At 63.2% G+C, this 41,215-nt stretch carries 45 protein-coding genes, 1 tRNA gene and 2 pseudogenes (1 of these 48 only partly in view); 33 read left to right on the top strand and 15 right to left on the bottom strand.

Annotated elements, in window-relative coordinates:
* Nucleotides 1-53 precede the first annotated feature (53 nt).
* Together MESS2_RS04825 and MESS2_RS04820 are read right to left on the bottom strand one after the other, a co-directional pair.
* Nucleotides 54-130, bottom strand: a tRNA-Arg gene (locus MESS2_RS04825).
* Between the two features lie 254 nt (nt 131-384).
* The gene (locus tag MESS2_RS04820) at nt 385-1,272 is read right to left on the bottom strand and encodes a D-alanyl-D-alanine carboxypeptidase family protein (RefSeq protein WP_008872968.1); all 888 of its coding nucleotides are present in this window, start codon (nt 1,270-1,272) and stop codon (nt 385-387) included.
* Nucleotides 1,273-1,462: 190 nt separating this feature from the next.
* Between MESS2_RS04820 and MESS2_RS04815 the strand changes: the two genes are divergently transcribed.
* The 3 genes from MESS2_RS04815 (at nt 1,463) to MESS2_RS04805 (ending at nt 3,728) form a co-directional block, all read left to right on the top strand.
* Complete coding sequence (locus tag MESS2_RS04815) at nt 1,463-2,587, top strand: hypothetical protein (RefSeq protein ID WP_008872967.1); 1,125 nt, start codon at nt 1,463-1,465, stop codon at nt 2,585-2,587.
* An 83-nt stretch (nt 2,588-2,670) separates the two neighbouring features.
* A complete protein-coding gene (locus MESS2_RS04810; protein ID WP_008872966.1) occupies nt 2,671-3,297 on the top strand; it encodes a nucleoside/nucleotide kinase family protein in 627 nt (208 codons plus the stop codon).
* Between the two features lie 80 nt (nt 3,298-3,377).
* The gene (locus MESS2_RS04805) at nt 3,378-3,728 is read left to right on the top strand and encodes a hypothetical protein (protein ID WP_040592103.1); all 351 of its coding nucleotides are present in this window, start codon (nt 3,378-3,380) and stop codon (nt 3,726-3,728) included.
* A gap of 13 nt (nt 3,729-3,741) precedes the next feature.
* Here the strand turns inward: MESS2_RS04805 and MESS2_RS04800 are convergent, their stop codons facing one another.
* From MESS2_RS04800 to MESS2_RS04790, 3 genes are all read right to left on the bottom strand, one after another.
* The gene (locus tag MESS2_RS04800) at nt 3,742-4,452 is read right to left on the bottom strand and encodes a glutathione S-transferase family protein (protein ID WP_008872964.1); all 711 of its coding nucleotides are present in this window, start codon (nt 4,450-4,452) and stop codon (nt 3,742-3,744) included.
* A gap of 130 nt (nt 4,453-4,582) precedes the next feature.
* Nucleotides 4,583-5,791 (bottom strand): beta-ketoacyl-[acyl-carrier-protein] synthase family protein, encoded by a 1,209-nt coding sequence (locus tag MESS2_RS04795; protein ID WP_008872963.1) that lies wholly within the window; start codon nt 5,789-5,791, stop codon nt 4,583-4,585.
* Nucleotides 5,792-5,795: 4 nt separating this feature from the next.
* On the bottom strand, nt 5,796-6,050 hold the full coding sequence (locus tag MESS2_RS04790) for an acyl carrier protein (protein WP_006325998.1): 255 nt from the start codon (nt 6,048-6,050) through the stop codon (nt 5,796-5,798).
* 202 nt (nt 6,051-6,252) lie between these two features.
* Between MESS2_RS04790 and MESS2_RS04785 the strand changes: the two genes are divergently transcribed.
* The 5 genes from MESS2_RS04785 to MESS2_RS04765 are packed head-to-tail and all read left to right on the top strand — an operon-like array spanning nt 6,253 to nt 8,647.
* Nucleotides 6,253-7,095: an urease accessory protein UreD gene (locus tag MESS2_RS04785; protein ID WP_040592101.1), complete on the top strand. Its 843-nt coding sequence runs from the start codon at nt 6,253-6,255 to the stop codon at nt 7,093-7,095.
* 43 nt (nt 7,096-7,138) lie between these two features.
* A complete protein-coding gene (locus MESS2_RS04780; RefSeq protein ID WP_008872961.1) occupies nt 7,139-7,441 on the top strand; it encodes an urease subunit gamma in 303 nt (100 codons plus the stop codon).
* Nucleotides 7,442-7,452: 11 nt separating this feature from the next.
* Nucleotides 7,453-7,707, top strand: coding sequence for a DUF1272 domain-containing protein (locus MESS2_RS04775; RefSeq protein WP_008872960.1), 255 nt, complete (start codon nt 7,453-7,455; stop codon nt 7,705-7,707).
* A gap of 32 nt (nt 7,708-7,739) precedes the next feature.
* The gene (locus tag MESS2_RS04770) at nt 7,740-8,333 is read left to right on the top strand and encodes a HupE/UreJ family protein (RefSeq protein ID WP_008872959.1); all 594 of its coding nucleotides are present in this window, start codon (nt 7,740-7,742) and stop codon (nt 8,331-8,333) included.
* Between the two features lie 8 nt (nt 8,334-8,341).
* The gene (locus MESS2_RS04765) at nt 8,342-8,647 is read left to right on the top strand and encodes an urease subunit beta (protein WP_008872958.1); all 306 of its coding nucleotides are present in this window, start codon (nt 8,342-8,344) and stop codon (nt 8,645-8,647) included.
* 20 nt (nt 8,648-8,667) lie between these two features.
* On the opposite strand, the gene MESS2_RS04760 is transcribed toward MESS2_RS04765, so the two are convergent.
* Together MESS2_RS04760 and MESS2_RS04755 are read right to left on the bottom strand one after the other, a co-directional pair.
* Nucleotides 8,668-9,162: a hypothetical protein gene (locus MESS2_RS04760; RefSeq protein WP_008872957.1), complete on the bottom strand. Its 495-nt coding sequence runs from the start codon at nt 9,160-9,162 to the stop codon at nt 8,668-8,670.
* A 126-nt stretch (nt 9,163-9,288) separates the two neighbouring features.
* A complete protein-coding gene (locus MESS2_RS04755) occupies nt 9,289-9,675 on the bottom strand; it encodes a hypothetical protein (RefSeq protein ID WP_008872956.1) in 387 nt (128 codons plus the stop codon).
* A gap of 178 nt (nt 9,676-9,853) precedes the next feature.
* Between MESS2_RS04755 and ureC the strand changes: the two genes are divergently transcribed.
* The 8 genes from ureC to MESS2_RS04715 all read left to right on the top strand — a co-directional run bounded on the left by ureC (nt 9,854) and on the right by MESS2_RS04715 (nt 15,982).
* On the top strand, nt 9,854-11,566 hold the full coding sequence (gene ureC / locus MESS2_RS04750; RefSeq protein WP_040592099.1) for an urease subunit alpha: 1,713 nt from the start codon (nt 9,854-9,856) through the stop codon (nt 11,564-11,566).
* Nucleotides 11,566-12,126 (top strand): DUF29 domain-containing protein, encoded by a 561-nt coding sequence (locus MESS2_RS04745; RefSeq protein WP_008872954.1) that lies wholly within the window; start codon nt 11,566-11,568, stop codon nt 12,124-12,126. Before ureC ends, MESS2_RS04745 begins: the two co-directional genes overlap by 1 nt.
* A 39-nt stretch (nt 12,127-12,165) precedes the next feature.
* Nucleotides 12,166-12,759 (top strand): hypothetical protein, encoded by a 594-nt coding sequence (locus tag MESS2_RS04740; protein ID WP_040592098.1) that lies wholly within the window; start codon nt 12,166-12,168, stop codon nt 12,757-12,759.
* A gap of 54 nt (nt 12,760-12,813) precedes the next feature.
* A complete protein-coding gene (locus tag MESS2_RS04735; protein ID WP_008872952.1) occupies nt 12,814-13,389 on the top strand; it encodes an urease accessory protein UreE in 576 nt (191 codons plus the stop codon).
* Complete coding sequence (locus MESS2_RS04730) at nt 13,382-14,053, top strand: urease accessory protein UreF (RefSeq protein WP_040592114.1); 672 nt, start codon at nt 13,382-13,384, stop codon at nt 14,051-14,053. Before MESS2_RS04735 ends, MESS2_RS04730 begins: the two co-directional genes overlap by 8 nt.
* Nucleotides 14,050-14,490 (top strand): DUF3995 domain-containing protein, encoded by a 441-nt coding sequence (locus MESS2_RS04725; RefSeq protein WP_008872950.1) that lies wholly within the window; start codon nt 14,050-14,052, stop codon nt 14,488-14,490. Before MESS2_RS04730 ends, MESS2_RS04725 begins: the two co-directional genes overlap by 4 nt.
* A complete protein-coding gene (gene ureG / locus MESS2_RS04720; protein WP_008872949.1) occupies nt 14,487-15,128 on the top strand; it encodes an urease accessory protein UreG in 642 nt (213 codons plus the stop codon). Before MESS2_RS04725 ends, ureG begins: the two co-directional genes overlap by 4 nt.
* Before the next feature lie 86 nt (nt 15,129-15,214).
* Complete coding sequence (locus MESS2_RS04715) at nt 15,215-15,982, top strand: class II aldolase and adducin N-terminal domain-containing protein (RefSeq protein ID WP_008872948.1); 768 nt, start codon at nt 15,215-15,217, stop codon at nt 15,980-15,982.
* Here MESS2_RS04715 and MESS2_RS04710 read toward each other — a convergent pair whose 3' ends face one another.
* Nucleotides 15,983-16,618, bottom strand: coding sequence for an HAD family hydrolase (locus MESS2_RS04710; protein ID WP_008872947.1), 636 nt, complete (start codon nt 16,616-16,618; stop codon nt 15,983-15,985).
* 211 nt (nt 16,619-16,829) lie between these two features.
* Here MESS2_RS04710 and MESS2_RS04705 point away from each other — a divergent pair, with 211 nt between their 5' ends.
* A complete protein-coding gene (locus MESS2_RS04705; RefSeq protein WP_008872946.1) occupies nt 16,830-17,783 on the top strand; it encodes a sugar-binding transcriptional regulator in 954 nt (317 codons plus the stop codon).
* 21 nt (nt 17,784-17,804) lie between these two features.
* On the opposite strand, the gene MESS2_RS30605 is transcribed toward MESS2_RS04705, so the two are convergent.
* Nucleotides 17,805-17,990, bottom strand: coding sequence for a hypothetical protein (locus MESS2_RS30605; RefSeq protein WP_083918364.1), 186 nt, complete (start codon nt 17,988-17,990; stop codon nt 17,805-17,807).
* A gap of 109 nt (nt 17,991-18,099) precedes the next feature.
* On the opposite strand from MESS2_RS30605, the gene gcvA (MESS2_RS04700) reads away from it, so the two are divergent.
* The 9 genes from gcvA (MESS2_RS04700) (at nt 18,100) to MESS2_RS04660 (ending at nt 28,213) form a co-directional block, all read left to right on the top strand.
* Entirely contained in the window at nt 18,100-19,008 is a 909-nt protein-coding gene (gene gcvA / locus MESS2_RS04700; RefSeq protein ID WP_008872945.1) for a transcriptional regulator GcvA, read from the top strand.
* Between the two features lie 221 nt (nt 19,009-19,229).
* Nucleotides 19,230-20,540: an ABC transporter substrate-binding protein gene (locus MESS2_RS04695; RefSeq protein ID WP_008872944.1), complete on the top strand. Its 1,311-nt coding sequence runs from the start codon at nt 19,230-19,232 to the stop codon at nt 20,538-20,540.
* Between the two features lie 140 nt (nt 20,541-20,680).
* Nucleotides 20,681-21,553, top strand: coding sequence for a carbohydrate ABC transporter permease (locus MESS2_RS04690; protein ID WP_008872943.1), 873 nt, complete (start codon nt 20,681-20,683; stop codon nt 21,551-21,553).
* A gap of 183 nt (nt 21,554-21,736) precedes the next feature.
* Nucleotides 21,737-22,561, top strand: a complete 825-nt coding sequence (locus MESS2_RS04685) for a carbohydrate ABC transporter permease (protein WP_008872942.1) — start codon at nt 21,737-21,739, stop codon at nt 22,559-22,561.
* 50 nt (nt 22,562-22,611) lie between these two features.
* Nucleotides 22,612-23,616, top strand: coding sequence for an ABC transporter ATP-binding protein (locus MESS2_RS04680; RefSeq protein ID WP_008872941.1), 1,005 nt, complete (start codon nt 22,612-22,614; stop codon nt 23,614-23,616).
* Complete coding sequence (locus MESS2_RS04675; RefSeq protein ID WP_008872940.1) at nt 23,613-24,383, top strand: L-iditol 2-dehydrogenase; 771 nt, start codon at nt 23,613-23,615, stop codon at nt 24,381-24,383. Before MESS2_RS04680 ends, MESS2_RS04675 begins: the two co-directional genes overlap by 4 nt.
* A 70-nt stretch (nt 24,384-24,453) precedes the next feature.
* Nucleotides 24,454-25,932, top strand: a complete 1,479-nt coding sequence (locus MESS2_RS04670; protein ID WP_008872939.1) for a mannitol dehydrogenase family protein — start codon at nt 24,454-24,456, stop codon at nt 25,930-25,932.
* Nucleotides 25,933-25,946: 14 nt separating this feature from the next.
* Nucleotides 25,947-26,630, top strand: a complete 684-nt coding sequence (locus tag MESS2_RS04665; protein ID WP_008872938.1) for an HAD family hydrolase — start codon at nt 25,947-25,949, stop codon at nt 26,628-26,630.
* On the top strand, nt 26,627-28,213 hold the full coding sequence (locus tag MESS2_RS04660) for an FGGY-family carbohydrate kinase (RefSeq protein WP_008872937.1): 1,587 nt from the start codon (nt 26,627-26,629) through the stop codon (nt 28,211-28,213). Before MESS2_RS04665 ends, MESS2_RS04660 begins: the two co-directional genes overlap by 4 nt.
* An 8-nt stretch (nt 28,214-28,221) precedes the next feature.
* Here MESS2_RS04660 and MESS2_RS04655 read toward each other — a convergent pair whose 3' ends face one another.
* Nucleotides 28,222-28,800 (bottom strand): histidine phosphatase family protein, encoded by a 579-nt coding sequence (locus MESS2_RS04655; protein WP_040592112.1) that lies wholly within the window; start codon nt 28,798-28,800, stop codon nt 28,222-28,224.
* Between the two features lie 263 nt (nt 28,801-29,063).
* Here MESS2_RS04655 and MESS2_RS04650 point away from each other — a divergent pair, with 263 nt between their 5' ends.
* Nucleotides 29,064-30,467, top strand: coding sequence for an MATE family efflux transporter (locus MESS2_RS04650; RefSeq protein ID WP_040592095.1), 1,404 nt, complete (start codon nt 29,064-29,066; stop codon nt 30,465-30,467).
* Between the two features lie 101 nt (nt 30,468-30,568).
* Here MESS2_RS04650 and MESS2_RS04645 read toward each other — a convergent pair whose 3' ends face one another.
* On the bottom strand, nt 30,569-31,996 hold the full coding sequence (locus MESS2_RS04645; protein WP_008872934.1) for a helix-turn-helix domain-containing protein: 1,428 nt from the start codon (nt 31,994-31,996) through the stop codon (nt 30,569-30,571).
* A 123-nt stretch (nt 31,997-32,119) separates the two neighbouring features.
* On the opposite strand from MESS2_RS04645, the gene MESS2_RS32130 reads away from it, so the two are divergent.
* The gene (locus MESS2_RS32130; protein WP_157357609.1) at nt 32,120-32,272 is read left to right on the top strand and encodes a hypothetical protein; all 153 of its coding nucleotides are present in this window, start codon (nt 32,120-32,122) and stop codon (nt 32,270-32,272) included.
* A 143-nt stretch (nt 32,273-32,415) separates the two neighbouring features.
* Here MESS2_RS32130 and MESS2_RS04640 read toward each other — a convergent pair whose 3' ends face one another.
* The 4 genes from MESS2_RS04640 to speB all read right to left on the bottom strand — a co-directional run bounded on the left by MESS2_RS04640 (nt 32,416) and on the right by speB (nt 35,762).
* Nucleotides 32,416-33,063, bottom strand: a complete 648-nt coding sequence (locus MESS2_RS04640) for an amino acid ABC transporter permease (RefSeq protein ID WP_008872932.1) — start codon at nt 33,061-33,063, stop codon at nt 32,416-32,418.
* Nucleotides 33,060-33,728, bottom strand: a complete 669-nt coding sequence (locus MESS2_RS04635) for an amino acid ABC transporter permease (protein ID WP_008872931.1) — start codon at nt 33,726-33,728, stop codon at nt 33,060-33,062. The genes MESS2_RS04640 and MESS2_RS04635 overlap by 4 nt, the downstream gene beginning before the upstream one ends.
* An 89-nt stretch (nt 33,729-33,817) precedes the next feature.
* Complete coding sequence (locus tag MESS2_RS04630; protein ID WP_008872930.1) at nt 33,818-34,618, bottom strand: transporter substrate-binding domain-containing protein; 801 nt, start codon at nt 34,616-34,618, stop codon at nt 33,818-33,820.
* An 82-nt stretch (nt 34,619-34,700) separates the two neighbouring features.
* Complete coding sequence (gene speB, locus MESS2_RS04625) at nt 34,701-35,762, bottom strand: agmatinase (RefSeq protein WP_008872929.1); 1,062 nt, start codon at nt 35,760-35,762, stop codon at nt 34,701-34,703.
* Between the two features lie 207 nt (nt 35,763-35,969).
* On the opposite strand from speB, the pseudogene gcvA (MESS2_RS04620) reads away from it, so the two are divergent.
* The 5 genes and pseudogenes from gcvA (MESS2_RS04620) to MESS2_RS04605 all read left to right on the top strand — a co-directional run.
* Nucleotides 35,970-36,945 (top strand): annotated as a pseudogene (gene gcvA, locus MESS2_RS04620) (transcriptional regulator GcvA).
* Nucleotides 36,946-37,164: 219 nt separating this feature from the next.
* Entirely contained in the window at nt 37,165-38,469 is a 1,305-nt protein-coding gene (pncB, locus tag MESS2_RS04615) for a nicotinate phosphoribosyltransferase (protein WP_008872926.1), read from the top strand.
* Nucleotides 38,470-38,600: 131 nt separating this feature from the next.
* A pseudogene (locus MESS2_RS30600) lies at nt 38,601-38,921 on the top strand (hypothetical protein); the annotation flags it as partial.
* A 153-nt stretch (nt 38,922-39,074) separates the two neighbouring features.
* Nucleotides 39,075-40,376 carry an ABC transporter substrate-binding protein gene (locus MESS2_RS04610; protein ID WP_008872923.1) on the top strand — a complete coding sequence of 434 codons (1,302 nt, stop codon included), beginning with the start codon at nt 39,075-39,077 and terminating at the stop codon, nt 40,374-40,376.
* A 218-nt stretch (nt 40,377-40,594) separates the two neighbouring features.
* Nucleotides 40,595-41,215: the 5' portion of a branched-chain amino acid ABC transporter permease gene (locus MESS2_RS04605; RefSeq protein ID WP_008872922.1), read on the top strand. 261 nt of this gene lie beyond the right edge of the window; 621 of the gene's 882 nt are visible here — the first part of the coding sequence; its start codon is at nt 40,595-40,597; its stop codon lies off the right edge, out of view.

Here is a 41,215-nt window from a genome sequence, read left to right as displayed (position 1 = left end):
ATGTCTTAGGTACAAACTGTAACCTATGTCTCCGGGCCGTACAACTGAGAGATTGGCGCACCCGACAGGATTCGAACCTGTGACCTCTGCCTTCGGAGGGCAGCGCTCTATCCAGCTGAGCTACGGGTGCCTTCAGGATCGGCGATCCGGAAAACGAACCAGCCGGTGAACCGGCCAGTCACGGCTTCTTAGCGGAAGCCGGGGCAGGCTTCAACGGGCAAGTGGCCGGCACTTGAAGTTGTGGCTTCCAGCCTGTGGCGATCGCATGTGGGGCCCCTTCATCCGGCCGCCCCGCGGCGACTGCGCGACCCTTCGCAGGCTCAGGGCGTTCGTCATTCGAAACCAGGCAATTGGCTTTTCGTCCGCTACGCGGACCATCACCTCTCACTGCTCCTGCGCAAACATCAGCTTCGTGTACGCAATCGATGTCGGCGAGAGACTGCGCTGGATCAGCGCCTCGACATGGTCGTTGCGCTGGCGCGCGCTGTCGGCGCCCATTACCACGACGATGAGCCGGCGCCCGTCGGCCTCGTAGGAGGTGACGATGTTGAAGCCGGAGGCCCTGATATATCCGGTCTTGATGCCGTTGACGCCGCGCACCCGGCCGAGCATGTCGTTGTGGCCGCGCACCAGCCGGCCGCGGAACATGAAGTCGCTTTCGGAGAAATAGTGGAACTGCTGCGGGAAGCGGGCGCGCAGCGCCATGCCGAGCACCGCCATGTCGCGCGCGCTGGTGCGCTGGTCGCCGTCCGGCAGGCCGGACGCGTTGCGGAAGACGGTGCCGCGCATGCCGATCTGGCGGGCTTTGGCCGTCATCATGCCGGCGAACGCCTCTTCGCTGCCGCCGAGATATTCCGCGACCGCGACCGCCACATCGTTCGCCGATTTGATGACGATCGCCCGGATCGCCGAATCGACATCGATCGTCTCGCCGCGCCTGAAGCGCAGCTTGGTCGGCGGCTGTCTGGCGGCATTGTCCGAGACCGGAATCTGCGTCTCTTTGCTGACGCGGCCTGAATCCAGCGCCTCGAACAGCAGGTAGAGCGTCATCATCTTGGTCAGCGACGCCGGATAGCGCGTCGCGGTCGAATTCACCTCGAACAGCGTCTGGCCGGTCCTCGCATCGACGACGATCGCGGCATATTTCTGCGGCGCCGCCGGCACCGCCAGCATGCTGTCGGGTGGCGTCGTCGTGCAGCCGGCAACGAGCACCAGCAACGCGAACGCCGCGACAAATCTTTGGATGAGCGGAAAGAGACGCGAGTGGGACAAGATGGTCTGTTCTGAAGGCAGGCTGTTGCTGAGACGGACGGAACCTAGCCTAACCCGGTTGCCGCGTCCATTTGGTTAATGCCGGTCCCGCCTGGGATTATCAGCCACCCTGATGTGAAATGCCGGCGGCAACGCTTGCGTAACTCGCGCTGACCGGGTTTTGCTGGCGAGACAGAATCGGCGGGTGCGCATGGACATTGTCACGATCGAGGCAAAGGGTATTTCGGTGTCGGTCGATCTTGCGGTCGGCCATCTCGCCGACATGACGGTCGACATCGACGGCCGCCGGCTGAAGCCGCTGCATCGCGCGCCCTGGATCGGCGAGCCGCGCGAGACACTGCCGCAAGATTTGCCCGAGGGCACGGTGCACCTTTCCGGCGATTTCCTCTGCGCGCCGTTTTCGCGCAGCGATGTCGAGGCAGCACCCTTGCATGGCTGGACGGCCAACAGCCCTTGGGATGTCGTTGTCTCCGAGGCAACAGTCGATGGCTGGCGGGCCACCTTCCGGCTGCGCCGCAAAGTCATGGGCGCGGCGGTCGACAAGACCCTGACCTTGCGCGACGGCCATCCCTTTCTTTACCAGGAGCACGTCTTTTCCGGTGGTGCGGGCGCAATTTCCGTTGCCCATCATCCGATGACGGCAATGAAGAATGGCGGCAGGCTCGCCTTTTCGCCGAAGCGGCTTGCCGCCACGCCGGACGATCCGCTGGAGCCCGATCCGGCGCGCGGCCGCTTCCGCCTCGCCTATCCCGCCCGTTCAGCCGACCTGACGCGCTTTCCTGCCGCCGATGGCGGCACGCTCGATCTCAGCGACTACCGCATGGACATCGAACGCGAGGACTTTCTCATTTTGGTCGAGGCCGACCATGACGGGATGGGCTGGACCGCGCTGGCGCGGCATGCCGAACAGGATCTGGTGCTGGTGCTGAAGAACCCGGCCGAACTGCCGGTCACCATGCTCTGGATTAGCAATGGCGGGCGCGACTACGCGCCGTGGAGTGGCCGCCATCGTGGCGTGCTCGGCATCGAGGATGGGCGCACGGCGCTCGGCCATGCCGCGTCGCTTGGCGGCAACTGGTTGAAGCGGGAAGGCGTGGCGACCGCCTTTGCCCTTGCCGAAGGCCGCAGCCTCTCGTTCCGCCATGTCATCGGTGCCCTGCCGGAGACCCGGCAAGGGTCGCACAATAGCGGCGAGCCGCCGCGCGACATCGCGACCGGGCAGGGGAAGATGCGCATCCTGGCTGCCGATGGCACGACACGGGACGTTGCTTTCGACAACGATTTCCTGCGGATCGGCCGGTCCGCTCCTGCCTGAAGGCGTGGCTGGTTTGAAATTTCCGCGAATTGCCGCCAAGATGCGGCCGAAATTGTCTCACGAATCCAGGCCAGAAAAATCTGATGTCCGAGATCGCCCATCTCGCCGCCACCATCTTCAAGCGCGCCGGCAAGGCGAGCCGCTTTATCGTCGCCATCGCTGGCCCGCCGGGCGCCGGCAAGTCGACATTGTCGGCCAGCCTGCATGATCTGCTGCCGGTAGGTACAGCGGAAGTCGTGCCGATGGACGGCTTCCACTATGACGACATCGTGCTCGAGCGGCGCGGCCTGCGTGCACGCAAGGGGGCTCCTGAAACCTTTGATTTTGCCGGCTTCGAGACGCTGCTGAAGCGCATCCGCGCCGGCGAGCCGGATATCGCGATTCCCGTGTTCGACCGCAGCATGGAACTGTCGCGCGCCGCCGCCTCGATCGTCGCCACTGAGACCAAGTTCATCCTGGTCGAAGGCAACTATCTCTTGCTCGACGAGGAACCCTGGTCGCGACTGGCGCCGTTGTTCGATTTTTCGATCTTTGTCGATGTGCCGCGCGCCGAGCTCGAGCGCCGGCTGCTCGAGCGATGGCACGGCCATGGCCGCTCCGACGAGGATGCCCGCGCCTGGATCGCCTCCAACGACATGCCGAACATCGACCGCGTGCTTGCCCGCCGCCGGCAAGCCGATCTGGTGATCGGCGATCACGCCCGATTTTAGGAATGTTCGTGGCGGAACCTTAAGACTTTCCGGTCGTTATTCCGGACCGGCATATTTTGCCGACATCAGGGAACCGTCCGATGGCAACCAGAAAACCCGCGCCCGCGAAGCGCAAGGCAGTCCAATCAAAGACAGGCGCCGGCCCGGCGATCGCCGCGCGCTCCAAGGATGCAAAGCCGGTTTTCGGCAAGGCAGCGCCGAAGAAGGTGGTGCCATCCGCCGCCAAGGCAGCCGCAAAACCCGCCCCAAAACCCACCAAGTCCAAAAAGCCGGCAACCAGCGGGTCCATGGCGGGTAGCGCCATGCGGGCGGCCAGGACCACGGCCAATGTTGCCGCCGGCGCGGTTGTCGCCACGGCCCGGGGCGCAGCTTCCCTTGCTGCTTCCGTCATGGGCAAGGGCGGCGCCAAAGCCAGGGCCAAGGCAAAATAGGCCACCTACGTTTTTAGCCTTGGTCTCTCGCAGGGATAGTGAGCCCCTTCTGCACTGTCGGCCGGGCAAGGCCGCGCTCCAACCATGCCGCGACATCGGGAAAGTCGTCGAAACCGACGAGTTCCCGCGCCTCATAGAAGCCAATCAGATTGCGCACCCAGCCGAGCATCGAGATATCGGCGATGGTATAGTCGTCGTCCATGATCCAGCTGCGGCCCTTCAGCCTGGTGTCGATCACGCCGATCAGCCGCCGCGATTCGTCACGGTAGCGCTCCAGCGGCCGCTTGTCGGCGATCTCGCGCCCGGCGAATTTGTTGAAAAAGCCGACTTGTCCGAAGATCGGCCCGATCGAGGCCATCTGGAAGAACACCCACTGGATCGTCTCGTAGCGCCGTACCGGGTCGGCTGGGATGAGCTTGCCGGTCTTGTCGGTGAGGTAGAGCAGGATGGCGCCGGATTCGAACAGGCCGATCGGCTTGCCGCCGGGGCCGTCCGGGTCGATCATCGCCGGTATCTTGCCATTCGGGTTCAGCGACAGGAATTCCGGCGTCCAGCTTTCGTTCTTGCCGATGTCCACAAAATGCGCCTCGTAGGGCAGGCCGAGCTCCTCCAGCGCGATAGAAATCTTCACGCCGTTCGGCGTCGGAGACGAATAAAGCTGGATGCGGTCGGGATGGCGGGCCGGCCAGCGCGTGGCGATTGGAAAAGCAGACAGGTCGGTCATCGGAACTCCTGGGCGGGATTTTATGCCGGCCGGCGCGGGCATGGCGAAAGAGAGTTATTACAGCGCCAGGCGCGATCAATATGCGCACAAAAAGTTTCAGCCTGTGGGGATCATGGCACGGTGCTTGTGGTCAGACCGCCTTGAACGCCAGCACCGCATTGGTGCCGCCGAAGGCGAAGCTGTTGCTGATCGCGGTACGCACCTTGCGCTCGCGCGCCACATTCGGCGTGATGTCGAGATCGCAATCGGCGTCGGCTTCGCGAAAATTGGCCGTCGGCGGCACGATGCCTTCGCGGATCGCCATGACGCAGGCGATCAGTTCCAGCGCGCCCGACGCGCCAAGGCAATGGGCGTGCATCGATTTGGTCGACGAAATGGAAAGCCTGTGCGCATAGTCGCCAAAGACCCGCTTGATCGCTGCCGTCTCGATCTGGTCGTTGGCCTTGGTGCCGGTGCCATGCGCGTTGAGATAGTCTATATCTTCCGGATTGAGCCCGGCATCGACGAGGCAGAAGCGCATCGCCGCCTCCGGCCCTTCGACGGTCGGCGCGACGATGTCGGACGCATCGCCTGAAAGGCCGGCGCCGGCTACCTCGGCAAGGATTTCGGCGCCGCGCGCCATCGCATGCTCATAGGTCTCCAGCACCACCATGCCGGCGCCTTCGCCGAGCACCAGGCCCTGGCGATCGGCCGAAAACGGCCGGCACGTATCGGGCGACAGCACCCTCAGCGCCTCCCAGCCTTTCAGAATGCCCCAGACCAGCGGCGCATCGGTGCCGCCGGCAACCATGACATCGGCGCGGCCGAGCCTGATCTGGTCGACCGCCGAAGCGATGGCGTGGTTGGACGAAGAGCAGGCCGAGGTGATGCCGAAGACCGGTCCGCGCAGGCCGAGATTCATGCTGACATGACCGGCCGCCGCACCGGGCATCACCTTCGGCACGGTGAAGATGCCGGCGCGATTCTTTTTATCGATCAGGATGGCGCGATAATTCTCTTCGATTGCCTCCCAGCCGCAGACGCCGACGCCGACGATGGTACCCATCCGGAAGGTATTGGTCTCGTGCGGCGTCAATCCGGCCTGCTGCGCGGCTTCGCGCGCGGCGATCGTCGCCAGCAGGCTGAAACGGTCCATCGACACCAGCTGCTTGCGGTCGATGCCATGCTCGGGCAGCGCCTTGATCTCGCAGCCGACCCTGACCTTGAGGTCATACAGTTCCGAATTGACGATCGGACCAATGGCCGAGCGGCCGGCGCGCATTTCGCTCCAGATCGCGGATGCATCGGTGCCGAGCCCGCAAATGCCGCCGATGCCGGTAATAACAACGCGCTTGTGCATTCAGTCAGGCTTTTTTCGCGATCAGCGCGCGAACCGCCTCGACCATGTCGCCGACGTTCTTCAGGTTGCTCCAGGCGTCCACCGTGTTCATCTCGATCTCGATACCGTACTCTTCCTCGAGATCGAAGATGATCTCCGTCAGTTCCAGCGAATGGATGCCCAGTGCTGTCAGCTCGGTATTGGTGGTGATTTCTTCGCCGCCGGGCTCGGCGTGAGCCTTGATCTTCGCGATGATGTCCGTTGCCAGCTGATCAGCCATTCGGTTTCTTCCCCAACCTTGTCGTTTCCCGACGCCAACGGATCAGCGCCCCTTTTTTCCCCGGATTCGAATCGTGGTCGCCCTTTTACCCCATCAGGCGCTGCATGACCGCTCCAAGGTGGCTCCCTCTATAGAAACCGAAACGTTGTCAAGCAACAAGCTATATATCGACAAAGCCGCGGCAGTGCTTAACGTTGGCGTCATGGACACGATCGAACATGGCCTGACTACGGTGCTGCCGGCCCAGCGCGTCGCTGGAATGGCGCGGCTTGCCTGCGACAGGAATGGCGACCGCACGCGCCTGCGGCGCCTCTATCAGGATGGTTCCGCCAAGATCCGCATGCCGGCTGTCTCGGCCGATCCGCTGGAAGCCGTCCTGATCAACACCGCCGGCGGACTGACCGGCGGCGACCGCCTCGGCTGGAAGATCGATGTCGGCGCCGGTGCTTCCGCCACCATCACGACCCAGGCCTGCGAGAAGGTCTATCGCGCGGCGTCCGGCCGTGCCGAGGTGCGAGTGAGGCTGAGCGTCGGCGAGCAAGGGCGCATTGCCTGGCTGCCGCAGGAGACCATTGTCTTTGACCGATCGGCCTTTGCCCGCGGGCTCGATGTGGAGCTTGCCGCCGGCGCCGAGGCGCTGCTGCTCGAGGCGACCGTCTTCGGCCGCCTCGCCATGGGCGAAAGCGCCACCGACGGCAGTTTCCATGACCACTGGCGGGTTAGCCAGGACGAGGTGCTCGTTCATGCCGAGGATTTCCGTATCGGACCCGGCATTGCGGCTGCTCTCGGTCGTCCCGCGGTCGCCGGCGGCGCCATCGCCATGGCGACGCTGCTGATGGTCTCGCCGCGCGCGGAGGCCTTGCTCGACCCGGCCAGGCAGATCATTGGCAGTAAGGGCGACGCCAGTGCCTGGAGCGTGAAGAAATCTGGCAAGCTTCTTGCGAGGCTGTTCGCCGCGGACGGCTACCAGCTCCGTAAGCGGCTGGTTCCGCTCGTCGAATTGCTCAACGGACGGGCGGGTCTGCCCAAATTATGGTCACTCTGATTCCGATTACACCACTCTTTGTCGATGCCATCCGGGAAAGCGCATGAACCTGACGCCGAGAGAAAAGGACAAGCTGCTTATCGCCATGGCGGCTATCGTGGCGCGCAAGCGGCTCGAACGCGGCGTCAAGCTCAACCATCCGGAGGCGATCGCGCTGATCAGCGACTTCGTCGTCGAGGGCGCCCGCGACGGCCGCCCCGTCGCCGAGCTGATGGAGGCCGGCGCCCATGTCGTCAGCCGTGCGCAGGTGATGGAAGGCATTGCCGAGATGATCCACGACGTTCAGGTCGAAGCGACGTTTCCCGATGGCACCAAGCTGGTGACTGTGCACGAACCGATAAGGTGAGGAGAGGAAAAATGCTTGAGCTGCGCCCCAACTGCGAATGCTGCGACAAGGACCTGCCGCCAGAGGCGACGGACGTGCTGATCTGCACCTTCGAATGCACCTTCTGTGCCGAGTGCGTGGAAAATGTGCTGGGTGGCGTCTGCCCGAACTGCGGCGGCAATTTCGCGCCGCGCCCGATCCGCCCGGCGGCGATGCTGAAGAAATATCCAGCCTCGACCAAGCGCGTGCTCAAGGCCGAGGGCTGCGGGCCCCGCAAGGCCGCCTGACCGGCATGATCCCCAGTAGAGAAGGCTTATCGATGATCCCCGCTCCGATGAAACGTACCACCCTCTCGGCGATCCTGCTTCTGGCAGCCTCCATGCCTGCCTATGCCCATGTCGGCATCGGCACGACATCGTCCTTCGCGGCTGGCTTCTTCCACCCGCTTTCCGGCCTCGACCACATGACGGTGATGATCGCCGTCGGCCTGTGGGCGGCGCTCAAGGGCGGCAAGGCGATCTGGGCCTGGCCGCTCGCTTTCGTCGGCGTCATGCTGGTTGGTGGCGCGCTCGGCATGCTGCAGGTGCCGGTGCCCTTCGTCGAGCCGGGTATCCTGGCCTCCGTCGTGGCGCTGGGATTGCTGGTTGCGCTGGCTGTCGATCTTCCCGTTTCGGCCGGTGTTGCCATCATCGGCCTGTTCGCGCTGTTCCATGGTCATGCCCACGGCACCGAGGTGCCGGAAAACGCCGGCGGGCTGGAATATATGGCCGGCTTTGCCGTCGCCACAGCAGCGCTCCATGCCGTCGGCATCGCTGCCGGCCTCGGTCTCGGCGCGCGTTCCCGCGGCCTTGCCCGCGTCGCCGGCGGTGCATGTGCCGCCGGCGGCGTCGGCCTCGTCTTCGGCGTTCTGTGAGGCCGGCGATGATCCCGGGCGAAATCATCACGGCGAGTGGCGATATCGAGCTGAACAAGGGCCAGCCGACCGTCACCTTGAAAGTGGCCAACAGCGGCGACCGGCCGATCCAGGTCGGCAGCCACTACCATTTCTTTGAGACCAATGAGGGGCTGAAATTCGATCGCGACAGGGCGCGGGGCATGCGTCTCGACATTGCCGCCGGCACGGCCATGCGCTTCGAGCCCGGCCAGGAGCGCGACGTTACGCTGGTGCCGCTCGGCGGCAAGCGCGAAGTCTACGGGTTTCAGCAGAAGATCATGGGCGCCCTGTGAGATCGACGGCGCGGGGCGGTTCAGTTGGATGGCTTGGCCGCGGCATAGATGACGATCCTTCCGGGATCGTCGAATTCGACGGCGAGAACGTCTTCCGTCGTCACGCGACGCGAGTCGATGGCGTTGAACAGCAGCGCATTCGCCTCGATCTCCTTGCGCAGTTCCGCAATGTCGTCCCGATATTGCTCGACCTTGCTCTCGATCGCCGGCGGCGGGCCGCCCTCCGTGCGCGCTGCATCGGTCAGGAAGACGATATCGACCTTGTCGAGCTTGGATGTCTTGCGCACCGTGCCGATGTTTTCGCGCGTCCGGTCGATCGCACTAGCGACCTTGCCGGCCTCCACAGCTGTTTTGGTCTCTTCCTGCCTGACCTCCGAGCCGACGATCCGGTCGACTGTATCAGGGCTATCGAGACCTTGCGCGTTGAGCGCCGTGTGTGGGACGCTCGCCGCGAGAAACGCCGCCGCGGCGGTCGCATGAAGCCATTTGGCGTCGGGAAGGGTGGTGATCGCCATCGTTCGCTCTCGGGCTCCTTGTCGAATTTGGTTTCAGCGCCAAAAGGTCGAAACGAATCCTGCCCGGAGAAGGTTCCCTCCTCGACGCGGCAGGCCGACCTTGCGCCGGCCCGCCACGGCCTGTCGTCAACTGGCTTTCTTGGTGATCAGGGTCAGCGCGCCATCATTGCTCATGCTGGCGGCGATCACCTGCGCCGAGGTCAGCCCCTTGGCTTCAAGCGCGGACTTGACCTTCGGTGTCGCGTCGATCGAACTGCGCAGTTTCTGCAGGCCGGCGTCGCCGCGCTGGGCAATCACCTGGTTGACCTGCGTCTGCGTGGCCTCGGGCAGTTCCTTGATGTCGACGATGTTGACGGTCTGGATGGTCGGCGCCGCGGATTGTGGGCCGGGCGCCGCGGGAGCCGGCGCGGCCGGCGGCTGAGCGGGTTGTGGCTGCGCGGGCTGCTGTTGGGCGTAGGCGGCGGTCGCGAGCGTCAGCGTGGCGGCGGCTGCGAGAAATATCGTTTTGCGCATGGATCTTCCTTTCCATCGATTGGCAAACGGTCGGTTTGGGATGACCCGGCCACCTCAAAGGGTAAATGGGATCGCAAGGTGTCGCCTAGCGGGTCATTGCGTGACCATAGGATGGCGACAATGTGGGCCGGGCTTCGACAAGTCGCATCTTCGGGCCTTATTTCGGGAGCAATTGCTGATGGCTAGAATTACCCGCGCCGCTTATGCCCAGATGTATGGCCCGACCGTCGGCGACAAGGTGCGGCTCGCCGACACCGAATTGTTCATCGAGGTCGAAAAGGATTTCACCCTGCATGGCGAGGAGGTGAAATTCGGCGGCGGCAAGGTGATCCGCGACGGCATGGGCCAGAGCCAGGTGTCGCGCGCGCAAGGCGCGGTCGACACCGTCATCACCAACGCCCTAGTCGTCGATGCCGTGGCCGGCATCGTCAAGGCCGATATCGGCCTCAGGGACGGCCGCATCGCGGCAATCGGCAAGGCGGGCAACCCGGATACGCAATCCGGCGTCACCATCATCATCGGCCCCGGCACGGAGATCATCGCCGGCGAGGGCAAGATCCTGACCGCCGGCGGCTTCGACGCGCATATCCATTTCATCTGTCCGCAGCAGATCGAGGAGGCGCTGATGTCGGGCATCACCACCATGCTCGGCGGCGGCACCGGCCCGGCGCACGGCACGCTGGCGACAACCTGTACGCCGGGGCCGTGGCACATGGCGCGCATGATCCAGTCCTTCGACGCCTTCCCGATGAATATCGGCCTGTCGGGCAAGGGCAACGCCTCGCTGCCGGCGGCACTCGAGGAAATGGTGCTCGCCGGGGCCTGCTCGCTGAAGCTGCACGAGGACTGGGGCACGACGCCGGCAGCCATCGACTGCTGCCTGTCGGTCGCCGACGATTACGACGTGCAGGTGATGATCCACACCGATACGCTGAACGAATCCGGTTTTGTCGAAAACACCGTCGCGGCGATCAAGGGCCGCACCATCCATGCCTTCCACACCGAGGGTGCCGGCGGCGGCCATGCGCCTGACATCATCAAGGTCTGCGGCCTGCCCAACGTCATCCCGTCCTCGACCAATCCGACGCGGCCCTACACGGTCAACACGCTGGCCGAGCATCTCGACATGCTGATGGTCTGCCATCATCTGTCGCCGTCGATCCCCGAAGACATCGCCTTTGCCGAAAGCCGCATCCGCAAGGAGACCATCGCGGCGGAAGACATCCTGCACGACATCGGCGCCTTCTCGATCATCTCGTCCGACAGCCAGGCCATGGGACGCGTCGGCGAGGTGGCGATCCGCTGCTGGCAGACCGCCGACAAGATGAAGCGCCAGCGCGGCTCGCTGCCGCAGGAAACCGGCGACAACGACAATTTCCGCGTCCGCCGCTACATCGCCAAATACACCATCAATCCCGCCATCGCGCATGGCCTGTCGAAGGAGATCGGCTCGGTGGCGGTGGGCAAACGCGCCGACCTCGTGCTGTGGAACCCGGCCTTCTTCGGCGTCAAGCCTGAGATGGTGCTGGTCGGGGGCTCGATCGCCGCCGCACCCATGGGCGATCCCAACGCCTCGATCCCGACGCCGCAGCCGATGCACTACCGGCCGATGTTCGGCGCCTATGGCAAGGCGCTGACCAATTCCTCGGTGACTTTCGTCTCCAAGGCTGCTTTCGACGCAGGCCTGCAAGGCCGGCTTGGCGTCGACAAGGCCATGGTCGCGGTCGAAAACACCCGTGGCGGCATCGGCAAGCATTCTATGGTGCTCAACGACGCCACTCCTCATGTCGAGGTCGATCCCGAGACCTACGAGGTCCGCGCCGACGGCGAATTGCTCACCTGCGAGCCGGCGACCGTGCTGCCGATGGCGCAAAGGTATTTTTTGTTTTGATGCCGGATTATGAGCTGACTCACCCAGTGATTGGCTTGGCATCGAAAACGGCGCATTATGCAGTCATGAACAAGATCCAAATCCAACGTCGGCATAAGTCTACACCCTACGAGACCGACTATGCTCAGTGGTGTGCCGAACAAGGCGCGTTGCTGCGCGAAGGTCGTCTTTCCGACCTCGATCGCGAAAATCTTGCGGACGAGATCGAGAGCTTGGGGAGAAGCGACAAGAGAGAAATTTCAAAGAGGCTAGGCACTTTACTGCTGCATCTTCTCAAATGGGAATTTCAGCCCGCGAAACGCAAAACGGGATGGTTGTTGACAATCCGCGAGCAGCGCCTTCGGATCGAAAACCTGCTTGAAGAAAGCCCAAGCCTGAAGGGTTATCCGGGGCAGCAGCTTATACGAGAATTCAAGATGGCGAGGCTGAATGCGGCTGACGAGACGGGGTTGCACGAAAGGGATTTTCCTACCGATTGTCCCTATCAGATTGCAGACGTGCTGAATCAGGACTTTTTCCCCGGCACTCCATGGACGTCGGACCAGCTTGTTCGCGAATGAACCACCACTTCCAGCGTTGAATGGCCTTACTGACCGCCTATGGAGCAACAACTAGTCTCCGCCCACGACATATTCCCCCACATCCGCATCGTCATGGGCATGGTGATCGGTCTCGGCGTCACCCGCCTTTTGTCGGGGCTCGCCCGCATTGTCCAGCATCCCGGCCAGTACCGGATCTACTCCGTGCATCTGGCCTGGGTCGCATCCATGCTGTTGTTGCTGGTGCATTTCTGGTGGTGGGAATTCGGCCTCTACACCCTCGAGACCTGGACCTTCGGCAAGTACCTGTTCATCATCTTCTACGCCGTCACCCTGTTCATGCTGTGCGCGCTGCTGTTCCCGGATTCGATGCTCGACTACACCAGCTACGAGGATTTCTTCTATTCGCGCCGCGCCTGGTTCTTCGGCCTGCTGGCGACGACCTATCTGCTCGACGTGATCGACACGTTGCTCAAAGGCCAGGAGCATTTCGCCCGTTTCGGGATTGAGTATCTGATCCGCACACCGGTTTTCGTCGTGCTTTGCATTGTCGCCATCCTGGTGCGCGACCGCCGCTTTCACATCGCCTTCGTCGCCGGCACGCTGATCTACCAGATATCGTTCATCCTGCGGCTCTTCGACACGATCGCCTAAGCGGCATTGGGCTGACGGGCAGGATGGTCTAGGCTCCTGGAAAGGCAGATTTACATGAAGCTCGACATCCGCACCGACTTCACCAAATTCCCGCGCGCCGTCTCCGTGCTGACCGCCGGCGAGGCGGGAGCAGTGACGCCATATGATCGTGTCGTGCTTGCCCATGACGAACGGCATCTGCGCCGCCGCGCCATCGAGACTTCAGGCGGCGACAAGGTGCTGGTCGACCTGCCCGAGCCGGTTGCCTTGGGCGATCGCGACCGGCTGGTGCTCGAGGATGGCCGCCATGTCGAGATCATCGCCGCCGAGGAGCCGCTCTACGATATCCGCGCCTTGAGCCCGGTTCATCTCACCGAGCTCGCCTGGCATATCGGCAATCGTCATCTCGCGGCAAGCATCGAGGCGAACCGCATCCTCATCCTGCGCGACCACGTCATCAAGGCGATGCTGGAAGGGCTCGGCGCCACGGTCACGGATGTCCTGGAACCGTTCGTGCCGGTGCGCGGCGCCTATTCCGGCCATGGTCATGCCCATGCCGAGGCACACAGCCATGCCGAAGCGCATTCGCATGCCCATGGCGAGTCGCATTCTCATTCGCACGATCACTCGCATGACCACCACCATGACTGACCAGCCTTCCGGCATCGCCTTGTTGCGGCTGATGGCATGGCTGTCGCCAGCTTTCCCGGTCGGCGGCTTTTCCTACAGCCATGGTCTCGAACGCGCCGTGCATGACGGGCTGGTAGCCGACAGCGAAAGCCTTGCCGCGTGGCTGGACACACTGGTCGAGATAGGCTCGGGCTGGAACGACGCGGTGCTGTTCGCCGAAAGCTGGCGGCGCGCCCGCGAGGAAGACGACCTCGACGGGATCGCGGCACTTGCCGAGGCCCTGGCCGGCTCGCGCGAGCGCCACACCGAGACCATGCTGCAAGGCGCGGCCTTCCTGAAGGCGGCCTCGGCCTGGCCGTGCCAGGTGCTGGAACGTCTGCCGGCCGAATGCCCCTATTGCGTCGCTGTCGGTGCGGTGGCCGGCGGCAACGGCATCGCCTTGCCAGACGCGCTGTCGGCCTTCCTGCAGGCCTTTTTCTCCAATCTCGTCCAGGCTGCGATCAGGCTCGGCGTCGTCGGCCAGACGGAAGCCACGGCGCTGCTCGCCGGCTTCGAGCCGCTGGCGCTGGAAACCGCGTCCCGCGCCTCCAATTCGACGCTTGACGACCTCGGCGGCTGCGCCTTCGTCTCCGACATCATGGCGATGAAGCACGAAACCCAGTATTCCCGGCTATTTCGCTCATGATCGTGCTTGCCTTCGTTCTCTCATTGGTCCTGCTGCTGATCACCACGCTGCATGTCTATTGGGGCATCGGCGGCATCTGGCCGGGCAGGGATGCTGCCTCCTGCGCTCGCGCCGTGGTCGGCTTTCGCGGCGTCGACGAGATGCCGGCGCCCTTCGCCTGCTTTGCCGTCGCCGCTTGTCTCGGCCTGGCGACGCTGTGGCCGATGGCGCTGGAGGGTGTGTTTGCCACGCCCTTTCCCAAGCCAGGGCTTGCCGCCGCATCGCTGCTCATTGCGCTGGTTTTCCTCGGCCGCGGCATTGCCGGCTTCACGCCCTGGTGGCGGCGGCTGGCGCCCGAACAGCCTTTCGCTCGGCTCGATGTCAGCTATTATTCGCCGCTCTGCCTGTTGATCGGGGCAGGTTTCGCCATTCTTGCCATCACGGGATTTTCCGCATGACACAGACCAATGGTCCTCTTCGCATCGGCATCGGCGGCCCCGTCGGCTCCGGCAAGACGACGCTTACCGAAAAGCTCTGCAAGGCGCTGCGCGACGAGTTCTCCATCGCCGTCGTGACCAACGACATCTACACCAGGGAAGACGCCATGATGCTGGCCAGGCTGCAGGCGCTGCCGGAGGACCGCATCGTCGGCGTCGAGACCGGCGGCTGCCCGCACACCGCCATCCGCGAAGATGCCTCGATCAATCTGCGGGCGATCGCCGAGATGAACAGGAAATTCCCGGATCTCGACATCGTCTTCATCGAATCCGGCGGCGACAATCTCGCCGCCACCTTCTCGCCGGATCTCGCCGACCTGACACTTTATGTCATCTCGGTCTGTCAGGGCGAGGAAATCCCGCGCAAGGGCGGGCCGGCGATCACCCGCTCCGACTTCCTGGTCATCAACAAGAGCGATCTCGCGCCCTATGTGAACGTCAATCTCGATGTCATGGAGGCGGATGCCGCCCGCATGCGCGGCAAGCGGCCATTCGGCTTTACCGACCTGTCGCGCGGCAAGGGCCTGCAGGAGGTGATCGATTTCATCGTCGAACAGGGCGGGCTGCGGGCCGGCGCCGCCACAAGCACTGCCGCGTAAGCTAACGACGCTCGTCTGCACCAAACGAAACCGGTTGCGCGCGTCGGCAGTGCGCGGCATCCTTCATTCTTTGACGGAGGTTTTCGATGAGCATCGCCCGCCTGCAGAAGGAAATACTGACCAATCTGCCCTTCTATGAGGAGCGCGTCGATCTTGCTTGCGCCTTCCGCTGGACGGCTCGGCTCAACATGCACGAGGCGGTGGCCAATCATTTCTCGCTGGCCGTCAATGAAGACGGTTCGCAATTCCTGATGAATCCCAACCAGGTGCATTTCTCGCGCATCAAGGCGAGCGATCTGCTTTTGATCGACGCCAACGATCCCGACACGCTCTCCGGCCCCAATGCGCCAGATCCGACGGCATGGGGCCTGCACGGCGCCATCCATCGCAATGTGGCCCATGCGCGCTGCGTCATGCATGTGCACTCGATTCACGCCACTGTGCTCGCCTCGCTGGCCGACTCGACGCTGCCGCCGATCGACCAGAACTCGGCGATCTTCTTCAACCGTCATGTCGTCGACGGCCATTATGGCGGGCTGGCCTTCGAGGAGGAGGGCGAGCGCTGCTCGCAGCTTCTCGTTGATCCGAAGGTCAAGGTGATGGTCATGGGCAATCACGGCGTGCTGATCATTGGCGACAGCGTCGCCGACACCTTCAACCGCATGTTCTATTTCGAGCGCGCCGCCGAGACCTACATCAAGGCGCTGTGGACAGGCCGACCGTTGCGCGTGCTTTCCGACGAGATCGCCGAGAAGGCGGCGCGCGAGCAGGAAGACTATCCCGGCCAGGCCGAAAGGCACCTTTCAGAGCTGAAAGCGATCCTCGACGAGCAGGAGCCGGTTTACCGGAACTGACTACTTAAGCCCGAGTTCGCCCCGCAATTCCTCGGCGCTGTTGATGACGATGGCGCCGGGCGGTCCTTCCATCGGCGCCTCCGGCCAGAACATCGTCTTCATCCCTGCCGCCAGCCCGGCCATGGCGCCGGTGCGGCTGTCGTCGACCGCAACCGCTTGCGTCGGATCTACGCCGGCCAGCCAGGCGGCGCGCAGGAACGGCTCGGGATACGGCTTGCCCTCGCGCACGTCGTTGCGGCTGATGGTCTTCATGCCTGGATAGGAAAGGCCGACGGCGCTCAAGTTTGCGTCGACGATCAGCCGGTCTGAATTGGACACCACCGCCTGCTCCACGCCAAGTGCGCGTAGTTCGTTGAAGATCTCGATCGCCCCGGGACGCGGCACCAGCGTCTCGGCCATCGGCAGGTAGTGGTCGTATTTGCGTACGATCCAGGCGTCGAAAGGCAGGTCGAGGCCGAACTCGTCGCGCAGCATCTCATAGACCGGCCAGGCGGCGACGCCGAGCACCCGCTGGTGCAAATTGGCTGGGGGCGGGATGCCGACACTGTGCAGCGCCGCCACCAAGGCCGCCTCGTGCAGCGGCTCGCTGTCGACCAGCGTTCCGTCCATGTCCCAGAAAACCGCTTTCGGCGTCATGCAAGAATCCCTCTTTCGATCCCCATAACGGGTTTGCGCCGGGAGATAAACCGTCGAGACCTGTTATCGGCGGCGGCGGTGAGGCGATTGCCCATTACGGGCGCGCCGAGCGATGCAAGCAATTGCTCCGGCAATAGACAATTGCGCGCCGGCGAATTCCCTGCAAGAGTGAAAAGTACTCCGCTGCAGGCGGAGCCTGGGAGGCTGGACTTTGAATTCGCGGCAGGAAGGCAGCAACAGGCTGGACGACGCGGCGCGCGCCGGCTGGCTCTATTATGTTGCCGGCAACACACAGGACCAGATCGCCGCCACGCTCGGTATTTCCAGGCAAACCGCGCAACGGCTGGTGTCGCTGGCGGTGTCGGAAGGGCTGATCAAGGTGCGTGTCGATCATCCGATCGCCAACTGCCTCGACCTTGCGGCACGGCTGAAGTCACGCTTCGCGCTCGACCTGGTCGAAGTGGTGCCGAGCGATCCTGCTTCGTCCTCCACCATCATCGGCGTTGCCGAGGCGGCCGCCGCCGAGATCGAGCGGCGGCTCAGGTCGCCGGAGCCGATCGTCATGGCCATCGGCACCGGCCGCACGCTGAAGGCGGCGATCGAGCAATTGCCGCCGATGGAATGCCCGCAGCACAAGGTGGTGTCGCTGACCGGCAACATCTCGCCCGACGGTTCGGCCGCTTTCTACAACGTCATCTTCACCATGGCCGACCGCGTCAAGGCGCGCTCTTTTCCGATGCCGCTGCCGGTTATCGCCTCCTCGCCGGAGGAACGCGATATGCTGCTCAACCAGCCAATGATTCAGCCAACGCTGGCGCTTGCGGCGGAGGCCGACGTCACCTTCGTCGGCATCGGTGATCTCGGCCCCAGGGCGCCGCTTTATGAGGACGGCTTCATTTCCGAAAGCGAGTTGAAAGCGCTGCAAAAGGCAGGCGGTGTCGCCGAAATCGTCGGCTGGGTATTCGACCGCGAAGGCCGGATGATCGAGGGCATCACCAATGAAAGGGTGTCGTCGGCGGCATTGCCGTCGCGCGAAAAATCGCTGGTGATCGCGCTCGCCATGGGGGAACGCAAATTGCCGGGCATCCTTGCGGCGGTGAACCGGCGGCTGGTCAACGGCCTCATCACCGATGAGAACACCGCCGCTGCCTTGCTGGCAGGCTGATTGGGGATAAACCCAGCAAAGCTATTGGCGCCGACCATATGGGTCGTTGCCATCGAGAAAACCCATGTCGCGCTGCAGATGCGGCGGTAGTTCCCTTATGTCGAGATAGGCCCGTTTCCTCGCCGTGTGCCGTGCAAATCCGCGCATCCACCGCGAAAACCAGCCGTGGCCTGGTGTGAGAAGCAGTTTTTCCTGTACCGTGGTCATGATCGTCTGCCTTCGCTATGTCTGGAAAAAGGGATCGTCGACCACGAATATCGGCCCGACGACGCGTTGCTGCCAATCAAACGTCGATCACGGCCCATAAGGAGGCCTTATGCCGAATCTTGAAGCGCGACAGATTTTCCAGCTCCCTCCGCTGCAGGCGATCAGGGTGTTCGAGGCAGTGGCGCGGCATCTTTCCTTCACCAAGGCGGCCGAGGAACTCGGCATGACGCAGGCTGCGGCAAGCTACCAGATCAAGCTCCTGGAAGAGCGCGTCGGCGCCCCTCTGTTCCTGCGCCAGCCCAAGCAGATCGTGCTGACCGAGGCGGGGCAGCGCCTGGCGCCGGCGGTCAGCGAGGCCTTCGCCCTTTTGAGCGGAGCCTATGCCGCTGCGCGCAGCGGCGCCGACGGCGTGCTGTACGTTTCGACGCTGCTGACCTTTGCTTCCAACTGGCTGGCCCGGCATCTCGGCTCCTTCCAGGTCGCGCATCCGTCGCTGGCAGTGCGTCTCGACACGTCGAACAGGGTCGTCGACTTTGCCCGCGAGGACATCGATATCGCCATCCGCTCCGGCGGTGGCACATGGCCGGGCGTCGAGGTGCACAAGCTTTTCAATGCGGACTTCACGCCGGTTCTGAGCCCGAAGCTCGCGGCCAGCATCGGCGGCGTCAAGGAGCCGGCCGACCTGCTGCGTTTGCCAATACTCGATCCTGGCGACATCTGGTGGCGGGACTGGTTTGCTGCCGCTGGCCTACCGGTCGAGGAACTGGCGAAGCGCCCTGGCAGCAGCATGGGCGCGCAGGCCTATGAGGCGAACGCCGCCATCGCCGGGCAGGGCGTGGCGATCGTGACCAGGGCGCTGTTCAACGCCGAGCTTGCCGATGGCCGCCTGATCCAGCCCTTCGACCTGGTCGGCGACGACGGGCACGCCTATTGGCTGGTCTATCCCCAGGCGCGGCGCAACGTGCCGAAGATCCGCGCCTTTCGCGACTGGATCCTGGCCGAGATCGCTCGGCAATAGGCAAGATGTTTCTTCGGGCTGGACGATCGCCGAAGTCCGGCGTTTTGCGGCGGGCTCTTTCGATACCATCCCCCGATGTTTTCAAAGCGTCTGGCGCAAGGTGTCGGCGGCAACCCTTGTGCTGCGCTGCAGCAACGAATCCGGCTTGACATAATTAACAGAGAGTGAGTAATTGCCCATAGCCAAGGCAAATGCTCAACTTGGTTTATGGGAGGATTTTGATGAAACTTCGCACGCTCACCCTGGGCCTGTTGTCGGCCAGCGCCCTCGCGTTCGCCGCGCATGCCGAATCCATCACCATCGCCACCGTCAACAACGGCGACATGGTCCGCATGCAGAAGCTGACCGACGACTTCACTGCCAAAAATCCAGACATCCAGCTCAACTGGGTCACGCTCGAGGAAAACGTCCTGCGCGAGCGCGTCACCACCGACATCGCCACCAAGGGCGGTCAGTACGACGTGATGACCATCGGCACCTACGAAGTGCCGATCTGGGCCAAGCAGAGCTGGCTGCTGCCGCTCGACAAGCTCGGCGACGACTATGACACCAAGGATATCATCCCGGCCATATCAGGCGGCCTTTCGGTCGACGGCAAACTCTATGCCGCGCCCTTTTACGGCGAGAGCTCCTTCGTCATGTACCGCAAGGACCTGATGGAGAAGGCAGGGCTGACCATGCCCGACGCGCCGACCTGGGACTTCATCAAGCAGGCCGCCGACAAGATGACCGACCGCGCCAATGGCGTGAACGGCGTCTGTCTGCGCGGCAAGGCCGGCTGGGGTGAGAACATGGCCTTCCTGACCGCGATGTCGAATTCCTTCGGCGCCCGCTGGTTCGACGAGAACTGGAAGCCGCAATTCGACCAGCCGGAATGGAAGAACACGCTGCAGTTCTATGTCGACCTGATGAAGGCCGACGGCCCGGAGGGCGCATCGTCCAACGGCTTCAACGAGAACCTGGCGCTGTTCCAGCAAGGCAAATGCGGCATGTGGATCGACGCCACGGTCGCCGCCTCCTTCGTCTCCGACCCGAAGAACTCGACGGTCGCCGACAAGGTCGGCTATGCGCTGGCGCCCGATAACGGGCTCGGCAAGCGCGGCAACTGGCTGTGGGCCTGGTCGCTGGCCATTCCCGCCGGCACGCAGAAGGCGGAAGCGGCGGAGAAGTTCGTGTCATGGGCGACCAGCAAGGCCTATGCCGAACTCGTCGCTTCGAAGGAAGGCTGGGCCAACGCTCCGCCCGGAACGCGCTCCTCGCTCTACGCCAATCCCGAGTACCAGAAGGCAGCGCCCTTCGCCAAGATGACGCTGGACTCCATCAACGCCGCCGATCCGAAGCAGCCGACTGTCAAGCCGGTGCCCTATGTCGGCGTCCAGTTCGTCGCCATCCCCGAGTTCCAGGGACTTGGCACCACCGTCGGCCAGCTCTTCTCGGCCGCACTCGCCGGCCAATCGAGCGTCGACGATGCCTTGAAGCAGGCCCAGGACGCCGCCACCGCGGCGATGACCGAGGGCGGCTATATCCAGTAAGGCTCCTCCCGGTGCCGAAAGCCGGTAGCGCATCACGACCGGCTCCACCGTGACCAGCCAGGGCGGCCGCCCGAGTCCCAGTTCGGGCGGCCGCCCTCACCACTTGAAAAATTGTGGCTGACCTTTGAAGGGTGACCGTCATGGCTACTCAGCAGACCCGCTCGCTTGCCCGTTTCATGATGGCGCCATCCGTGGTGCTGCTGTTCGTCTGGATGATTGTGCCGCTGCTGTTCACGCTGTGGTTCTCCTTCCAGCAGTACAATCCGCTCAATCCGATCCGCGATGGCTTCGTCGGCTTCTCCAACTACGCGCTTTTCTATTCCAACCCGGCCTTCCTGCAGTCGATCCTCAACACGCTGACCATCGTCGTCGCCGTGCTCCTGATCACGGTGATCGGCGGCATTATGCTGGCGCTGCTGATCGACCAGCCGATGTGGGGACAAGGCATCGTTCGCATCCTCGTCATCTCGCCGTTCTTCGTCATGCCGCCGGTCGCGGCCCTGGTGTGGAAGAACATGATCATGCATCCGCAATACGGTGTCTTTGCCGACATTGCGCGCTTCTTCGGCGGGCAGCCGATCGACTGGTTCGGGCAATATCCGCTGACCGCGATCATCATCATCGTCGCCTGGCAGTGGCTGCCATTTGCGACGCTGATCCTACTGACCTCGCTGCAGTCGCTCGACGGCGAGCAGAAGGAAGCCGCCGAGATGGACGGGGCCGGCTTCGTCAGCCGCTTCATCTATCTGACGCTGCCGCACATGTCGCGAGCCATCACCGTCGTCATCCTGATCCAGACGATCTTCCTGCTGTCGGTCTATGCCGAAATCCTCGTCACCACCAATGGCGGCCCGGGCTACGCTTCCACCAACCTGCCCTTCCTCGTCTACCAGAAGGCGCTGCTCGAATTTAAAATCGGCCAGGCGTCCGCCGGTGGCGTGATCGCCGTCATTCTCGCCAACATCGTTGCCTTCTTCGCCATGCGCGCCGTCGGCAAGAACCTGGACAAGTAAGGGGGAGACGATGCTACGTGCGCTGAACCACCCCCACTCCGTCCCGCTGCCCGGGGGAGAGGAAACGCCTGCATCGAAGCCGCGCCCTTCCTCTACCCCGTCGATCGGGGGAGTGGTTTGCGCAGCAAACCGGAGTGGGGGTCGACCCTGCCGCCAACAACGCCGATACGGGAGGACCTGACCATGGCACGTGCAGTCACACCCCAGCACAAGACGATCGCGACCGCGGCCGCCTGGATCGTCGCCCTGCTGATCTTCTTCCCGATCCTCTATACGGTCATCACCTCGTTCAAGTCGGAACAGGAGGCGATCCAGGGCTTCAACCTGTTTCCGTCGGGGACCATGGAAAGCTATTCCGAGGTCCAGGCGCAGAGCGGCTATTTCAAGTTCTTCCTGAACTCGGTGCTGCTATCGGTCGGATCGACCATCCTGGCCTTGCTTGTCGCCATACCGGCGGCATGGTCGATGGCCTTCTCGCCGACCAAGCGCACCAAGGATATCCTGATGTGGATGCTGTCCACCAAGATGATGCCGGCGGTCGCCGTGCTGTTCCCGATCTACCTGATCTTCCGCGACACCGGATTGCTCGACAGCCGCATCGGCCTGATGATCATGCTGATGCTGATCAACCTGCCGATCGTGGTGTGGATGCTCTACACCTATTTCCGCGAAATCCCGGGCGAGATCCTCGAAGCGGCGCGCATGGACGGCGCCTCGCTGTGGAACGAGATCGTCTACGTGCTGACGCCGATGGCGGTGCCGGGCATCGCCTCGACGATGCTCCTCAACATCATCCTGGCCTGGAACGAGGCGTTCTGGACCATCCGGCTGACCACCACCGAGGCAGCACCGCTCACCGCCTTCATCAGCTCCTTCTCCAGCCCGCAAGGTCTGTTCTGGGCCAAGCTGTCGGCGGCCTCGACGCTGGCAATCGCGCCGATCCTGATCATGGGCTGGTTCAGCCAGAAGCAGCTGGTGCGCGGCCTGACATTTGGTGCCGTGAAATAGGGACCTTGCTCGAAGCATCTGGCGAAAAATAACCCCTCGGGGAGGAAACCATGGGAAACATCACGCTCAAGAACGTCTCGAAGTCCTTCGGGTCGACGGTCATCATCCCGGGCATCGACCTGGTGATCGAGAACGGCGAGTTCGTCGTCTTCGTCGGGCCGTCGGGCTGCGGCAAGTCCACGCTGCTCAGGTTGATCGCCGGGCTGGAGGACACCAGCGGCGGCAACATCGACATCGACGGCCGTGACGTGACCGGCGAAGCGCCGGCCAAGCGCAAGCTGGCCATGGTGTTCCAGTCCTATGCGCTCTATCCGCATATGACGGTGGCCAAGAACATCGCCTTTCCGCTGAAGATGGCCGGCGAAGACCAGGCGACCATCGACAGGAAGGTGAAGGACGCCGCGCGCGTGCTGAACCTCACCAACTATCTCGAACGCCGCCCCGGCCAGCTCTCCGGCGGCCAGCGCCAGCGCGTCGCCATCGGCCGCGCCATCGTGCGCCAGCCCTCGGCCTTCCTGTTCGACGAGCCGCTGTCCAATCTCGACGCGGCGCTGCGCGGCACCATGCGCCTCGAGATCAGCGAACTGCACCACCAACTCAAGACGACGATGATCTACGTCACCCACGACCAGGTCGAAGCGATGACCATGGCCGACAAGATCGTCGTGCTCAATGCCGGAAACATCGAACAGGTCGGCTCGCCTATGGAGCTTTACAAGACGCCGCGCAACCTGTTCGTCGCCGGTTTCATCGGCTCGCCCAAGATGAACCTGATCGAAGGTGCGCCGGCGGCCAAATATGGCGCCAGGACCGTCGGCATCCGTCCCGAGCACATGAACATCTCGACCAATTCGGGCGACTGGAAAGCCACGGTCGGCGTCGCCGAACACCTCGGCTCCGACACCTTCCTTCACGTGCAAGCCGACGGCGTCGGACCATTGACGGTACGTGCCGACGGCGAACTGGCCGTCCGTCACGGCGATACGATCTATCTCACTCCGGACAAGGCGAAGCTGCACCGCTTCGGTGCTGACGGAAAGGCGATGGCGCAGTGAGGCTGAAGGGCAAATCGGCGCTGATCACCGGGTCGGCGCGCGGCATCGGCAAGGCCTTCGCCGAAGCCTATATTCGCGAAGGCGCCACGGTGGCGATTGCCGACATCAATCTCGAAGCGGCGGAAAAAACCGCGTCGGAGATCGGCAAAAATGCCTATGCGGTCAGGCTCGACGTCGCCGATCTGTCCTCGATCGAGGCGGCGGTCAAGGCGGTCGAGGCCAGGACCGGTGGGTTGGACATATTGATCAACAATGCCGCTCTGTTCGACCTGGCGCCGATCGTGGAGATCACCAGGGCGAGCTACGAAAAGCTGTTCTCGGTGAATGTTGCCGGCACGCTGTTCATGCTGCAGGCGGCAAGCCGCTCGATGATCGCCAGGGGCAAGGGCGGCAAGATCATCAACATGGCGAGCCAGGCCGGCCGGCGTGGCGAGCCTCTGGTCGCCGTTTATTGCGCCACCAAGGCCGCCGTCATTTCGCTCACCCAGTCAGCCGGGCTCGCATTGATCAAGCACCGCATCAATGTCAACGGCATCGCGCCCGGCGTCGTCGACAGCGATATGTGGGACGAGGTCGATGCGCTGTTCGCCAGATACGAGAACCGGCCGAAGGGCGAGAAGAGGCGGCTGGTCGGCGAAGGCGTGCCTTACGGCCGCATGGGCAAGCCGGAGGACTTGACAGGCATGGCCGTGTTCCTGGCCAGCGATGATGCCGAATACATTGTCGCCCAGACCTACAATGTCGATGGCGGCCAGTGGATGAGTTGAGGGGGTGAGGGCGCTCTTCTCCCCGTCCCTCCACGGGGAGAAGAGCCGTCCCGCCAAAGGGTAAAAGCAGATGACCGTGAAACTCTCTTCTTCAATCCTCGCCAATCTTCCTGCCAAGATTGCTGGCCCGAAATACGATCGCGCAGCGCTGAAGGCCGGTATCGTGCATTTCGGCGTTGGCAATTTCCACCGCTCGCATCAGGCGGTCTATCTCGACGACCTGTTCAATTCGGGTGCCGGCCATGACTGGGCAATTATTGGCGCCGGCGTATTCGCCGGCGAGAAGGTCGGCCGCGGCAAACTTGCGGAGCAGGATTGGCTGACCACTGTCGTCGAGCAGGACTCAGGTCATATGAGCGCCCGCGTCACCGGCGTCATGATCGACTTCCTGATGCCGGGCGATGCCGAGGCGATCATCGAGCAGCTTGCCGATCCGGCAATCAGGATTGTCTCGCTGACCATCACCGAGGGCGGCTATTTCATCGACCCCGCGTCGGGCCTGTTCAATCCCTCCCATCCCGACATCGTTGCCGATGCTCAGCCGGGGGCGACACCGAAGACGGTTTTCGGCATTACCCTTGCCGGCCTGGTGCGCCGCCGCGACGACGGCATCGTGCCGTTTACGGTCATGTCCTGCGACAACATCCCCCACAACGGCCACGTCACGTCCGATGGCGTCATCGGCCTCGCCCGCCTGATCGACGAGGATCTCGCCGACTGGATCGGCCAGCACGTCGCCTTCCCGAATGGCATGGTCGACCGCATCACGCCGGCCACCACCGACCGCGAGCGCGGCATCCTGGCCAGCGAGTTCGGCCTTGAGGACAACTGGCCGGTGTTCTGCGAACCTTTCAGGCAGTGGGTGCTGGAGGACCATTTCACCGACGGCAGGCCACCGCTGGAAAAGGTCGGCGTGCAGTTCGTGGAAGACGTGGCGCCCTATGAACTTATGAAGATCCGCATCCTCAATGGCGGCCATGCCACCATTGCCTATCCCGCCGGGCTGATGGACATCCATTTCGTCCATGAGGCGATGCAGGAACCGCTGGTGCGCGGCTTTCTCGCCAAGCTCGAGCACGACGAGATCATCCCGACGGTGCCGCCGGTGCCGGACACGAAGCTGGAAGACTATTACCAGCTCATCGAGAGCCGCTTCTCCAACCCGAAGATCGGCGACACCATCCGCAGGCTTTGTCTCGACGGCTCCAACCGCCAGCCGAAATTCATCATCCCGACCATCGCCGACCGGCTGAAGGCGGGAAAGAGTGTCGCTGGTCTCGCGCTCGAATCGGCGCTGTGGTGCCGTTATTGCTTCGGCACGACGGATAGCGGCGCCGTCATCGAGCCCAACGATCCGAGCTGGGACCGGCTGCTGGCGACGGCAAAAGCCGCAAAGGATGCGCCGGCCGCCTGGCTTGCCATGGAGGACATTTATGGCGATGTCGGCCGCTCGGCGCCGTTCGCCGGGGCCTTCGCGCGTGCCCTCACGCTGCTCTGGGCGAATGGTGCGCGTGCGACGCTGACGCAGTATCTCGCCGGCAAGCTCTGAGATCGGCCACTGCCATGGCGCCCGAGCTGGTCATCTTCGACTGTGACGGCGTGCTGGTCGACAGCGAGGCGCTGTCGGTCGCGGCACTGCTCGGCATGATCGCTCTCGCCGGCGGCGCGGTCGGCGAGGATGCGGCCTACGAGCATTTCCTTGGCAAGAGCATGAAGAGCGTCCGCGAAATCCTCGGCCGCGACTTCGGGCTCGACATCACCGACGGGCATCTGACTGCGATGCGCGTCGAGCTGATGCGCAAATTTCGCGAGGAGCTGAAGCCGATACCCGGCATCATGGAAGTACTGCCAAGGCTCGGCGTGCCATACTGCGTCGCCTCGTCCGGCACGCTCGATCGCATCCGCTACGCACTCGACGTCACCGGGCTGCTCGGACTCATGGAGCCGCATCTGTTCAGCGCCACCATGGTCGCGCGTGGCAAACCCGCGCCCGACATCTTCCTCCACGCTGCAGCCAGCATGCGGGCACATCCGAGGAAATGCCTCGTCGTCGAGGACAGTCCGGCCGGCATCGCGGCGGCGCGGGCGGCGGGCATGCGCGTATTTGCCTTCACCGGCGGCTCGCATGCCGGCAACCCGGCTTTGAAAGCGCGGCTTGCGTCGAGTGAACCGGACTTTATATTCGCTGACATGCTGCAATTGCCCGATCTGATTGCAGGCCTGGGAGCGAGAGAAAAAGCATCTTGACCAACAGTTTCGTTTGCGCGGTCGATGTCGGCACCGGGAGCGCCCGTGCGGGCATTCTCGACACCAAAGGCACCTTGCTCGGCCGCGCCGAGCATCCGATCGCCATGAACCAGCCCAAGGCCGATCACGCCGAGCACAATTCCGAGGACATCTGGTCGGCGGTCTGTATGGCAGTACGCGCCGCCCGCGAAAAATCGGGCGTGTCGGCGAAAAATATTGTCGGTATCTCCTTCGACGCCACCTGCTCGCTGGTGGTGCGGGACAGGGACGGCGGCCAGCTCAGCGTGTCCGTCACCGGCGAGAGGCGCTGGGATACCATCGTCTGGCTCGACCATCGCGCCATAGCCGAGGCCGACGAATGCACCGAAAGCGGCCATGCCGTGCTCGACTATATCGGCGGCGTCATGTCGCCGGAGATGGCGACGCCGAAGCTGATGTGGCTGAAGCGCAACCTGCCCGGAACATGGAATGAAGCCGGCTACCTATTCGACCTCACAGATTTCCTCACCTGGAAAGCGACGGGATCGCTCGCCCGCTCGCAATGCACGCTGACCGCCAAATGGACCTATCTGGCGCATGAGGAAACCGGCTGGCGTCGCGATTTCTTCGAAAAGGTAGGGCTCGGCGATCTCTTCCAGCACGGCAACCTGCCGGAGAAGGCAAGCCCGGTTGGTACCGATATAGGCGCGCTCTCGGCGGAAGCGGCTGCGGAGCTTGGCCTGACCGAAAAGTGCCGGGTGGGAGCCGGCGTCATCGACGCCTATGCCGGCGCGCTCGGCGTGCTCGGTGCTTTCGCCGGTGATGAGAAGAATATCGGCCGCCACTTGGCATTGATCGCCGGCACATCCTCTTGCGTCATGGCGATGTCGCCCGACCCGCAGCCCTTCGCCGGCGTCTGGGGTCCGTATTATGGCGCGGCCCTTCCCGGCCTCTGGCTGTCGGAAGGCGGCCAGTCGGCCACTGGCGCGCTGCTCGACCACATTATTCGCTGGCATGGCGCCGGCGGCGAACCGGACGCCGCCATGCATGCCAGGATCGCCCGGCGTGTCGCCGAACTGCGCGCCGCCGACGGCGAAAACCTTGCGGCAAGGCTGCATGTGCTGCCGGATTTCCACGGCAACCGCTCGCCGCTCGCCGACCCGCACGCGGTCGGCGTTATCAGCGGGCTGACGCTCGATTCCTCCTTCGACAGCCTGTGCAAGCTCTATTGGCGCACCGCTGTCGGCATCGCGCTTGGCGTGCGCCATGTACTGGAGGCGCTGAACGAGAACGGCTATCTGATCGACACGCTGCATGTCACCGGCGGCCACACCAAGAATCCGCTGCTGATGGAGCTTTATGCCGACGCCACCGGCTGCACCGTGGTCGAGCCGCTGGCCGACGAGGCGGTGCTGCTCGGCACCGGCATGGTCGCAGCCACCGCCGCCGGGCTCTTTCCCGACTTGAGTGCCGCCTGCGTCGCCATGCAGCAGGGCGGCAAGAAGCGGCTGTCGAATCCGGTAGCCAGCGGCCGGTTCGACCGCGACTACCTTGTATTCCTCGAAATGCACCGGCAGAGGCAGGCGCTGGACGAGATCAGGTAGTTTCGCCGCTATCTCTGGTTCCAGCGCCGGACGACCGGTTCGCCGAGGTCGTGCTCGTAGCCGAGCACGCTTATGCTGGCGGTATCCAGGACAAAGAGGGCGCCGTCTTGCGGCGGCAGGCCGAGCCAGCGCGCCGCCAGCACCCGCAGGAAATGCGCGCTTGAAAACACCAGAACGTTGCCTATGACGGCACGCAGTTCGCCGACGATCCGGTCCGCCCTCGCGCCAGCATCCTCAGCCATCTCGCCGTCCGGACAGCCGTCGCGAAAAAGCCGCCAGCCGGGACGCTCGGCAAGAATATGCTTCGTGGTCAGCCCTTCGTAAGCGCCGTAATCCCACTCCGCCAGATCAGGTTTTTTCAACCCGGCCGAACCGAAGCCGGCCAGCGCACAGGTCCTGAAGGCGCGCTGCGACGGGCTCGACCACACGGCCTGGAACGACAGGCCTGACAGGCGCTCGGCGAGCCGACGGGCGGCCTCCTCGCCGGCAGGCGTCAACGGTATGTCGGTCCGTCCCGTGTGCTTTCCGGACGCGCTCCATTCGGTCTCGCCGTGCCGGACCAGGGTGATTTCCGCAAACGCGCTCATCCGCATGCCTTTCGATGGCAGTTTCGGCAGGACTGCCGGTGACCCGAACATAGCGGCTTCCGCGGCGCGCCCAAAGTGCGAGTTTGGGGACCGCTCCGCTTGCTGGCTTAACCCTTGCCGATACCAGCCTCTTGCCATCGCGGCTCATTTCATGGACAAGCCATGCCGTTAATGCGGAATTTGGGCCGACCACGGCCATTTTCCGCGCTGAGACGCGGCTTCCGGCTTTTCGGCCGACGCGCCGCAATCGGATAGGCGTAACAATGACTGCGGTAGAAGCCGGCGCTCGCGCGCCGGAAAATCTTTGGCGTCAGGAAATCAGGGCGATGCTGGCACTCGCCTGGCCGATGGTGCTGACCAATCTCGGCCAGACCGCGATGACCGCCACCGACGTCATGATGATGGGCCGGCTGGGGCCGGACACGCTGGCCAGCGGCGCGCTCGGCGCCAATCTCTATTTCATGCCGATGATCTTCGGGCTCGGCCTGATGCTGGCAACCTCGCCGATGATGGCGACCGAACTCGGCCGTCGCCGCCATTCCGTGCGCGACCTGCGCCGCACCGTGCGGCAGGGTCTTTGGCTGGCGATCCTTATCTCGATCCCGATCTGGCTCTTCCTCTGGCACGGCGAGCCAATTCTGCTGGCCATGGGCCAGGAGCCGGCGCTGGCGCAGCAGGCTGGCATCTACCTGCGCTGGCTGGAATGGGCGGTGCTGCCCTTCTATGGCTATATCGTGCTGCGCTCGTTCATCTCCGCGCTGGAGCGGCCGGGCTGGGCTCTGGTCATCGTTTTCGTCGCCGTTGTCTGCAACGCCCTGTTCAACTGGGTGTTCATGTTCGGCAATCTCGGCGTGCCGGCGATGGGCATTGCCGGCTCCGGCCTCGCCACCTCGCTGTCCAGCACGCTGATGTTCGCCGGCATGGCACTGGTGTCGATGCTGGAGCCGAAGTTTCGCCGCTACCGCCTGTTCGGGCGCCTCTGGCGGGCCGACTGGCCGCGCTTCAAGGGGCTGCTGCGGCTCGGCCTGCCGATCGCCGGCATCCTTGCCTTCGAAGTGACGATCTTCAACGCGGCGGCCCTGCTCATGGGCCTGATCGACGCGGATTCGCTTGCCGCGCACGCCATCGCCATCCAGATCGCGTCGATCTCCTTCATGGTTCCGCTCGGCCTTAACCAGGCCGCGACCGTGCGCGTCGGGCTCGCCCATGGCGCCGGCAATCCGGAAGGCGTTTCCCGCGCCGGCTGGACCGCCTTTGTCATCGGCGTCTCCTTCATGGCGTTGATGGGGCTGGTGATGATCCTGTGGCCGCATCTCCTGATCAGCGCCTTCATCGATCTCGGCAATCCGGCCAACACGAGAGTGATCGCGCTTGCCGTGTCGTTCCTGGCTTTTGCCGCACTGTTCCAGATTTTCGACGGCGCACAGGCGGTGGCCAGCGGCATGCTGCGCGGCCTGCACGACACCAAGGTGCCGATGATCTATGCCGCGATCGGCTATTGGGGCGTCGGCCTGCCGCTCGGCGTGCTGCTGGCATTCCCTTTCGGCTTCAACGGCGTCGGCATCTGGATCGGCCTGTCGTCGGGATTGGCGGTGGTGGCGGCGCTGCTCATGGCCCGCTGGCTGCGACGCGACCGCATCGCGCCGCCGCTGGCGTTTGGTCATTGAGGCGAGCGGGCTGCCGGTTGCCGGGTGGCCGCGACTACTAGACGGCAGATCGGCTAGCTACGAAATGTCCGCTTAGCGCCCAGAAGCGGACATCGTCACACTTACGCGAGTCTCTGTTCGCTGCATCTTGCGAGCTGCGCTTGGATTTCCGCCCATTGATGCGGGTGCTCGCTGTGGGACAATCTTGCGGCTGCCTCCCTCAGAATTTTCGACGCCCGCTGAACATAGTGGGCACTATCCCTCGTGACAGAGTAAGTCGACATATTCAGGAGCGCTTCTCCAAGGGACCGGCAGGATGCTACCCAATATTGAAGGCTGTCCTCAGGATTCCTCACGTCGAAAGACAGTTCGAGGTGATGAATCGCATTCTCCGTATCGGCGACCGATTTATTCTCATCAGTTCGGATGTTTGAAAGACCTATATAAGAGCAGCCAATGTTGTGTTGAACTATACCCCACTCTCTTTGATCATCGGTTTTTGAAAAAAAGCGCAGGGTAGATAGTTGTAGGCTCAAAGCGAATTGCAGGTTCCTCTCGTAGTCTTCAGTCGATTTCGCGAACCGACGGTTAGAGTACACGTTCGCCAGATCGAGCCCGGCTGTAGCGAATGCTTTGGGAAGGAACAGTTCTGAGCAGATAGCACGTGCATCCTCGTAGTGGCTCTTTGCATCGACCAGGTGCGACAGAGCGTTCTTCGGGACGTCGAACTGAGATAATCGCCAGCTCACACCACCGAGCGCGTTCTTGGTCTGACACCATTTCTCTGTGTATGCATCTCGCGTCCAAATGCCTAGATTTCGCTTCAGCGCACTTGCCGCCTCATGAAGCGCCTCGGCGCTCCTGTATCTATATGCATAGTAGCGGAGCAACATGGCGCATTCGGACCGATTATCCGCTTCTGATCCTGTGTCTACTCCTGAGAAATAACGCGACGAAAGTTCGAAATGGCTGGCTGCTGAAACAATGTCGCCGCTGAGGAGTGCGACGTTTCCTCGCGCGATCCGCAACTCCGCCTGTTTCTTCAAAGCCACAATGGTGGCCGACTGTAGTTGGGCGGCCTCGGCTGCCTTCAGAAGGTCGTCCGCTGTTTCGAAGCCACCTTCTCCGAGGGCTTCATTGGCAGCTCCAATGAGTTCGGATATCCGACCTTCGCTCTCAGCCAATTTCTGAAGCCGCAGCTGCATTTGCCGGAATTCTTCGGCCTTTGTAATCAGGTAGGTTTCTAGCTCCTCCTCTGTGGCTTCCGGCATATCGCGCCCGAAGTGTCGCGCGAGTATTTTCAGCAGGCGCGGGGGTAAACCCGATGCCGAATTGGGGTGACAGGCAGCGCGCTGTTCTCGCGAGATCTCCAGCGCGACGCAAAGTGCATCCACAGTCTTTGTCTGGGGATTTGCGACCCTGCCTGTCTCTATCTCTGAAATACGCGCTTTGGTCAGACCGGATTTTCCGGCAAGACCGTCTTGCGACAACCCCTCGATGCCGCGTTTTTCGCGGACAAGCCTGCCGAAAATTACTCCGAAGGGGTCCATTCCGTAACTTTCGATAACTTTCCGCGATAGTTCAGGAACGCTTCGCGGGCCGAGCATAGGCATATTAACGACGTGCACAGTCAAGACAACGATCCGGCCGGGTCCAATCTTAGGACCCAAAACATGAACGCAAAAATCGAACAAGCATTGCATATCCTTTCCGCCGTAGTGACCTTCGCCGCAGCTTTCGGACTCGATCCTGTGGTCGTTGCATCATCGCTGTCAGCTATCAACGTAGGTCTAGCGATATTGGCTGGCTTCCGCGCTGAACCGTGAAACAGCATCGTGGCGGTCGCCAATTGATCGTCTGCGTAGGGTCAAAAAGCACCAACGTCATCAAATGGCCCAAAAGAGGCGGCTGCGGGGACAGCTTTCTGGCTTTTAGTCGTCTGGTTGGTCAGCATAAAATGCTCTCCCGCTCAGCGCACCGCCGCCCGCCGTTCGAGCGCGCGCGCATACTGCGTCAGCGGGAAGCACATGACGAAGAAGATCAAGGCGACCAGTCCGTAGACCTTGAACGGCTCGAAGGTCGCGTTGTTGATCGCGTTGGAGGTTCTCACCAGCTCCTCGAAGCCGATGATCGAGGTCAGCGCCGTCGATTTGACCAACTGCACCAGGAAGCCGACGGTCGGCGCGCGGGTGATCGAAAACGCCTGCGGCAGGATGATCAGCCTCAGTTCCTGGAGATAGTGCAGGCCAAGGCTGGCGCCGGCGTCCCACTGGCCGCGCGGCAGCGCGTCGACGCCGCTGCGCCAGATCTCGGCCAGATAGGCGCTGGCGAAAAAGGTCAGGCCAAGTGCTGCCGCAGTCCACGGCTCGATGCGCAGGCCGAGCATCGGCAGGCCGAAGAACATCAGGAAGAGCTGCATCAACAGCGGCGTTCCCTGGAACAGCGCGATGTAGCCCGAGGCAATGCGCCGGCTCCATTTATTCTCAGCGATGCGGAAGAACAGCACGACCATGCCGACCACGCCGCCGCCGACAAAGGCCGCCAGCGACAGAAGCACGGTCCAGCGCGCTGCCAGCAGGAGGTTACGCAAAATGTCCCAGAAGGTGAATTCGATCATGACACGCCGGCTCCCAGAACCCGGCGCCCGCCTGATACCAGCAGCCGGCGCAGCCCCATCGACAGGACGAGATAGACCATCGTCACCACCAGATAGGTCTCGAAGGCGCGGAAGGTGCGCGCCTGCAGCATGTCGGCCTCATAGGTCAGTTCCCGCACCGCGATCTGCGACACGACAGCCGATTCCAGCATCATGATGATGATCTGGCTGGTCAGCGCCGGATAGATCACCTTCAGCGCCTGCGGCAGCACGATCTTGACGAACACCTGGCGCGGCCTGAGCCCAAGCGCGAGCGCTGCTTCCGTCTGTCCGCGCGGCACCGCGTCCAGCCCCGCGCCGACGATCTCGATCGTGTAGGCCGCCATGTTGAGCGTCATCGCCAGCATGGCGGCCAGGATCGGATCGAGCCTTATGCCGATGCTGGGCAGCCCGAAGAAGATGAAGAAGAGCTGCACCAGGAACGGCGTGTTGCGCATCACCTCGACATAGACGCCGATCGCTTGTCTGAGCAGGACAGGGCCGTTTCGCCGCCCTGCCGCGCCGAGGATGCTGAGGAACGTGCCCGCCAGCGTGGTCACGACGATCAGCATGATCGTCGTGGCCGCACCGCGCGCAATCGCGCCCGCCGCACCGGCAAGCCAGCCGAAGTCGAGGCCGTAGCCCATCGCAATCGGTCCTGTCGCTCACACCTAGAGCATGATCCCCAAGAGATAGAGTCCCATCCCGATGGAATCGGGATGGGACAGGCTCTGGATCAATCCTTGAGGTTGTCGGGATTGAGCGGCGTCTTCAGCCAGGCCTTCGAGCTTTCGTCCAGCTTGCCGTCGGCCAGCATCTTGGCGACCGCGTCGTTGACCGCCTGCTTCAGCCGGTCCTCGTTCTTGTTGAGGCCGATATGCGAGGGCGAGGTGAGCAGTTGGAACTTCTGCTCCGGCTTCAGCGCCTCCTGGCGAGCAAGCACCTGGGCGCCGACATCGTTGCCGACGACCATCAGCTGGGTCTGGCCGGAGATGAAAGCCTGGATGACGGAATTGTAGTTGTCGAAACGGCGGATGTCGGCCGAAGCCGGTGCGGCCTCGGTCAGCGACGTATCCTCCAGCGTGCCGCGGTTGACGGCGATCGACTTGTCGGCAAGGTCTTCCTTGCCTTTGACCGCCAGTGCGGCCGGGCCGATGACGGCGATGTAGTAGGGCGCGTAGGCGGCGGCGAAATCGATCACCTGCTCGCGCTCCTTGGAGTAGCCGACGCTCATCAGGATGTCGACGCGCTTGTCGGTGAGATAGGGGATGCGGTTCTGGCCGGTGACGCTGACCAGGTTGAGCTTCACCTTCAGGGAATCGGCGATGGCCTGCGCCACGTCGATGTCATAGCCCTTGATGCTCATATCGGCGCTGGCCGAGGAGAAAGGCGGAAAGTCCGAGAAGATGCCGACATTGATGGCGCCGGCCTTGGTGATGTCGCCGACCGCGTCGGCATTGGCCTGAGAGGCGAAACCAAGGCCGGCGAGCATCAGCGCGGCGGCAATGGATGATTTGAGCTTCATGTGAAGTGTCATTGTCGTTCCCCTGCTGGAAGCTTGTTTGTTTGAGGTTGGCCGCCGGCTCCAGCGCGGCGGCCACCTTCGATTTGTCAGTGGGTCAGGCCCCCTTGCCTGATATAGCCGGGCTGAACACCATCAGGCTGAGGATTTCGAACAGCACCTGCGCTCCGGCATGCGCCGTGTTGGTGGTCGCGTCATATTGCGGCGCCACCTCGACGACGTCGCCGCCGACGATGTTGAGGCCCTTGAGGCCGCGCAGCAATTCGAGCACTTCGCGCGTCGTCAGGCCGCCGACTTCCGGCGTGCCGGTGCCCGGCGCAAAGGCCGGATCGACGCTGTCGATGTCGAAGGAGACATAGGTCGGACCGTCGCCAACAATCTTGCGCGCCTTCTCGATGATGACGGGGATGCCGAGGCCGGTCACCTCCTCGGCATGCACCACGGTCATGCCGGATTCGTAGGTGAACTCCCACAGATACTCGGCCGAACCGCGGATGCCGATCTGGATGGTGCGGGTCGGGTCGAGAACACCGTCCAGCACCGCGTTGCGGAAGGGACCGCCATGGTGGAACTTGGTCATGTCGAACAACCCGCTGGTGTCGCAATGGGCGTCGATATGGATCATGCCGACCGGCGCCTTCTTGCCGACCGCCTTCAGGATCGGATGGCTGATCGAATGGTCGCCGCCGACGGACAAGGGCAGCACGCCGGCATCGACGATCTGGTTGGTGCGGCGCTCGATGTCGTCATGGCTGGTCTCCAGCCGGTAGCGGCTCTGGAAAGGCGTGTCGCCGATGTCGGCCACACGCAACTCATGCGTCGGCGCGCATTCCAGCACATGATTGTAGGGGCCGATGCGCTCGATGGCGCGCAACGCCCTCGGTCCGAAGCGCGAGCCCGGCCGGTTGGTGACGCCGAGATCCATCGGCACGCCGATCATCGCCACCTGCAGGTCGCCGAAATCCGGATTGTCGGCGGCAATCTGCCGGTAGGGCGCGGCGAGGAAGGTCGGGATGCCGGAATAGGGCGCCAGCCGCGTGCCGCTCTTGGAAAAGATCTTGTCGGCGACCTTGCGGAATTTCGGGTCGAACATCTCGCCGCCATGGCTTTCGCCATATTTGCGACGCAACGCTTCGAGCTTGCCGCTGTTATAACCCATGTCCGCTCCTCCTCGATGGCTGATCCGGTGCGGCCGGCAACGCTTGGCGATGACCGTCATCCGGCCGGTTCGCTGTCCCGCTGGCTGCCTGCAGATTTCACGTCTTGATGCTGTTTCCAGGTAAAGTGTCGGGCAGCCGCATTGAAAAATCAATTGATATTGTTAGGGTGCCGACTGTGAGAAAATCTCACAATGTTCCTGGGTCTCATGGCCAAGCGTCTGCCTCCGCTGAATCCGCTGCGCGCCTTCGAGGCGACGGCCCGCCACGCCTCATTGACCAAGGCTGCCGCCGAGCTCAACGTCACCCATGGCGCCATCAGCCATCAGATCAAGGCGCTTGAACAATCGCTCGGCGTCAAGCTGTTCGAACGCACCGGCCAGCGGGTGAAGCTGACACCGCACGGTGCCGAACTTTTGCCGGCGGTGTCGACCGCTTTCGACGGCATCGCCGCCGCCACCCCAGCGCATGACCCGGCCGGCCAGCGCCGGCACGCTTTCGGTGTCCTGCGTGCCGGCGCTGCTCTTGCTCTGGATGACGCCGCGACTGGGCAGCTTCATGGCGCAATATCCCGACATCAGGCTGACGCTGATCCCCTCCAACGACGCCAGGGACATTCGCGCGCCTGAGATCGACGTCTGCGTGCACTATGGCAACGGCAGCTGGAGCGACTGCTGGATGCGCAAATGGTCGGGCCTCGAACTGTTCCCGGTGGTCAGCCCGACGCTGATCAACAATCGCCCGATCCGCACCGTGCGCGATCTCGCCGATCACGTCTTCCTGCATGGCGACGACGGCCGCGAATGGCACACCTGGCTGGCGGCCGCCGACGGGCTGGATCTGGAGCGCGGCCGCCGCCACCATCTCGGCGACGCCCGCACGGCAACCGAAGCCGCGGTCCACGGCCATGGCGTGGCGCTTGGCGATTCCGTCACCGCAAGCGCGCTGCTCGCCAGGGGCATGCTTGTCGCGCCGTTCAGCCTGTCGGTGCCGGCGGTCGATGATTTCTACGTCGTCTGCCGCAACGAGATGAAGTCGACGCCGATCGTGCAATTGTTCATCGACTGGCTGTTCGCTGAAAAACAGCAGGCCGACAGCCGCGCCGACGCACCGGTGGCTGGCCGCATCGGCATCCGCCGCAAGCGCCCGGCGCTCAGGGTCGTCGGCGCCAAGCCGGCCTCCTGAGGCCGCTTCAGATGAAACGCGGTGCTTGCCGCAGGATTTTCTTTTTGTCGGGCCAGCCCGCAAAGCGGGCAGCGCTTTCGAAAATTCAATGCTAATAGGCATTTGGAGCAATTCCAGGAAAAGTGCGCAGCGGTTTCCCGGGAAAAGCGCCTAGCGCTTTCCCTGGGGAATTGCGCTAAGCAAAAAAGCTAGAGCGAGCAGCGAAGGCGGCATCGAGACATGGCTAAGACCGATATAGCGCGGCGCGTCTACAACCACACCTGGAAGCTCGACCCGATCGTCCGCAGCCTGCTCGACACCGACTTCTACAAGCTTTTGATGCTGCAGATGATCTGGGGCATGTATCCCAAGGTCGACGCCACCTTCTCGCTGATCAACCGCACCACCTCGGTGCGTCTCGCCGATGAGATCGACGAAGGAGAGCTGCGCGACCAGCTCGACCATGCCCGCACCTTGCGCTTCTCCAAGAAGGAGATGATCTGGCTCGGCGGCAACAATTTCTACGGCCGCAAGCAGATCTTCGAACCGGAGTTCCTCGCCTGGCTGGAAGGCTTCCGCCTGCCCGACTATGAGCTGTCCAGGCGCGACGGCCAGTACGAGCTCTCCTTCAGCGGCCCGTGGATGTACACGACGCTGTGGGAAATCCCGGCGCTCGCCATCATCAACGAATTGCGCTCGCGCGCGGCCATGCGGGCCTTCGGGCCCTTCGCGCTCGACGTACTCTACGCCCGCGCCAAGGCCAAGATGTGGGCCAAGACCGAGCGGCTGAAGGCGTTGCCCGGTATCCGCATTTCCGACTTCGGCACCCGCCGGCGCCATTCCTTCCTGTGGCAGCGCTGGTGCGTCGAAGCGCTGAAGGAGGGCATTGGCGAAGCCTTCACCGGCACCTCCAACGTGCTGCTTGCCATGGACAACGACCTCGAAGCGCTGGGCACCAACGCGCATGAATTGCCGATGGTGTTCGCCGCGCTCGCCAAGTCGGAAAAGGAACTGAAACAGTCGCCCTACAAAGTGCTGCAGGACTGGCAGCGCTATTATGGCGGCAATCTGCTGATCGTGCTGCCCGACGCTTTCGGCACCGCCTCCTTCCTGCGCGACGCGCCGGACTGGGTCGCCGACTGGACCGGCTTCCGCCCCGACAGCGCGCCCCCGATCGAGGGCGGCGAGAAGATCATTTCCTGGTGGCGCGAGAAGGGCAAGGACCCCAAGCAGAAGCTGCTCATCTTCTCCGACGGGCTCGAGGTCGAGACCATCGAGGAAACCTACCGCCATTTCCGCGGCAAGGTGCGCATGTCCTTCGGCTGGGGCACCAATCTGACCAATGATTTCGAAGACTGCGCGCCGATCGAAACCAACAGCCTCGACGCCATCTCGCTGGTCTGCAAGGTCACCGAAGCCAATGGCAGGCCGGCGGTCAAGCTGTCCGACAACCCGGCCAAGGCGACCGGCGACGAGAAGGAGATCGAGCGCTATCTCCGGATCTTCGGCGCCAAGGACCGCGTGGAGCAGTTGGTCAAGGTTTGAGGGGGCCGACGGATTGGTTCGTCCGCCGGTCAAGATGGAAACCTCGGATAGCGTGAGTTCCCGCCCACCCCCCTCTGTCCTGCCGGACATCTCCCCCGCAAGGGGGGAGATCGGCAATTCGTTCGAGTGGCGCGCTGCTCGTCGACGGCCAGTATGCGGTTGCTGCCCTGTCCGACCCGTTTGCACTGGGCTGGAACCTGTTCGGCACCGCCGACATGGAGATCGAAGCCGGCGTGGTCGCCGGCGCCGGCTCGGCCTGGTGGCTGTGGAATCTGCAGGCCGGCGTCATCATCGCCGGCCACATGCTCGCCGTGCTTGTCGCCCACGGCCTCGCCTAGCGGTTGCACCCGGTTCCTGCACGCACCGCGCTCAGCCAGTTGCCGCTCACCGTGCTGATGATCGCCTATACCGTCTTCGGCCTCTGGCTGCTTGCCATGCCGACGGTTGGCTGAGGCTTTTGCGCTGGAAAATAAACCGGGATTACCCCAGGGAACCGGCATTGCCGTGTCCGTACTTTGGTGATTTAGTTTGTACACATGCAATTTTTCGACTTCCGGAAATGAGCGGACGTTTCGCTCGGAACGCTGAACAAGGGGAACGGCATCATGCACAAGAGCAAGACTTTCGATCTCTCGAAAACCGGTCTTACCCGCCGCACGGCGCTGAAAGGTCTGGCCGCCGGCGCCGGTCTCGCTGTCGCGCCCGGTTTCGTGCGTTACAGCCAGGCGCAGAGTTCGGCGCCAATCAAGATCGGCTTCCAGTCGCACCGTACCGGCATCGGCGCCGCCTATGGCCGCTGGTACGAGAAGACCACGGCGGCCGCGATCAAGGCGATCAACGACGCCGGCGGCATCAACGGCCGGCCGGTCGAAGTGATCATCGAGGATGACGGCACCGATCCCGGTCGTGGCGCCGAGGTAGTCGGTAAATTCGCCACCCAGCACAAAACCGACATCGTCTTCGGCACGCTGTTTTCGCATGTCGTCATCGGTTCGGCGCCGGCCGCCGGCGAGGCCAAGATGCCTTACTTTGTCGTCAGCGAGGGTCACCACGTCGCCTCGACCAAGCTCAACCGCTACGTCTTCCAGCCCGGCATCACCGACGTGAAGAGCCAGATCCAGGCGATGGCGCCATGGATCGCGGCGAACGCAGGCAAGAAGGTGACGCAGATATTCCCCGACTTTGCCTTCGGCTACGACCATCGCGACTACCTGCCGCCGGCGCTGAAGGCGCAAGGTGCCGAGGTCATCGCCCAGATCGCCATCCCGCCGACAGAATCCTCCTTCACCAAATATTTTCCGCAGATCCCGGCCGAGACCGAGGTGATCTATCACGTCATGGTCGGCCCGGCGGTACTCACCTTCGTCAAGGAACTTGGCGAGTTCTACGGTTCCAACCGGCCGCAGCTGTTCGGCTTCATCGATTCGCTGGAAGCCACCGACATCAACAGCCCCGGCCTCGAATTCCTCGACGGGAGCCATTTCTGGGAAGGCTCGCCGCGTTACGCCCAGCCTGACGATTCCGCCGCGCAAAAAGCCTACCGCGCCGCTGTCGGCATCGACGACAATGGCGCCGCCGTCGGCGATCCCAAGGACGTCTCCACCGCCGCGCACATGTTCGGCTGCTGGGAAACGCTCTATGTCGTCAAGAAGGCGATGGAGGATGCTGGCTACAAGGGACCGGAAGACCGCGCCAAGCTGGTCGAGGCGACCGAGGCCCTGACCGAATTCGCCGAGGGACACGAGCATCCGCAGGGACCAAAGACCTTCAACGGCAAGATCCACCAGTGCTTCGGCATCCAGAACATCTCCAAGGTCGAAGGCGGCAAGCTGAAGGTCGTCCACAAGACCAAGATCGAGGACGGCCTTTACGAGCCGGAAGGGGATTACACGACGCAGGCGCTTTAGACACGGCTTTGTCTTTAAGCATGGGAGCCAAGCCACCCCCCTCTGTCCTGCCGGCCATCTCCCCCTCAAGGGGGGAGATTGGCAGTTTGTGCGAAGGCGGCTACCTGCCGAGCCTGGCAATTGGCGAAACCTTAGATGAAATCCGATCTCCTCCCTTGAGCAGGAGATGGCCGGCAGGACAGAGGGGGGTGCCTCGCGCATCCGCCGGTGCCTAACGGATGCATTTCGGACCTCACCTCCTCCTCGCCGCCCTCGAAGGCCTCGTCACCTCCGCCGTGCTGGCGCTGATGGCGCTTGGCCTGTCGCTGGTGTTCGGCGTCATGCGCGTCGTCAATGTCGCCCATGGCGAGTTCTTCATGCTGGGCGCGGTGCTGGCCTGGGCGATCTCGACGGCGATTTCTGGCCATCCGGCGCTCGGCTTCCTCGCCGCTCTCGTGCTGGCGCCGCTGATCGTCGGCGCTGTTGCGCTGTTCGCCGAGCGGCTGGTGCTGCGCCGGCTCAACTACAATCCCGAAGCCACCATCGTCGCCACCATCGGCATGCTCTACATCATCCAGCAATTGGCGCTGACCTTCTACGGTCCGGAGGCGCGGCCGGTCGAGCCGCCCTTCAGCTATCGCATCCTGCTGCCCTGGTTCGGCTATTCCGGCTACAAGCTGTCGGTCATAGCGGCCTCGGCGCTGCTGCTTGCAGCGACATGGTTCGTGCTGACCCGCACGAAGATCGGGCTCATCATGCGCGCCACGCAATATGACAGCGAGACGGCGCAGGCCTTCGGCATTCCGGTCGACCGGGTCTATGCCGGCGTCTTCGCGCTCGGCGCCATGCTGGCCGCGGTG

This window comes from Mesorhizobium metallidurans STM 2683 (genome assembly GCF_000350085.1).
Lineage (GTDB): Bacteria > Pseudomonadota > Alphaproteobacteria > Rhizobiales > Rhizobiaceae > Mesorhizobium > Mesorhizobium metallidurans.
Note: the sequence above shows the minus strand (reverse complement) of the source record. Positions and strands in the feature narration are given on the sequence as shown.

Coding starts and splice junctions, on each gene's coding strand:
- MESS2_RS04815 (WP_008872967.1), top strand. CDS start 1,463: ATGGACATTGTCACGATCGAGGCAAAGGGTATTTCGGTGTCGGTCGAT.
- MESS2_RS04810 (WP_008872966.1), top strand. CDS start 2,671: ATGTCCGAGATCGCCCATCTCGCCGCCACCATCTTCAAGCGCGCCGGC.
- MESS2_RS04805 (WP_040592103.1), top strand. CDS start 3,378: ATGGCAACCAGAAAACCCGCGCCCGCGAAGCGCAAGGCAGTCCAATCA.
- MESS2_RS04800 (WP_008872964.1), bottom strand. CDS start 4,452: ATGACCGACCTGTCTGCTTTTCCAATCGCCACGCGCTGGCCGGCCCGC.
- MESS2_RS04795 (WP_008872963.1), bottom strand. CDS start 5,791: ATGCACAAGCGCGTTGTTATTACCGGCATCGGCGGCATTTGCGGGCTC.
- MESS2_RS04790 (WP_006325998.1), bottom strand. CDS start 6,050: ATGGCTGATCAGCTGGCAACGGACATCATCGCGAAGATCAAGGCTCAC.
- MESS2_RS04785 (WP_040592101.1), top strand. CDS start 6,253: ATGGACACGATCGAACATGGCCTGACTACGGTGCTGCCGGCCCAGCGC.
- MESS2_RS04780 (WP_008872961.1), top strand. CDS start 7,139: ATGAACCTGACGCCGAGAGAAAAGGACAAGCTGCTTATCGCCATGGCG.
- MESS2_RS04775 (WP_008872960.1), top strand. CDS start 7,453: ATGCTTGAGCTGCGCCCCAACTGCGAATGCTGCGACAAGGACCTGCCG.
- MESS2_RS04770 (WP_008872959.1), top strand. CDS start 7,740: ATGATCCCCGCTCCGATGAAACGTACCACCCTCTCGGCGATCCTGCTT.
- MESS2_RS04765 (WP_008872958.1), top strand. CDS start 8,342: ATGATCCCGGGCGAAATCATCACGGCGAGTGGCGATATCGAGCTGAAC.
- MESS2_RS04760 (WP_008872957.1), bottom strand. CDS start 9,162: ATGGCGATCACCACCCTTCCCGACGCCAAATGGCTTCATGCGACCGCC.
- MESS2_RS04755 (WP_008872956.1), bottom strand. CDS start 9,675: ATGCGCAAAACGATATTTCTCGCAGCCGCCGCCACGCTGACGCTCGCG.
- ureC (WP_040592099.1), top strand. CDS start 9,854: ATGGCTAGAATTACCCGCGCCGCTTATGCCCAGATGTATGGCCCGACC.
- MESS2_RS04745 (WP_008872954.1), top strand. CDS start 11,566: ATGCCGGATTATGAGCTGACTCACCCAGTGATTGGCTTGGCATCGAAA.
- MESS2_RS04740 (WP_040592098.1), top strand. CDS start 12,166: ATGGAGCAACAACTAGTCTCCGCCCACGACATATTCCCCCACATCCGC.
- MESS2_RS04735 (WP_008872952.1), top strand. CDS start 12,814: ATGAAGCTCGACATCCGCACCGACTTCACCAAATTCCCGCGCGCCGTC.
- MESS2_RS04730 (WP_040592114.1), top strand. CDS start 13,382: ATGACTGACCAGCCTTCCGGCATCGCCTTGTTGCGGCTGATGGCATGG.
- MESS2_RS04725 (WP_008872950.1), top strand. CDS start 14,050: ATGATCGTGCTTGCCTTCGTTCTCTCATTGGTCCTGCTGCTGATCACC.
- ureG (WP_008872949.1), top strand. CDS start 14,487: ATGACACAGACCAATGGTCCTCTTCGCATCGGCATCGGCGGCCCCGTC.
- MESS2_RS04715 (WP_008872948.1), top strand. CDS start 15,215: ATGAGCATCGCCCGCCTGCAGAAGGAAATACTGACCAATCTGCCCTTC.
- MESS2_RS04710 (WP_008872947.1), bottom strand. CDS start 16,618: ATGACGCCGAAAGCGGTTTTCTGGGACATGGACGGAACGCTGGTCGAC.
- MESS2_RS30605 (WP_083918364.1), bottom strand. CDS start 17,990: ATGACCACGGTACAGGAAAAACTGCTTCTCACACCAGGCCACGGCTGG.
- gcvA (WP_008872945.1), top strand. CDS start 18,100: ATGCCGAATCTTGAAGCGCGACAGATTTTCCAGCTCCCTCCGCTGCAG.
- MESS2_RS04695 (WP_008872944.1), top strand. CDS start 19,230: ATGAAACTTCGCACGCTCACCCTGGGCCTGTTGTCGGCCAGCGCCCTC.
- MESS2_RS04690 (WP_008872943.1), top strand. CDS start 20,681: ATGGCTACTCAGCAGACCCGCTCGCTTGCCCGTTTCATGATGGCGCCA.
- MESS2_RS04685 (WP_008872942.1), top strand. CDS start 21,737: ATGGCACGTGCAGTCACACCCCAGCACAAGACGATCGCGACCGCGGCC.
- MESS2_RS04680 (WP_008872941.1), top strand. CDS start 22,612: ATGGGAAACATCACGCTCAAGAACGTCTCGAAGTCCTTCGGGTCGACG.
- MESS2_RS04670 (WP_008872939.1), top strand. CDS start 24,454: ATGACCGTGAAACTCTCTTCTTCAATCCTCGCCAATCTTCCTGCCAAG.
- MESS2_RS04665 (WP_008872938.1), top strand. CDS start 25,947: ATGGCGCCCGAGCTGGTCATCTTCGACTGTGACGGCGTGCTGGTCGAC.
- MESS2_RS04655 (WP_040592112.1), bottom strand. CDS start 28,800: ATGAGCGCGTTTGCGGAAATCACCCTGGTCCGGCACGGCGAGACCGAA.
- MESS2_RS04650 (WP_040592095.1), top strand. CDS start 29,064: ATGACTGCGGTAGAAGCCGGCGCTCGCGCGCCGGAAAATCTTTGGCGT.
- MESS2_RS04645 (WP_008872934.1), bottom strand. CDS start 31,996: ATGGACCCCTTCGGAGTAATTTTCGGCAGGCTTGTCCGCGAAAAACGC.
- MESS2_RS32130 (WP_157357609.1), top strand. CDS start 32,120: ATGAACGCAAAAATCGAACAAGCATTGCATATCCTTTCCGCCGTAGTG.
- MESS2_RS04640 (WP_008872932.1), bottom strand. CDS start 33,063: ATGATCGAATTCACCTTCTGGGACATTTTGCGTAACCTCCTGCTGGCA.
- MESS2_RS04635 (WP_008872931.1), bottom strand. CDS start 33,728: ATGGGCTACGGCCTCGACTTCGGCTGGCTTGCCGGTGCGGCGGGCGCG.
- MESS2_RS04630 (WP_008872930.1), bottom strand. CDS start 34,618: ATGACACTTCACATGAAGCTCAAATCATCCATTGCCGCCGCGCTGATG.
- speB (WP_008872929.1), bottom strand. CDS start 35,762: ATGGGTTATAACAGCGGCAAGCTCGAAGCGTTGCGTCGCAAATATGGC.
- pncB (WP_008872926.1), top strand. CDS start 37,165: ATGGCTAAGACCGATATAGCGCGGCGCGTCTACAACCACACCTGGAAG.
- MESS2_RS04610 (WP_008872923.1), top strand. CDS start 39,075: ATGCACAAGAGCAAGACTTTCGATCTCTCGAAAACCGGTCTTACCCGC.